Consider the following 57,341-nt stretch of genomic DNA (forward strand, 5'->3'; position numbering starts at 1 on the left):
GTGGCCAGGGCATGGCCATGGTGCTCGAACGGCTCAGCTGAGCCGAGCCGCCCTCAGAGCGCGCCGCGGGTCGCCGTCACCTCGGCGGCGGCCCGGGTCAGCGCCTCGGCCCCCGGGTCGGCGGCCAGCAGGTCCGCCGTGACCACCCGTAGCTGGTCGGGCAGGGCCAGGTCGTTGTCGAGCCGGGGCACGACGCGGCGCGGCTCCCCCTCGGCGTCGGCGGCCAGGTTGGCCATCTCCTGCACGAGGCGGTGCACCAGGTCGGCGCGGGACACGTTGCCGGCGGTCGCGACCGCCGCCCACCGGGGCTGCTGCCAGTGCGCGATCTGACGGACCAGCAACTGCACGGCCTTGTCCAACTCCGCTGCGCTCATCGCCGCCGAGTCTACGGCCGGCACCGACCGCGTCGGGGCGGGCCGGTCAGCGGCGCAGGTAACTGAGCAGCCGCAGCAGCTGCCAGTAGAGGAAGACCAACCCGGTGAGCAGGCCGAACGCGCTCAGCCACGCGTACCGACGGGCTCGACCGTCGCGCACCGAGCGCTCGACGAGGTCGAAGTCGAGGATGAAGCTGAACGCCCCGGCGATGATGGCCACCACCGAGAAGGCGTACGGCAGCCAGCCGACCTGCCCGCTGACGCTGTAGACGGCCAGGCCCGATCGCCCGGTGATCAGGTACGACACCAGGTTGACCACGCTGAGCACGGCGATGCCGAGCAGGGTGCCGATCACCAGGCGGGCCAGCCGGGGCGTCGCCCGGATCACCCGGGCCCGGTAGAGCGCCGCCATGCCGAGGAAGACGCCGAAGGTGCCGGCCACCGCCTGCACCACGATGCCCGGATAGACCTGCTCGAAGGTACGGCTCGCCACCCCCAGCAGCAGCCCCTGGAGAATGGCGTAGCCGACGATCGGCACCGGGTTGGTGATCGCCCGCAACGAGATGACCAGGACCAGCGCGATCGAGGCGAGTGCGCTGCCGGCCAGCGCGGCGCCCAGCCATACGGCGTCGGGAATCACCGCCCAGGACACCGCCGCGGCCACGCCGGTCACCAGCAGCAACCCGACGGTACGGACCACCACGTCGTCGACTGTCATCGGCTCGACGTCACGGGCGCCGAGCACCCGGGCCTCCACCCGGCCGGTCTCGTCCAGCCGGTTGAGCACCGGGTTGTTGCTGCGCACCGCCGCCTCCTTCGCCCGCGTACCCCTGGGGCGTGCCCTTGCAGTCACTCTGCCCCGGGCGGACCGGCGGCGGCGGGGAAACGGCGCGGACGACGACGGCGCCCGCCCCCACCGGAGTAAGGACGGGCGCCGGTCGGCAGTGCGGACGAGGTCAGTCGTCGCCCTGGAAGTAGCTCAGCAGGCGCAGGATCTCGATGTAGAGCCAGACCAGGCTGACCAGGATGCCGAACGCGGCCACCCAGGAGTAGCGCTGCGGCAGGCCCATCCGGACGCCGTCCTCGATCTCCTTGAAGCTGAGCACGAAGCTCAGCGAGGCGACCACGATGCAGACCAGGCTGAAGCCGATGGCCAGCGGGCTGCCGTCGCGCAGGCCGGTGTTGACGCCGAACAGCGCCAGCACCAGGTTGATCATCATGACCGCGAAGAGGCCGACCATCACCGCGATCATGCCCTTGACGAAGGCCGGGGTGGCCCGGATGACCTTCGCCCGGTAGAGCATCGCCATCAGGAAGAAGATGCCGAAGCTGGCCGCGGCGGCCTGGAGCACGATGCCGTCGTAGGCCGTCTCGAACGCCTTGCTGACCATGCCGACGAAGACGCCTTCGACGACCGCGTACGCGATCACGAGCGCCGGGTTGGCCATCCGCGAGAACGAAATGATCAAGCCGAGGACCAGGCCGACCACCGCCGCGCCGATCCAGGCGGTACCGACCAGAGCGTCGGGCACGAGCACCCAGGCGGCCGCGGCGGTGATGCCGAGGATGCCGAGCAGAGCGACCGTCTTGACGACCACGTCGTCGACGGTCATGGGCGCCACGGTCGGCGGCGCAGCCGGGTAACCGGCCTGGGACGGGTACTGCTGGGGAATGCCGGGCTGTCCGTACGGCCCGGCCGGGGCGTACCCGGCGGAGCGCTCCCGCTCGGCCGCTTGGCCGAGCCGGGCGAGCACCGGGTTCGAGGTCTTCACTGTCTGGCCTCCCTCAGGGGGTCGTTTGCACGTGAACGTGCCCTCCAAGAGTAAACGGCCCAGCCAAGTCCTGGAGATCACGAATGAGAATGTGTGAGTCGACCGGTGCCCGGGGCGGGGGTCGAACCCGCACGCCTTTCGGCAGCCGCTTTTAAGGCGGCCGTGTCTGCCTTTCCACCACCCGGGCGGGCGTCACCGGCGCGCCGACACGCACGGTGCAATGTCACCGTAGCCGGTCTCCGGCGACCCGGCGTACCCCGCCGGCCTGGCCACATTAGGGTCGATGCCGTGAGCAGCGCAGCCCCCACGGCCCCCGACGCCGCCCCTGAGCAGGCCTTCCGCCTCGCCGATCGGGTCAACCGCCGACCTCGGGCCGTCCGGCTGCTGGCCGCCGTCCACCGACACCGGACGGACCTGCTGGCCGCTCTGATCTTCGCGGTGCTGGCCGGCTGGCTCACCCAGGGGCTGTGGCCCGACCCGGGCGCCCGCACCCTGGCGCTCAACCCGGAGGACCAGACCCTCTACGAGTGGTTCCTGGCGGTGGACGCCCGCGCGCTTCTCGGCGACTTCGACCTGCTCACCGACCGGCTCAACGCCCCCGACGGCGTCAACCTGATGGCCAACACCACGGTGATCGCACTCGGCGTCCTCTTCGCGCCGGTCACCCTGTTGCTCGGCGCGCCGGTCACCTTCGCGCTGCTCGCTGCCGCCAACCTCGCCGGCACCGCCCTCGCCTGGTACCTGCTGTTCCACCGGACGCTGCGCGCCCGCCGGGTGGCCGCCGCGCTCGGCGGTGGGCTGTGCGGATTCGGACCAGGCATGGTCTCCCAGACCAACAGCCACCTGCACATGACCGCCCAGTGGCTGGTGCCGGTGATCGTCTGGCTGGTGATCCGGCTGCTGCGGGCGTCCGACCCGGGGCCGGGAACACCCGACGGGACCGGCCGTACCCGCACCTCCGGGCCGGATCGTCGGCGGCTGTTCACCTCCGCGGCGGGGCTGGCCGGCGCGGTCACCGCGCAGGTCTTCATCGGCGAGGAGGTGCTCTTCCTCGCCGCCATCACGCTGTTGGTGATGGCGGTCAGCTACGCCGTGTCGGACCGGGACCTGGCCCGCAGGGCGCTCCCCGGCTTCGCCGCCGGGATGGCGGTCGCCGCCGGGCTCGCCCTGCTGGTGCTCGGCTATCCGCTGTGGTTCCAGTTCGCCGGGCCGCAGGGGGTCGCCGACGGGATGTTCACCCCGGCCTACTTCTCCGCCGACCTGAGCAGTTGGTGGACGCTCTCCCCGCTGTCGGTGGCCGGCAGCGACGAGTCCGCCCGGCTGACCACCGGTCCCGCCGAGTACAACACGTTCCTCGGCTGGCCGCTGCTGCTGGTCGCCACGGTCTGCGCGATCTGGGTCGGGCGACGCCGATTGGTCTTCGCCTGCGTCGTGGCGGGTCTGGTGATGGGGGCGCTCTCGCTCGGCCCGGAGGTGGTGCTCGGCGGCACCAGGACAGCGATCCCCGGCCCGTACGCCCTGATCGGTGGACTGCCGGTGGTGGACGGGGCGTTGCCGATGCGGTTCGCGCTGGCGGTGCTGCCGATCGTCGCGACGCTGCTGGTGCTCGCGGTCGACCGGGCCCTGCGTAGCTCCGGTCGGGCCCGACGGCTGGTGCCACTGGCCGTCGGCGTGGCGCTGCTGCCGATCTTCCCGACCCCCCTGCCGACCACCGGACGGCCCGCCGTGCCGGAATTCATCACCGGCGGGCACTGGCGGCAGTGCGTACCGCCGGGCGGGGTGCTGGTCCCGGTGCCGCTGCCGACCCCGAAGGAGCCCTGGCCGATGCGCTGGGCGACCGCCGCCGACGCCGGTTTCGGGCTGCCGGAAGGCTTCTTCATCGGCCCGTACGGCAGGGGCGGCACCGCGGCGATGGGCACGTTCAAGCAGCCCACCTCCGCACTACTGGCGGATGTCGCCCGCCGGGGCGACCAACCGGCCATCGGCGACGAGCAGCGCCGCCAGGCCGCGCGCGACGCGGAGTTCTGGGGCGCCTCCTGCGTGGCGCTCACCGACGACGCCCCGCACGCGGAGAGCCTGCGCGCAACCCTGGAACAGCTCTACGGACCCGCGACCCGGATAGCCGACGCCTGGACCTGGCGGGTCTAACCCAACCCAAAACCCCGCCGATCTTGCACTTACTGCTCGGACAAGACGCACCAAAAGGCGCATCACGACGTCCGAAAGTGCAAGATCGACGGGGTTGGTGGGTCTGGGTCTGGGTTAGACGCGGGGCGCGCCGACCGGCTGGGAGGCCTCGGCGAACTCCTCGCGGGGGTCGTGCAACTGGCCCAGGGCGACCACCTCACGCTTGAGGAAGAACGCCAACGACCAGTCCACCACCACACGGACCTTGCGGTTGAACGACGGGATCCGGCTCATGTGGTACGTCCGGTGCATCACCCAGGCCGGCCAACCGGTCATCTTGATGCCGTACACCTGGGCCACGCCCTTGTGCAGGCCGAGGCTCGCGACGCTGCCGACGTGCTTGTGCTTGTAGTTCACCGGCTCGCGACCCCGGATCACGGCCGTGATGTTGTCGGCCATCCGGGCGGCCTGGCGCACCGCGTGCTGAGCGCTCGGCGAGCAGAAGTTGCCCGGCTCCTTGGTCAGGTCCGGTACGGCGGCGCAGTCGCCGGCACTCCAGGCACCCTCGACCACCCGGTCACCGTCGACCACCTGGAGCGTGGGCAGGCAGGTGATCCGCCGACGGTCGTCGCGCGGGAAGTCGGTCGCGTCCAGCATCGGCGACGGCTTCACACCGGCCGTCCAGACGATCGTGTCGGAGCGGAAGCTGTCACCGTCGGAGAGCTTGACCACCCCGTCGACGCAGGACTCGAGCCGGGTGTCCAGCCGGATGTCCATGTTTCGCTTCAGCAACTGCTGCACGGTGTAGGCGCCCATGTCCCGGTCGACCTCCGGCAGCACCCGCTGGGTGGCCTCGACCAGCACCCAGCGGACCTCGTCCTGCTTGAGCTCCGGGTAGTAGCGCAGGGCGTCGCGAGCCATGTCCTCCATCTCGGCGAGCGCCTCGATGCCGGCGTACCCACCGCCGACGAAGGTGAAGGTCAGCGCCGAACGGCGGACGTCCGGATCCGGCGTGGCAGCCGCCACGTCGAGCCGATCCAGCACGTGGTTACGCAGGTAGATCGCCTCGCCGATGGTCTTGAACCCGATGCCCTGCTCGTGCAGGCCAGGGATCGGCAGGGTGCGGGAGACCGAACCCGGTGCCACGATCACGTGGTCGTAGGTGATCTCCCGGGCCGGGCCGCTGATCGGCTGCACGGTGGCCACCTTGCGGTCGTGCTCGATCCGCGTGACCGTGCCGGCCACCATCTTGCACCGGCGCAACTCCCGCCGCAGCGGCACCACGGAGTGCCGCGGGGAGATGTTGCCCGCCGCCGCCTCGGGCAGGAACGGCTGATAGGTCATGTGGGGTTGGGGATCCACCACCATGACCTCAGCCTCACGGGAGCTGAGCTTCTTCGACAGGCGCAGCGCCGCGTACAGACCGACGTGCCCGGCACCAACCACAAGGATCCGCTTCGGATTCACGTTGTCTATCTTTCCCCGGCCGGCTCAGGTAATCCCGCTCGCGGCCCCCATCTGTGACGGAGCACAACCCATGTGACCTGCGTAACCCTCCGGTCGCAGCCGTCACCGGCGCCGCAGCAGCCAGCCCAGCAACGCGGCCGTCCCCACCGCCACCAGCAGCCCCAGCACGGTGACCCACTGGTATCCGGCTCCCCCACCCGACCCGGCCGCTTGCAACAACAGGACGCCGAGCACGGCAGCACCCAACAGCACAGCGGCCGACCGCACCAACCACCGGGTGATCAACTCGGGGTCCACCACCGCGTCGTAGGGCAGCAGCGCGGCCAGCGCGCAGAGGGTGTGACCCAGGTAGAGCAGGGCCGCGACGGCGAGCAGCCGCCAGAGGGCGACCGGACGGCCGTACCCGTCGGTGGCGAGCAGCCAACCGCCGACCGTGACCAACGCCGTGAAGGTCGCCCAGAGTCGGCGCGGCCCGCACGCGGGCAACAGCGCCGCCACCGCCAGGAAGAGGATCGGCCGGCCGGAAAGCACCTCCGCGGGGAAGGCAAGGACGAACCCGGCAAAGACGGTGACGAAGATCCCGGCCCGGACCAGCAGCGGGGCCGCACTGATGCGAACCACGGCGTACTGCGCCGCCCGAACCCGCTCCACGACGGCGTTCATGTGCGCCTGCCCTCGCTCATCGGCCACCCACCCTCGGGGCCGTCGCCAACCGGGCCACGTCCCGCAGCACCTGGTCCAGGCTGCCGGCGCCGGCCCAACGCACCACCGGCACGCCGTGCTCCCGCAGCTGCCCGATCATGATCTCCCGATCCAGACGCCACAGCCGGTACGCCACCTCGGCCCAACCCCGGTCCTTCGGCGAGGCCAGGTCGGTCGGCAACGTGTCGACCGCCACCACGAACCGCCCGCCGCGGGCCAGCCGGGCGAGCATCTGCGCCGACCGTTCGTCCAGCAGCGGGGTGAGCACCACCACCAACGCGTCCGAGGACAGCAACTGCGGCCCGAAGACCTGGTCGTACGGCTCATGCGCGGACGCGTGGACCCGGACGTCGAGCAACCACTCCAGGACGGTCAGGTACTGCCGTCGCCCGGCGGCCGGCCGGAGCCGGCGGGCTGCCGGCCCGTACTCCAGCAGCGAGACCCGGTCGCCACGGTGCAGGTAGTGCTCGGCGATCGCGGCGGTGGCCCGGACGGTGGTGTCCAGCACCGAGGCGGCGCCGTTCACCCCACCGGAGCGGCCCGCCTCGGCGAGCACGTCGAGCAGCACCACCACCTCGGCGTCCCGGTCGGAGAGGGTGGCGGCCACGTGCAACTGCCGGGCCCGCAACGAGACCCGCCAGTCGATCCGGCGCAGCCGGTCGCCGGGGGCGAAGACGCGGACGCCGGCCAACTCGCCGCCCTCCCCCGGTCGACGGGAGTGGTGCGCCCCGACCAGGCCGGCGGCGCGGGGCATCGCCTCGACCGCCTCGAACGGCTCGGTACGCGGGTACACCCGCACCCGGACCGGCTCGGTGATCACCGCCCGGGAGACCAGCAGGCCACCCGCCGTGGCGACCCGGGCACCGGCGGGGCCGATCGGGTGCCGGCCCCAGCGCAGGGCCTTGCCGGCCAATTCCAGGTCCACCGCGGCGTCGATCGGCACCGAGGTCACGAACGGCCGGTCCGCGACGGAACGGCCCCCGCCGTTGCCCGTCGCACCGGTCGCCGGGGCGCTCGGCTCCGCGCCGTCGACGGCCTCGTCGCGGGCGAAGCCGGCCCGGTCGATCCGCAGCCACGGCGACACGCGGGAACGCATCACCACCAGGTCGTAGTCGACCGTGTCCGGGTTGCCGACCGTCACCGCCGCGGTCACGTCACCGCCCTCGACCAGCGGCCCGCCGTCCCCCTGGGTGATCCACACCTGCGGCAGCGCCGTGGGCCGCCGACGTAACGCGTACGCGGTGCCCAGCGCGAACGGGGCGGCAAGCACGATCAGGTCCACCCGACCCAGCAACACGCCGGCCACCAGCAGCAGGCCGGCGAGCAGCACCGCGCGGCCGAGCGCCGGGGTGGGCGCCCAGCCAGCAGCCGGTTCCGCTTCGGTGGCCCTCGGCACGGTCGGTCCGGTCATCAGTGCCGGGGCCCGCCGGCGGCGTAGCTGGGCAACGCGCCACTGGCCGGGGCGGGAGTCGCCTCCAACACCTCGCCCACCACGAACGCCGGATCGACCCGCCGCAACCACATCTCCGGGCGCAGGGTGATCCGGTGCGCCAGGGCGGGCGCCGCCACCGACTTGACGTCCTCGGGCACCACGTAGTCCCGTCCGCCGAACACCGCGCGGACCCGGGCCAGGAGCAGCAGCGCCAGCGAACCGCGAGGTGAGGCGCCGACCAGCACCGACGGGTGCTCCCGGGTGGCCGCGGTGAGCGACACGATGTAACGGCCGATGGAGTCCTCCACCACCACGTCCTCCAGGGCGGCCTGCATGGCCCGCAGCGTCGCCGCGTCGACCACCGCCTTGATGTCCGCCTCCTCCCGGCGACGGCTCATCCGACGGCGCAGCACCTCCCACTCCTCCTCGTGCTGCGGGTAGCCGAACGAGACCCGCAGCAGGAACCGGTCCAGCTGCGCCTCGGGCAGCGGGTAGGTGCCCTCGTACTCGATGGGGTTGGCGGTGGCCAGCACGTGGAACGGCTCGTCCAGCTTGTAGGTCACGCCCTCCACCGACACCTGCTTCTCCTGCATCGCCTCCAGCAGCGCGGACTGGGTCTTCGGTGGCGTCCGGTTGATCTCGTCGGCGAGGAGCAGGTTGGTGAAGACCGGGCCGGCCCGGAAGGTGAAGTCGCCGTTGCGCTGGTCGTAGAGGAAGGAGCCGGTGACGTCGGCGGGAAGCAGGTCGGGGGTGAACTGCAACCGGCGGAAGTCCAGCCCGAGGGCCTGGGCGAACGAGCGGGCGGTGAGCGTCTTACCGAGCCCCGGCAGGTCCTCCAGAAGCACGTGCCCGCCCGCGAGGATGCCGGCGAGGACCAGCTCCAACGCGTCCCGTTTGCCGACCACGACGGTGCCGACCGCGTCCAGGACCGCCCGAGCCAGGTGCCCGACCTCGGCGGGGGCAATGCTCCGGTCCACGTCGTTCATCAGATGCTCTCCAGTTCGGCGACGATCACCGCGAGGTCGCGCGGCGACGGGGTGCGGCGAGGCGGGGTCTCCAGGAACGTCCACAGGCGATCACCCAGCAGGGCGCGAGCGCGGGCGGGATCCGACTCACGGGTGACGCCGTGTTTCAGACGCATCCGCTCGTCGGCCAGCTCACCGATCCGGGGCAGGACCGTGCCGGTGAACCGTTCGGGTCGGGTCGCGGACCAGTCCAGGGGCCATTCCCACCGGTTGATCGCGCTACGCAGCGCGTCCCGGGCACCCCAGTTGTAGCTGCCGTCCTCCTCGCCCGCGCCGACCCGACTGCCGCCGGGCGGCGGGGGCGGCGGCGCGAGCAGGGCGGTGACCCGGCGGACCGCCAACACGGCGAGCACCCCGGCGATCAGTACGGGCAGCGAGACCTGGAGGCCCACCGCGCGGAGGCCGACGAGCAGGACGGCGACCAGCGCGGCGGCCCACGCGAGCGAGCGCAGCACCGGACGCCACCGGGAGTCGCGCGGCCCCGGACCGACCGGCGCCGCCTCCTCCTCGAACGCAAGCAGGTCGTCGATGCTGGTACTACTCATGAGGTCACCGCCGCGGTGAGTTCTCCGCGCAGCCGGCCGAGCGCGGCGCGGGCCTGGTCCCGGGTGCGTTCGTCGACCGGGTGGGTGGCGTACCGGGCCTCCCGGTAGACGTGCGCGAACTCCGCCAGCACGTCGGTGCTGGCGATCGCCGGCACGCCCGCCGCCGGGTCACCCTGCAACAACCGGCTGACCAGGTCGGTGGGGGTGTCCCCGGCGAGCCTCGGCACACCGGCCGCTGCGGCGGTCTCCTCCAGGCGCACCCAACAGGCGATGACCGCCACCCGCGGGTCGGTGTCCCGGTCGTCGAGTTCCACCAGGCCGGCGTCGAGGGCGGCGACCACCTCGCGGGCGGTGCCCTCGGCGGTACGACGGGCCCGCTGCGCCGGTAGTGCCCGGGTGGTGCGGCGCAGCGCGCCCCGGATCAGGACCCAACAGAGGTAGCCGAGCGCGGCGAGGATGGCCAGCCCGAGCAGGACCACCGCCACCGTGCCGACCCACTGCGGGATGTGCGCCTGGGTGGCCTCGCCGGCATCGCGTGGCTCGATCGGGATGGACGGTGACGGCTCGACGGTCGGGTACTCGGGGACCCACGGAACGTTGTCCGCCGCCGGCGGGATCCGACTGGCCCCGATCGACGAGTGGGCGGACGCCAGGGCGGCACCGGCGAGCAGGGCGGCTGTCGCGCCGACCGGCCACCACCGGCGGAGCAGGCCGAGTACCGGGGGCAGCACACCCGGCTCGGCGGACGGCGTGGGCGGGCGTGTTCCGTCTGTCATCGCCACCACCCCACGCGTCGTCTCAGTCCACTCCGGCCAGCTGTTTAGCCTGGCCGAAGACGTCGTCCAACATCCCTGGTGTCAACCGCCCGGTGAAGGTGTTCTGCTGACTGACGTGGTAGCAGCCCAGCAAGTCCGGAGCGTTCGTGCCGGACCAGTGTGCCCCATGACCGAACGCCGGTCGCGGGCTGGGCGGGCGCTGCCCGTACACCGCACGGAGCACCGGCCACCACGCGGCCCAGGCGAACGCGCCCAGCGCTACCACGACCCTCAGCGTGGGCCGGATCAGCGCGACCTCGCGGTGCAGCCAGGGCGCGCAGGTGTCCCGTTCCGCCGGGGTCGGTTTGTTGTCCGGAGGCGCGCACCGGACGGCCGAGAAGACCCGCAGGTCCCGCAGGGTGAGCCCGTCGTCGGCGGCGACGCTGGTCGGCTGGTTGGCCAGCCCGGCCCGGTGCAGCGCGGCGAACAGCACGTCACCCGACCGGTCACCGGTGAAGATCCGGCCGGTGCGGTTGCCACCGTGCGCGGCGGGTGCCAACCCGAGGATGGCGATCCGCGCGTCACCGGTGCCGAGGCCCGGCACCGGCCGACCCCAATACTCCTGGTCGCGGAAGGCGGCCCGGCGGGTGCGGGCCACCTCCTCCCGCCATTGGACCAGCCGTGGGCAGGCGAAACAGTCGCTCACCGCCGCGTCGAGGTCGGCCAGGTCGGTCGCCCGCGCTGCGCGGGCGACCACCTGTTCGGGGGTACGGGTCTCAGCCAAGCTTGGCCCGGAAGAGTTCCAGGGTGCGGGCCCACGCGCTGGCGGCGGCGCGCTGGTCGAACGCCTCCGGCCGGTCGTCGTTGAAGAAGGCGTGCGAGGTGCCCGGGTAGTCGTAGAGGTGGCAGTCGCCGCCGGCCTCCTCGATGGCTCGACGAGCGGTCTGTACGCCCTCGGCGGTGGAGGTGCCGTCCTCTTCGGAGCAGTGGATGACCGCTGCCTTGCCGGCATAGTCGGCCCAGTCGGGGCGCATCGACTCCCACGGCAGCACGGGATAGAAACCGGCGGTGGCGACGATCCGCTCGGAGATGGTGGCCGACCAGAGGGCCAGGCTGCCACCGGCGCAGAAGCCCACGGCACCGACCTTACCGGTGACCTCGGGCCGCCCGGCGAGATAGTCGGCCGCCCCGGCGATGTCCTTCGCCGCCTCGTCCATCCGCATCGCCAGCAGGAGCCGCTGCGCCTCGTCCGGCTCGCTGGTCGTCTCACCGTGGTAGAAGTCCGGGGCGAGGGCCACGAAACCGGCCTCGGCGAACCGGTCCGCCACCGACCGGATGTGCGGGACCAGGCCCCACCATTCCTGGATGACGATGACGGCGGGGCTGGCCGTGCCGCTGGCGGGTATCGCGAGATACCCCTCGCTCGTTCCCCCGTTGCTGCGGTAGCTCACCATTTCGCCCATGGGCCGTCCTCCTAGCGGTCAGTCATCGTTGGCTGGTCGCCCAGTGGTCCTACGTGCCGGTAGCCTGCCACGCCACGGGGCCGTCGGGAAGACGCCGGAACAGTGGCATTCACCTCCTGTTCGCCGCCCGGTGACTGCGGGTACGCCGACGGCGGCGGGGTCTGCTCCCGCCGCCGTCGACACCGATCTACCGCTGTGGTCAAACCTTCTTGGTCAGGCAGAGCACGTAGCCCGTCTTGCCCGGCTCGATGCTGGAGAAGATGTACCCCTCCTCGCCCTCCTTGAAGTACTGCGTGCAGGTGGTGTCGGCCTTGGCCTGAGCCTCGCTCTGGCCGTTCACCCGACCGACCACGTTGTACACCGCGTCGGTGGAGGTGCACTCGACGACCTTGGCGCCGTCGACCTCCTCCTGCTCGGTGCCGGTGACCTCGGGCAGTTCGGCGATGCAGTCGCCGGTCTTGGCGTCCGCGGTCTCATCCTTGTTCAGGTAGTTGCCGATCGCCGAGGCGACGCCGAACTTCAGGCCGGCGATGACGACGACGGCGAGGATCGCACCGACGATGCCGAGGGCCTTCTTCGCACCGGACTTCTCCGCCTTCGGCTCGGCGGCCGGCGGCGTCTCGGCGGCCGGCTGCGGCTCGGCCGCCGGCTGCGGCTCGGCCGACTGCTGCTGAGCGGCAGGCTGCGGCTGAGCGGCAGGCTGCGGCGCGGCCGCTTGCGGCGTCTCGACGGCCGGCTCAGGGGTTGCGGCGTCGGACGCGGGGGGCGGTGCGACCTGCTCTGACACGGGGGTTCCTTCCGAGGGGTTGATGAGCAGACGACACCGTAACGATCATTGATTTCCGGTGCCGTCCCGCTCGCCTCGTCCGTTCAGCTATTTCCCAGCTTCACCTGCATGATCCAGTTCACACCTGGCTCAGCGGGTCGGGGTGGGAGTTGGTGTGTCGCTCGGCGGCAGGCCGGTGGCCGTACCGGTCGGCAGCGGCGTCCCGGTCGGCCCGGGTGTGCCGCTCGGGTCCGGCGTGCTGGTCGGGTCCGGTGTGCTGGTCGGATCCGACGTGCTGGTCGGTGACCCGGGTGGGAGGGGCGCGCCCGGTGCGCGGGGCACGAAGGGCGCCTGGTCCGGGCAGTACGGGTACGCCCGCAGCGCCTGGTTCACATAGGCGCCTTCCAAGCAGTCCGGGTAGCCGAGCCGGATCGGATTGCCGTTCTGGTCGAAGAGCCGGGCGTTCTCCACCAGGCGGCCCTCGCTGTCGTAGACGAAGACGTCCCGGACCCGGTCGTACTGGCTGTCGACCGAGGTCTGGTCGTAGCCGTAGTCGCCGTAACGCATCCGGTCCTCGGCCTGCATCAACGCGGCGAACGCGAAGACCACAAGCACCACGCTGCCGACCTGCACCGCCGAGCGCGGCCAACGGGTCAACCGCCCGGAGCGGCGGCCGATCCAGATGGAGGCGAGCACGAAGCCGACCAACATGATCATGCCGGCGAGCAACTCACCACCGAACCTCGGCAGCAACCCGAAGCTGCCACCGGTGCTGATCACCGTGACCAGCATCGCTGCCAGGTAGCCCCGGAGCACCCACCAGCCGGGGCGCAACAACTGGAGGAAGTCGCTGGCCGTCGCGTACCCCAGGGGTGGGCCGAGACGGGTGTCCATGGCGCGCAGCCGGCCGCGGACCCGGGCCATCGCGCTCGCCACCCGCTGGTCGAGGTTGCGCCCGCTGCCCGGCGCGGCCCCGGCAGCGGCGCGCAGTTCGGCGGCGTACGTCTCGGGCTCACCCAACCGCTCGACCAGGGTGCCCTCGGACTCGGCGGCGACCTCGGTGAGGTGGTCGGCCAGATCCTCGGTCAGCTCGTCGCGTTGCCCCGGCGGCAGATCGGCCAGAGCGGCCCGGACCCGCGCCACATAGTCGGTGATCTCCTGCTCCGCGACGGTCATGCCGCCACCCCCCGATCGTCGAGCAGACTGTCCATTGTGGTGGCGAACGAGCGCCAGAGCTTGCCGGAGCGGGTCAACTGGTCGCGCCCCGCGGCGTTGAGTGAGTAGTACTTGCGGTGCGGCCCGGATTCGCTCGGCACGACGTAGGTGGTGAGCAGGCCGGCGGCGAAGAGGCGGCGCAGCGTCCCGTAGACCGAGGCGTCACCGACCTCCTCCAGACCGGCCTCGCGAAGCCGGCGCAGGATGTCGTAACCGTAGCCGTCCTCCTCTCGGAGCACGGCCAGGACGGCCAGATCGAGCACGCCCTTCAGCAACTGTGTGGTGTCCACGCATTGCACACTAGTGCGTAATGCGAAGTAGCGTCAACGAATCGGCCCCGACACGCCGAAGCGCCGAGCGCCGAGCGCCAAGCGCCAAGCGCCAAGCGCCAAGCGCCAAGCGCCAAGCGCCACCTGATCGTGCTCGATCCAGGATGTAGTGGCCTCGGCGTTGGAGGATGCCACTGTTTCCGTGATCTAGCACGATCTTGGCGCGCGGCGAGATGAACGAGGAAGATCGGCGCCAAGTTCGGGAAGTTGCTGCCTCCTGCGCGCCGCAGGGCGCAATACCCGGGAAGTTGCTGCCTCCCGCGCGCCGCAGGCCGCAACATCCGGGAAGTTGCTCGGATCTTGATACGGGACGCGGGCGCGCTGAACGTCGATCGACTCGGTTTGCAGGAAGTCGGGGTGTCCTGGTGGCGCGGACACCCCGACTTCAAGGAAGACGAGTTGACCACTCGTCCCGCGAGGGCCCTTCCAGGCGTCCCGAGTTGATCAAGCTGGCTAGCGCGTGGCTGGCTGGAGGCTCCAGGCGATGCCGTCGAGGATGTCGTGCTCCGAGGCGACCACCGACGGCATCCCGGCCCGTTCCATGATCACGCGAAGCACCAGCGCGCCCGCGCCGATCACGTCGGCCCGGCCCGGGTGCATCACCGGGTTCGCCAACCGCTGTGCACGGGTCTGACCCAGCAGCTCAGCGGTCACCCGGGCGACCTCCTCGTACGACACCCGGGCGTGGTGGATGCGCTCCGGGTCGTACTCCCGCAGGCCCTGAGCGAGAGCGACCACGGTGGTGACCGACCCGGCGAGGCCGACCAGGGTGGCCGCCTCGCGACCGGGCACCGCGGCGAGCGCCCGGTCCACCACCGTCGCAATGTCGGCCTGCGCCGCAGCGACCTGCTCGGGCGTCGGCGGGTCGCCGGGCAGGTGTCGCTCGGTCATCCGGACGCAGCCGATGTCCACCGAGATCGCCGAGCGCACCCCGGCGGCCCGGTCACCGACCACGAACTCGGTGGAACCACCACCGATGTCGACGACCAGGAACGGCTCCTTCGCGTCGGCGGGCAGCCCGCGCACCGCGCCGGTGAACGACAGCCGGGCCTCCTCGTCGCCGCTGACCACCTCGGGCGCGACACCGAGGGTGGCCTGCACCATTTCGGTGAAGTCGGCGGCGTTGGCGGCGTCGCGGGAGGCCGACGTGGCGCACATCCGCACCCGCTGGGCACCCAGCTTCTCGATGTCGGCGGCGTACGACGCCAACGCCACCCGGGTCCGCTCGATCGCCTCCGGCGCCAGTCGGCCGGTGCGGTCCACGCCCTGCCCCAGCCGGACGATCTCCATCCGCCGGGTCAGGTCGACCAGCGGCGCCTGCGGCCCGGCCGAGGCGTCGGGCAGGTCGGCGACCAGCAGTCGGATCGAGTTGGTCCCGCAGTCGATGGCCGCCACACGCGTCGTCACGGCAGCAACCTTACGGCAGCCCGCCCTGCCAACTCCGAGTCACAGGCGCAGCAGCATCCGGGTGTTGCCAAGCGTGTTCGGCTTCACCCGCTCCAGGTCCAGGAACTGGGCGACACCCTCGTCGTACGAGCGCAGCAGCTGCTCGTAGACCGGCTGCGGCACCGGAGCGCCGTCGATCTCCCGGAAGCCGAACGAGCCGAAGAACCGGGTCTCGAAGGTGAGCGCGAAGATCCGCGCCACGCCCAACTCCCGGGCCGCGTCGATCAGCTCACCGACCAGCCGGTGACCGATGCGCCGGCCCCGGCAGGACGGGTCCACCGCCACCGTGCGGATCTCGGCCAGGTCTTCCCACATGACGTGCAGTGCTCCGCAGCCCACCACCATGTCGTCCTCGGCCCGGACCGCGACCCGGAACTCCTGCACGTCCTCGAACAGGGTGACGGTGGCCTTGTTGAGCAGCCGGCGGTCGTCGGTGTAGGTGTCGACGAGTCGCCGGATGCCCCGCACATCCCCGGTGCGGGCCCGCCGGACGAGGATCTGACTCTCGGGTGCCTCGGACCCGGCCTGCCTGCTCATTCGCCCGCCGGCACGTCCACGCACGGCCCCGCCGACCACCAGGGCTCAACCAGTTCCAACGTCTCATCGCCGAACGGGTTCACCCCGGGGCCCGCGCCCAGCGCGTGGCCCAGGTGCACGTGCAGGCACTTCACCCGGCCCGGCATTCCGCCGGCCGAGATGCCGGCGATCTCCGGCACCTCGCCGATCGCCTCCCGGCGGGTGAGGTAGTCCTCGTGCGCCGCACGGTAGTGGGCGGCCAACTCCGGGTCCGTCGTCAGCCGGTCCGCCATCTCCTTCATCAGCCCCGCCGACTCCAGTCGGCTGCACGCCGCGGTGGCCCGGGGGCAGGTCAGGTAGTAGAGCGTCGGGAACGGGGTGCCGTCGGCGAGGCGGGGGGTCGTCTCCACCACGTCCGGGAGGCCGCACGGGCAACGGTGGGCGACCGCCCGGGTGCCCCGGGGCGTGCGGCCGAGCTGCGCGGCCACCGCGGCCAGGTCGGCCTCGGTGGCCGGCTCGCGCTGCGGCAGGGGTACGGAATCCGCCGCCGGCTCCGACGGTGGTACGACAGTCACGGTCTCTCCTGGTGCGCTGATCGGTGGGTCACTTGCCCGGCTGCTGGCTGTCCGCCGCCCGCACGCTCGACCAGAGCGTGTCGTACCAGGTCGATGGCCCCGCCGGGGCGGCCGTACCGGCCGACTTCCCGGCGTCCCGGGCGGCGCCCTCCGGGTCGTGCAGCACCACCATCATCTTCTCGCCCGGCCGGCCCATGAAGAACCGTTCCCGGGCCTTGGTCTCGATGAACGCCTTGTCCTGCCACTTCGCGGCCTCGGCGGCGAGCTTCGCGATCTCCTGCTCCTGCACCGCCTGCGCGGCCTCCATCCGCTCGATGTCGGCCTGCTGGTCCAGGTAGACCCGGACCGGGTAGGTGTAGGCCAGTGCGAGCGCGATCAGGACCGCGAACAACACGGTGGCCCGACCGGTGAAGCGGCGGGGGTGGGGTGCGGCGAGCCGCTTCACGGCGCCACCGGCGGCGGTACGCCGAGCGGCGGCCGGACGACTCGCGGAGCGCACGCCTTCGGCGCCCCGGGCAGCACCCGGCGCGCGACCGGCGGCGCGCGGCTCGGCGCGTACGCCGGCCTCCCGGACCGATCCCCGCGTGGCGCGCCCACCGCCCGGCCGACCGGACTGACCCGGCCGGCGGGCGGGACGCTGACCACCCGGTGTGCGGCGCTGCTGCATCGTCACACCCCTCCCCCGAGGCTTCGTGCGTCTCAGGCCGAACGGTAGCGCGGGAACGCGCCAGCGCCGGCGTAGCGCGCCGCGTCGGCCAGCTCCTCCTCGATCCGGAGCAGCTGGTTGTACTTGGCGACGCGGTCCGAGCGGGCCGGCGCGCCGGTCTTGATCTGGCCGCAGCCGGTGGCAACCGCCAGGTCGGCGATGGTGGTGTCCTCGGTCTCGCCGGAGCGGTGGCTCATCATGCACTTGAAGCCGGCCCGGTGGGCCAGGTCCACCGCGTCCAGGGTCTCGGTCAGCGAGCCGATCTGGTTGACCTTGACGAGAACGGCGTTCGCCGCCTTCTCCGCGATGCCGCGGGCGATGCGCTGCGGGTTGGTCACGAACAGGTCGTCACCGACGATCTGCACCCGGTCGCCGATCGAGGCGGTCAGCGTCTGCCAGCCGCTCCAGTCGTCCTCCGCCAGCGGGTCCTCGATCGACACGATCGGGTACTCGTCGGCCAGCTTCGTGTAATAGGTGCTCATCTCCTCGGCGGACTTCGCGGCGCCCTCGAACGTGTAGGTGCCGTTGTCGAAGAACTCCGTGGCCGCCACGTCGAGCGCGAACACGATGTCGGTGCCGAGCCGGTAACCGGCCTTCTCGACCGCCTCGGCGATCAGGTCCAGGGCCGCCGCGTTGGTCGGCAGGTTCGGCGCGAAGCCACCCTCGTCGCCGAGCCCGGTGGAGAGGCCCTTCTTCTTCAGCACCGACTTCAGTGCGTGGTAGACCTCCGCGCCCGAGCGCAGCGCCTCACGGAAGGTGGGCGCGCCGATCGGCGCGATCATGAACTCCTGGATGTCGACGTTCGAGTCGGCGTGCGCGCCACCGTTGAGGATGTTCATCATCGGTACGGGCAGGAGGTGCGCGTTCGGGCCGCCCAGGTAGCGGAAGAGGCTCAGCTCGGCGCTGCCGGCAGCGGCCTTCGCCACCGCCAGGGAGACCCCGAGGATGGCGTTCGCGCCCAGCTCCGACTTACTGTCCGTGCCGTCGATGTCGAGCATCTTCTGGTCGATGAGCCGCTGCTCGCTGGCCTCGTACCCGATGATCTGGTCGACGATCTTGTCTTCGACGTTGGAGACCGCCTTCTCCACGCCCTTGCCCTGGTAGCGGTCGTCGTCACCGTCGCGCAGCTCGATCGCCTCGAAGGCGCCGGTGGAGGCGCCGGAAGGCACGGCGGCGCGGGCGACCGTGCCGTCGTCCAGACCGACCTCGACCTCGACCGTCGGGTTGCCCCGCGAGTCGAGAATCTCCCGGGCGACGATTCCCTCGATGGTTGCCACTAAGTCGCTCCTCGTTGTTGTGATCCGGTCCGTGGGTGGGCCGCGACGGTGCGGCTGAGGCAGGTGTTGAACGCAGCGTATCGGGCGGCGCGAACGGGCACGGCGTCGCCCGCGCACCCGGGTCGCCCCGCACTGACGGACATTCCCGGATTTCCGGGCGTCAACCGGCAACGGGTTTGCGCTGCGCGGACCAGATCCACCAGGCTGGTCGCCATGCCCGCCGCCTCGACCACCCTCCGCATGCTCGCCGTGTCGGTCATCGCGTCGCTCACGGTCACCGGCTGTCAGACATTCGAGGACGCCGGAGTCGCCATGGGCCGCTCGGAACTCGTCAACGACCTCGCCGCCCGGCTCGACCGGGCACTGGAGTTGACCTACTCGGCCGACTACCAGCTGCCCGGCGGCCAGCGCGCCGCCATCGTGCAGGCACAGGACCCGGCGCGATCCACCTACACCTACCCGGGCGGTCAACTCACCGTCACCCCGGAGGCCATCACCCGGTGCACCACGACCGGCGCCCGCCCGGAGTGCACGCTGATCGCCCCGCCCACCCCGGGCAGCAAGCCCACCGTGACGCTGTTCGGCGAGGCCAACCGGCAGGGCCTCGTCACGCCGCCGGTGGTGGTCGGGCTGCTCACCGCCGCCGCGCTCGACCCGCAGGCGGTCATCAAGCAGAGCGACACCACCGTCGCCGGGCACCACGCCGCCTGCGTCGCGGTGGAGAGCTCGTCCGGCGACTTCACCGCCTGCGTGACCACCGAGGGCGTGCTCGGCAGCTTCACCGGTCCGGTCGACGGCAAGCCGATGGAGTTGGCCCTGAGCGACTACTCCGCGACGGTCGACGAGCGTGCGTTCGACCCGCCCGCCGGCGCCGGCGTCGTCGACCGCCGCCCCGGCGGCTCGTGACCGACCCACCGCCCAAGCCCGCGTCCGTCGCGCCGCCCGGCGTTCCTCAGAGACCGAGCAGGGTACGCAGGTGGCGCGGGGGCGGGCAGTCGTGGGCGAGCATCGCGTCGTGCCAGTCGCGGACCGACACCCCGTCCGGGCGGGCGGCGGCGATCTCGGCCATCTCGCTGTACCCGACGAAGTAGGTGGAGAGCTGGGTGGAGGTGAGTTGCGCTCGCCGCCACTTGCCGGCCGCCTCGCCCTCCTCCTGGAAGCCGCGCCCGGTCATCAACGCCATCGCCTCGGCCTCGGGCAGGTCCTCGGCGTGCACCAACTGGTCGAGCAGCGCGTTGATGGTCATCCGTAGTTGCATCTTGAGCTGCTGCAACCGCACCGGCAGACCGCCGAAGCCGAGCCCCGTCATCACCTCCTCGGCGTAGACCGCCCAGCCCTCGATGAACGGGCCGGACTCGGCCAGCGCGCGGACCCGCGTGCCACCGACGTAGCGGCGGGCGTGGGCGAGCTGGAGGAAGTGCCCCGGCATCGCCTCGTGCACCGTCAGGTTGCGGATCATGTGGTCGTTGTACTCGCGGTAGAACGACTCGACCCGCTGCGCCGGCCAGTCCGACGGGGTGGGCGCGATGCAGTAGAAGGTCGGCACGACGGCGGTCTCCAGCGGGCCGGGCGCGTCGCAGTACGCCACCGCCACCCCCCGGGCGAACTCCGGCATCTCCTGGATCACGCACCGGTCGTCGACCAGGGTGACCAGGTCGTGCGCGCGGACGAAGTCGGTCGCCTCGTCCAGGGTCACCCCGGCCAGCTCGACGATCGTCGCGTCGTTCGGGTGCTCGTCGGCGAGCAGGTCCAGCGCCCGGCGTACGGACGCGTCGTCGGCCGGGCCGCCGACCAGCTCGACGGCCGCCTCGCGGATCTCCGCGGTGACCCGGTCCAGGTTGGCCCACGCGCGACGCTGGATCTCGGCGGCGCCCAGCTCGGTGTCGAGGGTGTGCCAGAGCCGGGCCTCCCAGCGGCGTCGGCCCAGTCGCGGGTCGCGGCCGGGGCCGGCATCGGCGGCCAGGCCGGTGCGCAGCCAAGCGACGAACTCCTCCAGCGCGGCGATCGCGGCGGTGGCCGCCGGCTCGACCCGGTCGAGGTGGCTCGGCGCCTGGGCGAGCAGCGCCGGCAGCTCGTCGCGGATCAGGGCGGCCGTGCCGGTGAACTGCCCGACCGCCGTCTCCGCGTGGATCCGCGGCATGTCCCGCAGCGTCGCGCGGGCGGTGGCGAGGGCGTCCGGTACGGCGGCGAGCCGGCCGGCCAGTTGGGTCAGCCGCACCTCCGCGGGGGCGTACGGGCGGGCCAGCAGTGGGTGCAGCAGCGGGCCCGGGTTGTGCCGCAGCGGATCCCACTCGTGCGAGCGGATCTCGGTCAGCTCGAACAGCTCCCGGTCCACGAATGAGGTGAGCAGCGCGTGGTCGACCTGCTCGTCGACGTCGAGCGAGTCCGGGTCCAGTTCGGACAGTGCGTTGGCCGCGTCGGAGAGCATCGCCCGATCGGCGGTCAACCCGTCGGCGGACAGATCCGGCAGTCGGTCGTCGAACCGGTGGTCCCCGGCGGCGGTGGCAACCCCCGGCCGCGACTCCAGTAAAGCCTCGACAACCCGCTCAGCCAGCACCCCAAACGCTTCCACCCGCCCACCCTACCGACCGCCGCGCGCCCCGCCGCCGGTTCCGCCCCACCCGTCGATCATGAAGTTGTTGCCATCCACGTCGGCGTGTCGGGGCAACAACTTCATGATCACCGCAGGCTGGCGGGTGGGGGCGGGGGGTTGGGTTCGGCTTGGCGGATGGCTTCGGCGTAGGCCAGGGTGGCACGGCGGAGGGCTGCCTCCGGGTCGATGCCCGCCTCGCGGGCCGCGGCGACCGTTGCCAGCAGGCTGGCGCCCAGCCGCGCTTCGGCGTCCACCTGGGTGTCCGCCAACGGGGGCGGAACCTCGATGCCCCTGCGGGCGGCGCGGCCGAGGATCTGCGCGGCCAGGGCCAGCGCAGGCTGGCTCAGGGCCACGCCGTCCAGCACCGAGTGCCGCGCCTTCTCCACGCGCTTGATCCGCTCCCAGTTCTCGGTGATCTCCTCCAGGGTGCCCGCCTCGGCACCGGCGAAGACGTGCGGATTGCGCCGGATCATCTTGTCGACCAGGCCACCGGCCACGTCGTCGATGGTCCACCGCTCGTCCTCGGGCAACTCCTCGGCAAGTCGCGCGTGCAGCACCACCTGCAACAACACGTCGCCCAACTCCTCGCGCAGCGCGTCGGTGTCGTCGGCGCTGATCGCGTCGTACGCCTCGTAGCTCTCCTCCAGCAGGTAACCGGCGAGGCTGCGGTGCGTCTGCGCCCGCTTCCACGGGTCGCCGCCCGGAGAGGCCAGTCGATCCAACACGGCCACCGCGTCGAGCAGCCGGGCACCCGGCGGGTCCCACGAGCCGTACATCAACTCCATCTCGGCCAACCCCGGCTGTCGGGCCAGCCGCAGACCCAACTCCCGGGCCAGCGCATCGTCACCCGCCGGGCCGGCCAGCCACACCACCGTGCCGTGCGTCGCCACCGCGTCCAGCAACGGCTGCGTCGCCGGGCCGTCGACCACAGTGACCTCGGCGCCCGCCTGGCGCACGGCCGTGACCAACTCGCTGTCCGCGCCGGTCAGCACCGGGTGCTGGCGTACGACGTCCCAGGCCGCGGAGGTCAACAGGCCGGCGGGCAACCGGGGTGAGGTGACCAGGAGGACGATCCGTGCGGTCATGCTCAGCTGGCCGTGCCCTCGGCCTCCGTCGTCGCGGTCGGCCCCTCCGGGGTGGAGATGTCGGTGACCGCGTCGGAGGCCGGCTCACCCAACGGCACGCTCACCGCGGGGGCGTCGTCGGCGAAGCTGAGCAGCGGGAACTCAAGCGGGCGGTACCGCGGGCTGACGGTGACGTCGTAACGACCGACCGCCTCGGCCAGGATCCGCTTGGTCGCCAGCGCGCCACGCAGCTGCTCGCCGTCGAGCTGCTGGGCGGCGGCCTCATCGGTCACCTCGGCCGGGATCTTGCCGGCCGCACGCCCGGCGGCGATCACGTCGGCGATCTCCTCCTTGGACGGCTCAACCGGCTCGGCCGGCAACCCGGACAGGCAGGTGAAGAGCTTCGCCACCTCCCGCACGTGCTCGGTCTCGGGGTCGAGGCCGAGCTGCTGGGCGGCCTGGTCGACCGCCACCTGGCCGCGCGACTGGTAGTTCTTCTCGGCGGAGAGCTTCTCGCACACCCTGGTCAGCACCATCGCCCGGACCACGTCCGCCACCTCGGGCAGGGTCGGTTGCGGCGCCGCGGGCTGCCCGCTGGCGGAGGTTTCCGGGGCCGGGTTCTTGGTCCGCAGATCCTTCATCGCGGCGCTGACCTGAAGGTCGGTGATGCGCTGGTCACCGATGTAAGCGGCGATACCAGGCTCAGCACGGCAACCGGAGAGGGCGACGAGGCCGAGCGCCACAGTGGCGACGGCGGCAAGACGGCGAGCACGCATAGCCGTCACTCTCTCACGCCGTCACCCGAGGTTGTGACGCCCCCCACCTTCGCCCCTCCCCCGACCAGGGACGGCGTAGACGCGCGACCGTCCCTGGTCGAGAGCAGACCGCCGGCTCAGGCGCTCGCGGCGACGGCGAGTGGGGCGGGGGCACCGAGCACATCGGAGAGCAGTTGCGCGCACCACTGGAGCAGTGCCTGGTCACGCAGCGGCTCGCCACCGATCCGACGGGTGGTCGGTCGGGGCACGCTGACCTGGTCGGTGGCCTGCTTGTAGACGGCATCCGGGTGGTAGCGCTTGAGCCGCATCTGCTTCGAGTCCGGTAGGGGCAGCGGACCGAACCGTACGTGCTTGCCCTGCATGGTCACGTCGGTGAGGCCGTAGCGGCGGGCCAGCAGGCGGAACCGGGCCACCTCCACCAGGTTCTGCACCGGGGCCGGCGGCTCGCCGTACCGGTCGGTCATCTCGGCGATCACCTCGCCCAACCGCTCCTCGTCACGCGCCTCGGCGAGCTTGCGGTACATCTCCAGGCGCAGCCGCTCCACGCTCACGTAGTCGTGTGGCAGGTGCGCGTCGACCGGCAGGTCGATCTTGACGTCGGTCTCCTCCTCCGGCCGCTCACCCTTGAACGCGGAGACCGCCTCGCCGACCATCCGCACGTACAGGTCGAAGCCGACGCCCTCGATGTGCCCGGACTGCTCGCCACCGAGCAGGTTGCCGGCGCCCCGGATCTCCAGGTCCTTCATCGCCACGTACATGCCGGCGCCCAACTCGGTGTGCTGGGCGATGGTCGCCAACCGCTCGTGGGCGTGCTCGGTGAGCGGCTTCTCCGGCGGGTAGAGGAAGTAGGCGTACGCCCGCTCCCGACCCCGGCCGACCCGGCCCCGGATCTGGTGCAGCTGGGCCAGGCCGAGCAGGTCGGCCCGCTCCACGATCAACGTGTTGGCATTCGGGATGTCGATGCCCGACTCGACGATCGTGGTGCAGACCAGGACGTCGAACTCCTTCTCCCAGAAGCCGACCATGACCTTCTCCAGGGCGTCCTCGCCCATCTGGCCGTGCGCCACCGCGACCCGCGCCTCGGGCACCAGCTCCCGCAGCCGGCGCGCTGCCCGGTCGATCGACTCCACCCGGTTGTGCAGGTAGAAGACCTGCCCGTCACGGAGCAGCTCACGGTGGATGGACGCGGCCACCTGCCGGTCGTCCTGCGCGCCGACGAAGGTGAGCACCGGGTGCCGCTCCTCCGGCGGGGTGGCGATGGTGGACATCTCCCGGATGCCGGTGATCGCCATCTCCAGGGTGCGCGGGATCGGGGTGGCCGACATGCTGAGCACGTCGACCGACGCGCGCAGCGTCTTCAGGTGTTCCTTGTGCTCGACACCGAAGCGCTGCTCCTCGTCGACGATCACCAGCCCCAGCTGCTTGAACCGGGTCGCCGTCTGCAACAGCCGGTGCGTACCGATGACGATGTCGACGGTGCCGTCGGCGACCATCTCCAGCGTCCGCTCGGTCTCCTTCGGCGTCTGGAACCGGGACAGCTGCCGGATCTGCACCGGGAACTGGCTCATCCGCTCCGCGAACGTGTTGTAGTGCTGCTGCACCAGCAGGGTCGTCGGCACCAGCACCGCCACCTGCTTACCGTCCTGCACGGCCTTGAACGCCGCCCGGACCGCGATCTCGGTCTTGCCGTAGCCGACGTCACCACAGATCAGCCGGTCCATTGGGACGGTCTGCTCCATGTCCCGCTTGACCTCGTCGATCGCGGCGAGCTGGTCCGGTGTCTCCTGCCAGGGGAAGGCGTCCTCCAGCTCGCGCTGCCACGGGGTGTCCGGGCCGAACGAGTGCCCCTTGGACGCCTTGCGGGCGGCGTAGAGCTGGATGAGCTGCGCGGCGATCTCCCGGACCGCCTTGCGGGCCCGGGCCTTGGACTTCTGCCAGTCCGAGCCGCCCATCTTGTGCAGGGTCGGCTGCTCGCCTCCCACGTAGCGGGAGAGCTGGTCGAGCTGGTCGGTCGGGACGAACAACCGGTCGCCGGGCTGGCCCCGCTTGCTGGCCGCGTACTCGATGACGAGGTATTCCCGGCTGGCGCCGTTGACGGTGCGCTGCACCAGCTCGACGTAGCGGCCGATGCCGTGCTGCTCGTGCACCACATGGTCGCCGGCCTTCAACTCCAGCGGGTCGATGGTGTTGCGCCGCCGGCTCGGCATCTTGCGCATGTCCCGTGTCGAGGTGCCCCGACCACCTGTCACGTCGTTGCCGGTGAGCAGCACGAAGCGGGACGCCTCGTCGACGAAGCCGCTGCTCAGCGCGCCACAGGTGACCAACAGCTCGCCGGGGACGGGCGCGGTCGGCACCTCCTCGGTCAACCGGGCCCCCAGGCCGGCGTCGCGCAGCACCTCCACCGCCCGCTGGGCGGGGCCGTGCCCCTCGAAGACCAGCGCGATCGACCAACCCTCGCCGGCCCAGCGCTTGAGGTCCTCGACGACCCGCGAGGTCTCGCCGTGATAGAGCGGCGCCGGCTGGGCGGACAGGGTCACCGCGATGGCGTCGTCCGGCGTGACGGCGGCCTGCTCGGGCGCGTCCTCCCAGGGCTGCCGCGTCTCGGCGGTCTCCCCCTCGACCAGACCGAACGGGGACAGCGTCCACCACGGCTGGCCGAGCTGGCCGGCGGTGGCGCGTACCTCGCCGAGGGTCCGGAAGGCGGCGGCGCCGACGTCCACCGGGGCCTGGCCGCCGACCGCGGCGGCGGCCCAGCTGGCCTGCAAGAACTCCTCCGAGGTACGCACCAGGTCGTGCGCCCGCGTGCGGATCCGTTCCGGGTCGCAGAGCAGCACGTGGGTGCCGGCCGGCATGGCGTCCAGCAGCAACTCCAGCGAGTCGGGGCCGACCAGCACCGGGGCCAGCGACTCCATCCCCTCCACCGGGATGCCCTCGGCCAGCTTGTCGAGGATCTCGGCCAGCTCGGGGTGCTGCTCGGCGAGCGCGGCGGCCCGGTCGCGGACCGCCGGGGTGAGCAGCAGCTCCCGACAGGGCGGTGCCCAGAGCAGCGGAACCTGCTCGATGGTCCGCTGGTCGGCGACGGCGAAGGTGCGGATCTCCTCCACCTCGTCGCCCCAGAACTCGACCCGGGACGGGTGCTCGTCGGTGGGCGGGAAGACGTCCAGGATGCCGCCGCGCACCGCGAACTCGCCGCGCTTGGTGACGAGGTCGACCCGGGCGTACGCCATGTCGATCAGCCGGCGGGCGACCTCCTCCAGGTCCGCCTCCTCGCCGGCGGCGAGCTGCACCGGCTCCAGATCACCGAGGCCCTTGAGCTGCGGCTGGAGCAGCGAACGGACCGGGGCCACGACCACTCGCAGTGGCCCGGTGCCGCCGTGCGCGTCGGTCGCCTCCGGGTGCGCCAGCCGGCGCAGCACGGCCAGCCGGCGGCCGACCGTGTCGGAGCGTGGGGACAGCCGCTCGTGCGGCAGCGTCTCCCACGAGGGGAAGACCACGACCTGCTCGGCCGGCAGCAACCCACTCAGCGCGGCGGCCAGGTCATCGGCCTCCCGGGTGGTGGCGGTCACCGCCAGCACGGGTCGCCCGGCCCCGTCGTTGTCCGCGGCGACCGCCGCGACGGCGAACGGGCGCAGCGCCGCTGGGGCGGTGATGTCAAGGCCGTCGACCTGGGCGGCACCGGAGCGCGCCAGGTCACGCGCCCGGGCCAGCCCGGGGTCGGCCAGTGCGGCGGTGAACAGACCGGTGAGCAAGGGAAACCTTTCGGGGAAGTCGACGCACACGACGGCGGCCCCTCGTCCAGTCGGACGGGGGGTGCACGACCACAAGCCTAGCCCCGTCGACCGACAGCCACCCCCTTCCGCCCAGGTCCGCGCCGCCCCGGCGCGTCACCCCGCGCCGCGCCGACGGGCACCCCACGGCAAGATCGCGCTCGATCCGGGATGTAGTGGTCTCATCGGCGCACCGATGCCGCTACTTCCTGGATGTTGCGCGATCTTGGGAGCGAACCCAGCCGGCCCCGCAGGGGATCTTGACCGCCGCCGGCGGACATGGTCGGGTTTTCGGTATGGGTGAGCAGTGGCGGGCACAGTTCGACGCGGAGGTGAGCTTCGCCAACGGCGGCGGGCTGCGTACCGAGGGTTTCCGGCTGGACATTCCGGGTCGGGAGATCACCGACGGCGACCTGGCGGCGTTGTTCGTCCGCCACCTCGGGCTGCTGATGGTCGCCGACGTGCAAATCAGCGCCAAGACGATCATCCAGGAGCCGCACAAGGGTGGCCGGGGTGTCGCGGTCGACGGCTCCGGCGCCGATCGTCGGCTGGTCGAGCTGAGCCACGTGATCAGCGACGGGATGACCACCCTGCCGGGTTGGCCGGGGCCCCGGATCACCGACTGGCTGACCTTCGCGGCGTCCCGCGAGCGGTACGCCCCGGGCACCGAGTTCCACGTGGCCCGAATCGACCTGATCGCCAACACCGGTACGTACCTGGACACGCCCGCCCACCGCTGGGCCGGCCGGGACGACCTGACCGGGGTGTCGCTGGACCGTCTCGCCGACCTACCGGGGGTGGTGGTCCGGGTGCCGGCCGGCACCCGCGCGGTGGACCGGCTGATGCTGGCCGCGTACGAGGTCGCCGGCCGAGCGGTGTTGCTGCACACCGGGTGGGACGCGCACTTCGGCACCGAGCGGTACGGCGCGCCGGAGGCGCCCTACCTGACCGGGGACGCCGCCCAGGCGCTTGCCGACGCGGGGGCGGCCCTGGTCGGCATCGACTCGATCAACATCGACGACATGAGCCCGGCGGCCGCCGGCGTACGCCCCGCGCACAGCACGTTGCTCGCCGCCGGGATCCCGATCGTGGAGCACCTGACCGGTCTGGACGCGTTGCCGCCGACCGGGTTCCGGTTCACCGCGGCCCCGCCGATGGTCGCCGGCATGGGCACCTTCCCGGTTCGCGCCTTCGCAGTCGTCAACCCCTGACGCCACCCGCGACTGCTGCGACACGCGTCGGCCGCCCGGCCACCTCGTTCCGCCCTTCGGTCCACAAAGCGGACCATAGGCTACGAACGTGGACGAAGAATCGCACGGCAGAGCCCGCGACTGGGCGCCGCGCAGCATCGGACTGCTTCTCGGCACCTTCGTGCTGGCCACGGCGTTCATCGCGGCCTACGTCGGCGCGTTGCACCAGCCCACACCCCGCGACCTGCCGATCGGCGTCGTCTCGGGCGACCAACGCGCCCGGGCGACGCTCGACGCCGTGCGCGCCCAGACCACCATCCTCAAAACCATCCGGTACGACGACCCGGGCGCCGCCGAGCACGGACTGCTCAGCCGCGCGGTGTACGCCGTGCTCAGCACCGGACCGGACAACGGCCTGCTCCTCACCGTGGCGAGCGCTTCCGGCCCCTCCGCCACCAGCGCGATCAAGGAGGTCCTCGGCACCGCCACCGGCCGCACCGGCACCCCGCTGCGGATCGTCGACAGGGTGCCGGTCACCTCGGCCGACCCGCGCGGGGTGGTGCCCTTCTACCTGAACGTCGGGTACGTGCTCGGCGGCTACCTCGCCTCGACCGTGCTCGGGATATCGGCCGGCACCACCCCCCGTACGGCGCGCCGGGCCGGACTGCGCATCGCCGCCCTGGCGGTCTACAGCGTGCTGCTCGGCATCGCCGGCGCGGTGGTGGTCGGACCGGTCCTGGACATCTGGCACCACGACGTACCGAGGATCGCCGCCATCGGCGCGCTTGCCGTCTTCGCCGCCGCGATGTTCGCCAGCGCCATCCAGGGCTGGCTCGGCGTCGCGGGCACCGCGCTGGTCATCCTGCTGCTGGTGGTGCTCGGCAACCCGGGTTCCGGCGGCATCTACGCGCCCGAGTTCCTGCCCGGGGTGCTGCGCGGCATGCACCGCTGGAACATTCCCGGGCTCGCCAACGACCTGACCAAGGCGGCCGTGTACTTCGACTGGCGATCGGCCGGCTGGCCCGCTGCCGCCCTCGGGATCTGGGCGGGGCTCGGAGGGCTCGGGTTGGTCAGCGCGAGCCTGGTCCGCGGTCGCCGGGCCGCCACCTCCGGCCCCGGGACGACCCGCTCCGACCCCGCGCCGGACCGCGACGGTGGTTGAGATCACCCCGGAAAACACCCTCCCGGAGGCAGTGGATCACCAGGGGGCCCTCCAGACATCCCCGGCGCGCGGATACCATCCAGTAAGTCGGACAGCGCTGTCCTTCGTACCCACGTAAGGGAGCGCATCGTGACCGACCAGCACGACCACGACGGCCCGGACGCCGCACTGCGCGCCGACATTCGCCGACTCGGCACCCTGCTCGGCCAGACCCTGGCCCGCCAGGAGGGCCGCCCGCTGCTCGACCTCGTCGAGGAGATCCGCGCCCAGGTCCGCTCCGACGCCCCGGCGGCCGCCCAGCGGCTCGGCGGGCTCGACGTGACCACCGGCACCAAGCTGGCCCGCGCCTTCTCCACCTACTTCCACCTGGCCAACATCACCGAGCAGGTGCACCGGGCGCGGGATCTGCGTCGCCGCCGCGCGGTGCAGGGCGGCTGGCTGGACCAGGCCGCCAAGATGATCGCCGAACGCGGGGTCCCGGCCGAGGAGATCGCCAACGCGGCTCGCCGGCTGGCGGTACGACCGGTCTTCACCGCGCACCCGACCGAGGCGGCCCGTCGCTCGATCCTGTCCAAGCTGCGGGCGATCGCCGACGAGTTGGACACCGAGACCGCCAACGCGATCCTCTACGGCGCGAGCGACGAGGGCCCGGCCAACCGCCGGCTGGCCGAGTTGCTGGACCTGATGTGGCAGACCGACGAGCTGCGGCTGGACCGGCCGGACCCGACCGACGAGGCCCGCAACGCGATCTACTACCTGCGCGACCTGTACGCCGAGGCCGCCCCGCAGGTGCTCGACGACCTGGCCGACACGTTGCGCACGCTCGGCGTGGAGACCTCACCGACGGCCCGGCCGTTGAGCTTCGGCACCTGGATCGGCGGCGACCGCGACGGCAACCCGTTCGTCACCCCGGCGGTCACCCGCGAGGTGCTGACCATCCAGCACGAGCACGGCATCGCGGCCACCGAGAAGGCGATGGACCACCTGATCAACGAGGTGTCGGTGTCCCGCCGACTGCGCGGGGTGTCCCTGGACCTCTCCGCCAGCCTCGCCGCCGACCTGGACGCGCTGCCCGAGGTGGCGCAGCGCTTCCGCCGGGTCAACGCGGAGGAGCCGTACCGGCTCAAGGCGCGCTGCGTGAAGGCGAAGCTCGCCAACACCCGGCTGAGGTTGCGCCAGGGCACCGCGCACGTGCCCGGCCGGGACTACCGGGGCTCCGCCGAGCTGATCGCCGACCTGGACCTGCTGCGCGCCTCGCTGGCCCGCAACTCCGGGCAGCTCACCGCGGTCGGCCGGTTGGCCTCCACCATCCGTACGGTCTCCGCGTTCGGCCTGCACCTGGCCACCATGGACGTCCGGGAGCACGCCGAGGCGCACCACGCGGTGCTCGCGCAGCTCTACGAGGCGGTCGGCGAGGTCTCCGACTACCCGGCGTTGACCCGGCTGGAACGCACCAAGCTGCTCGCCGACGAGCTGACCGGCCGACGCCCCCTGTCGACCCTGGACACGTCGCTCTCCGAGCCGGCCCGCAAGACGTTCGACGTGTTCAGCACCATCCGGGAGGCACAGGACCGGTTCGGCGCCGAGGTGATCGAGTCCTACATCATCTCGATGACCCTGGGTGTCGACGACGTGCTGGCCGCCGTGGTGCTGGCCCGCGAGGCCGGCCTGGTGGACGTGCACAGCGGGCGGGCCCGGGTCGGGTTCGTGCCGCTGCTGGAGACCCCGGCCGAGCTGAACGCCGGCGGCGAACTCCTCGACGAGCTGCTGTCGCTGCCCGCGTACCGGGCGCTGGTGACGGCCCGGGGCGACGTGCAGGAGGTCATGCTCGGCTACTCCGACTCGAACAAGGAGGCCGGGATCACCACCAGCCAGTGGTCGATCCACCGGGCGCAACGCGCGCTGCGGGACGTGGCCGCCCGGCACGGCGTACACCTGCGGTTGTTCCACGGCCGGGGCGGCACTGTCGGGCGCGGCGGCGGGCCGACGCACGAGGCGATCCTGGCCCAGCCGTACGGCACGATGGACGGCGCGATCAAGGTGACCGAGCAGGGTGAGGTGATCTCCGACAAGTACACCCTGCCGTCGCTGGCCCGGGAGAACCTCGAGCTCACCCTCGCCGCGGTGCTCCAGGCGACCCTGCTGCACACCGCACCCCGGCAGCCGGCCGAGATGTTGGAGCGCTGGGACGCGACGATGGACGTGGTCTCCGAGTCGGCGTTCCGGTCCTACCGGTCCCTCGTCGAGGACCCGGACCTGCCGGCGTACTTCTGGGCGTCCACCCCCACCGAGCTGCTCGGCGCGCTGAACATCGGCTCCCGGCCGGCGAAGCGCCCGAACACCGGCGCCGGGTTGTCCGGGCTGCGGGCCATTCCGTGGGTGTTCGGCTGGACGCAGACCCGGCAGATCGTGCCGGGTTGGTTCGGCGTCGGCTCCGGGTTGGCCGCCGCCCGCGAGGCCGGGCTGGCGGACGTGCTGGCCGAGATGCACCGCAACTGGCACTTCTTCCGCACGTTCCTGTCCAACGTCGAGATGATGCTGACCAAGACCGACCTGAGCATCGCCCGCCGGTACGTCGAGACGCTGGTGCCGAAGAAGCTGCACCCGATCTTCGAGCAGATCGAGCAGGAGTACGAGCTGACCAAGCGGGAGGTGTTGGCGGTCACCGCCTCACCGGCGCTGCTGGAGAACTCGCCGGTGCTCCAGCGCACCCTGGCCGTCCGCGACACCTACCTGGAGCCGCTGCACCACCTCCAGGTGGCGCTGCTGCGGCAGTACCGGGAGTCGGGCGCCGCCGGGCGGGCGATCGCCACCGCCCCGGGCGGCCGACGCGCACCGAGCGACGGCACCGCCCTGGAACGCGCGCTGCTCACCACGGTGAACGGCATCGCCGCCGGGATGCGCAACACCGGCTGACCAACAGGTACGACAACGGGCCCCGGTCACTGCGACCGGGGCCCGTTGTCGTAGGTCTGCGAACGACGGTCAGAAGTCGCCGCCGCCGAAATCCCCGCCCCCGAAGTCACCACCGCCGAAGCCGCCACCCCCGAAGTCGCCGCCGCCGAAGTCCCCACCGGCGTAGTCGCCGCCGCCGAAGTCCCCACCCTGGTCGCCGCCGCCGAAGTCGCCACCGTCGCCGCCTTGGTCGCCTTGGTCGCCTTGGTCGCCACCGTCGCCGCCCTGGTCGACACCGTCACCGAAGCCCTCCTGGTAGCCGGCGTCGTAGCCGTACCCAGGGTCGGCGAAGGCGGGCGAGAAGAGCGCGTCGGCGATCAGGATGCCGCCGAGCACACCGGCCCCGGCACCCAGCGCCGTCTTCCACCACGGCGTCGAATACCAGCCGGCGGGCACCGGTCGACCCTGATACCGCCCACCGGGGTAGTAGTAGGGCGTTTCCCGGCCGGGTTGCGGCCCGGCCCGGAAGGTCTGCCCCTGCACATCGACCTCGCGCTCCTTGGTGAGCTGTCCCACGCCGCGGGCGGCGGCCAGGGTCGGCACCTCGGGGCCCGGATCGATGCCCAGCGCCGTGCGCGCCGCCCGGATGTACGCCAACCCCTCCAGCGCGGTCTCCCGGGCGAGCCCGAACTGGTGCGGCGTGGACGCCTGCTCCAGCTGGGAGCCCGCCGCGTTGTACCGCTCACCGGCGTCGGCCAGCGCCTGGCGTACCGCTGGTTCGTCACCGTGCAGGTTCATCAACTGGCCGCCGAGACGCTCGTACCACCGCTGCGCCTCCGCGCGGGCGTCGCCGAGCTCGGTGCGCCGACGGGCACCGGCCTGAGCGCGGATGAGCGCCGCGGCGCCCAGCGCGCCGACCAGCACAACGGCGAGGCAGAGCACAAGTTCCATGTCATCGAACGTACCCCCGGGTCGCACGTCGTATCCGTCTGGCAAGCTCCGGTGATGGACGTCTCGACGCTGCTCCTGGTGATCGTGTGCCTCGGTGCCGGCGGGGCGGTGGGCTGGCTCGCGGCCCGGTCCCGGTCGGCGGCCGACATCGCCCGCCTGGATGCCACCCTGGCCGCCACCCGGGAGGGCGAGGGCCGGCTGGAGCAGTCCATGCGGGCTCTGAGCTACGAGGCCACCGCGCAGTCCCAGGAGGCGGTGGCCCGGGCGGTCGCGCCGCTGCACGACACCCTGCGCCGCTACGAGCAGCGGGTGGCCGAGCTGGAGCACGACCGCGTCGACGCGTACGCCGAGCTGCGTGAGCAGGTCCGCTCGATGAACGCGGTCTCCGGTGAGCTGCGCACCGAGACCAAGCAGTTGGTGGCGGCGCTGCGCGCACCGCAGGTGCGGGGCCGCTGGGGCGAGCACCAGTTGCGCCGGATCGTCGAGGCCGCCGGCATGCTGGAGCACTGCGACTTCTCCGAGCAGGTCACCGCCGCCACCGACCAGCAGGTCGTCCGGCCGGATCTGGTGGTCCGACTGCACGGCGGTCGCTCGGTGGTGGTCGACGCCAAGGCCCCGTTCGACGCGTACCTGACCGCCATGGAGGCCCGCGACGAGCGCGGGCGGGACACCCACCTCGACGCGCACGCGCGGCACCTACGGGGGCACGTCGACGCCCTGGCCGCCAAGTCGTACTGGTCGGCGTTCGACAACTCACCCGAGTTCGTGGTGCTGTTCGTTCCCGCCGACCCGTTCCTCGACGTCGCCCTCCAGCGAGACCCGACGCTGCTGGAGCACGCCTTCACCCGCAACGTGGTGCTCGCCACGCCGGCCACGCTTGTCGCCCTGCTCCGCACGGTCGCCTACTCCTGGCGGCAGGAGGCCCTGGCCCGCAATGCGCTCGCGGTGCACACCCTCGCCCGGGAGCTGTACGGCCGGCTGTCCACCCTGGGCGACCACGTCGGCAAGCTCGGGTCCTCGTTGGCCGGTGCGGTGACCGCCTACAACCGGGCGGTCGGCTCGCTGGAGGCCCGGGTGCTGGTCAGCGCCCGCAAGCTCGCCGAGTTGGGCGTCTCGGACGACGAGTTGGCCACGCCGGCCCAGGTCGAGTTGACGCCCCGGCAGCCGCAGGCACCCGAGCTGGCCGATCCGGCCGACGACGAGGTCCCGACCCGCTCGCCAATCATGTGACAGTGCGTATACCCGCATGTCACGAAGTGGTCACAAGGGACTGATCGGTAGTGACAGTGCTCGTCGATACCACGAAAGATTCTGCTCACCCGAGTGCCCTTCTCTGAGGGCCCCTGTTCTCTGGAGGAAAAGAGAACGTGAGCAGACTCCAAAACCTGAGCCGGCGCACCTCAGCCGCGCTCTTCGCGTCGGTCCTGGCGGCGAGCGCCATGACGACAATGGGTGGTGCCGCCACCGCGGCCGCCGCTCCCGCCACCACACCGGACGCTTCCCCGGCCACCGCCGCCGAGACGCTGGGCGCCCACGACGCCAAACTGCTCAGCGAAGCCCGCGCCAAGAAGGCCCCGACCGTCACCCTGATCGTCGCCACCGAGAAGGGTGAGGCGGGGGACGTCGCCGACAGCCTCACCAAGCTCGGCGGCACGGTCAGCCAGCGGCAGGACCGGGTCGGCTTCGTGCTGGCCAAGGTCCCGACCGACCGGGTGCTCAAGGCGGCGCGGCTGCCCGGCGTCTCGGCCGTCGACCTGGACGAGGTCATCCAACTGCCGGACCCGGCCCCGGAACGCACTCCCACCGGCACCGCTGGCGCGCGACAGGCCACCGTCGCGGCGCCGGGAGAGACCACCCCGGCCGACAACCCCTACATGCCGACGAACGAGACCGGCGCGGTGGCGTTCACCGCCGCCCACCCCGAGTGGGACGGCCGGGGCGTCACGATCGGCATCATGGACTCCGGTGTGGACCTGGCCCACCCGGCGTTGCAGCAGACCACCACCGGCGAGCGCAAGATCGTCGACTGGGTCACCGCGACCGACCCGCTGGAGGACGGCACGTGGCGGCGGATGCAGGCCGAGGTCGCCGGCCCGTCGTTCACCATCGCGGGCGGCACCTGGACGGCGCCGGCCGGCACGTACCGGTTCAACCTGTTCAACGAGTCGGTCACCGCCGCGAGCGACGCCCGTGGTGACGTCAACCGCGACGGCGACACGACCGACGCCTGGGGGGTGCTCTACGACCCGGCCACCAACAACATCCGGGTGGACGCCAACCAGAACCTCAACTTCACCGACGACCCGATCATGCGGCCGTACAAGGAGAAGTACGACATCGGTTACTTCGGCACCGACAACCCGGCGACGCCGGTGGCCGAGCGGCAGCCGTTCGTCGTCGAGTTCCGCAAGAACGTGGACACCACGCCGATCGGGCTGCCGGGCAGCTACGACTACGTCAACATCGGCATCGTCGAGAGCACCCACGGCACCCACGTGGCCGGCATCACCGCCGCCAACGACATGCTCGGCAACGGCGCCTTCGACGGTGCCGCGCCCGGTGCCAAGTTGGTCTCCGCCCGCGCCTGCTCCTGGGGTGGTGGCTGCACCGCGGCGGCCCTCACCACCGGCATGATCGACCTGGTGGCCAACCGTGGCGTCGACATCGTCAACATGTCGATCGGTGGCCTTCCGGGCCTGAACGACGGCAACAACGCGCGGACGAACCTCTACAACGAACTGATCGAGACGTACGGCGTGCAGTTGGTCATCTCGGCCGGCAACTCCGGCCCGGGTCTCAACACCGTCGGCGACCCGTCCGTGGCCAGCAACGTGATCAGCGTTGCCGCCAACATCAGCAAGGACACCTGGCTGTCCAACTACGGCTCGGTCGTCAAGAAGAAGAACGCCCTGTTCAACTTCTCCTCCCGTGGCCCGCGTGAGGACGGCGGCTTCAAGCCCAACATCGCCGCCCCCGGCTCGGCCATCTCCACCGCACCGACCTGGCAGCTCGGCGCCCCGGTCCCCGAGGCCGGATACGCGCTGCCCCCGGGCTACGCGATGCTGAACGGCACCTCGATGGCATCTCCGCAGACCGCCGGTGCCGGCGCGTTGCTGCTGTCGGCCGCCAAGGCCACCGACCGGGGCGTCAGCCCCGCGGCACTGCGGCGGGCGCTGTTCAGCTCGGCCAAGCCGATCGCGGACGTGCCGACGTACGCGCAGGGCTACGGCATGGTCAACGTTCCGGGCGCCTGGCAGCTGCTGCGCCAGGGCGTGGAAACCCGGTCGTACGTCTCCGACGCGCCGGTCTGCAGCCCCCTGGCGGACCAGCTGACCATCTGGAACGGCGTGAAGTTCGTGCCGAACCCGGGTCGGGGCACCGGCGTCTACAACCGCTGCACCTCGTCCGAGGGCGGCCACAAGGTCGGCCAGAGCAAGACCTACCCGGTCAAGCTGACCCGCACCAGCGGGCCGGCCGGCACCGTCAAGCACGACGTCACGCTCCAGGGCAACGACGGCACCTTCAAGGCACCGAAGACCGTCGCGTTGCCGCTCAACAAGACCGTCACCATCAGCGTCACCGCCAAGCCGGCCACCGAGGGCGCACACGGCGCGATCGTGCGGATCGATGATCCGGCGACCAACGTGGTCGACTTCGAGGTGTCCACGGTGGTGGTGGCCTCGAACGACGTGAACAAGCCCACCTTCTCGTACGCCAACGAGGGCTCGGTCGACCGGAACGGCTTCACGTCGTACTTCGTGACGGTGCCGGAGGGCGCCAAGGCGCTCCAGGTCAACCTCTCCGGGATCGCCACCGGCTCGCAGACCCGCTTCATCGCGATCAACCCGCTGGGTGTGCCGGTGGAGGCCACCACGAGCACCGTCTGCTACACCAACTTCTCCGACGTCAACGTCTGCAAGCCGCAGGAGCGTGACTACCAGAACCCGCTTCCCGGGGTCTGGGAGATCGAGGTGGAGTCGCGGCGGACGTCGCCGGCGCTGAACAACCCGTTCAAGCTCCAGGCACGGGTGCAGGGCCTGACGGTCGAGCCGGCGCTGGTCGAGCTGCCCAGTGTCAAGGCCGGCGAGCCGACCCCGGTGAGCTGGGACGTCACCAACACCTTCGGCCCGGTCTCGGTCAGCGGTCGCAGTGGCGCACTGACCGGTGTGCGGACCGAGCGTCCGACCATCACCGAGGGCGGCCCCAACCAGGAGTGGACCGTCGAGATCCCGGCGGGCACGTCGACGTTCACCGCCCGGATCGGCAACCCCGCCAACGCGGGCGCCGACCTGGACCTGTTCGTCTACCGGGGTACCACCGAGGTCGGCCGGGCCGCCGACGGCGACTCGGAGGAGGCGGTCACGCTGACCAACCCGCCCGCCGGCACCTACCGCGTCGTGGTGGAGCCGTACGGGGTCGACGGGCCGGGGACCAGCACCGCCTACGACTACTACGACGCCTTCGCGTCTGCGTCGCTGGGCACGATCACCGCTCCGGCCGTCGCGGTGCCGCTGATGCACGGCGAGTCGGCCACCATCACCGGCACGGTGACCGCGGTGGCCGTTCCGGCCGACGGGCGTCAGCTCTCCGGTGAGCTGGCGATCGTCACCACCGAGGGTGCGATCGTGGGTCGCGGCAACGTGTCCATCGGGGCTGTGAACTGATCCGCTCGTAACACCGGCGGGAGCCCGTCCCCACGTTCGGGGGCGGGCTCCCGCGTGTCAGGAGCGAGCGGTCAGGACCGGTGGGCGGCCGTCACGACGAACGGGGTGCCCTGCTGGCAGGTGGTCATCATGCCGGGCTCCACCCGACCGGTGACCTCGACCCGCGCGCCCGGCGTCAGCACGTCACGCGGGCCGCCGAGCAGCAGGTAACCGTCGAGCAGTACGCAGCCGGGCTCCACCCCACCCTGCACGGTGCCGCTGAGGGTGGTGGCCCCGACTCCCGGCGGCGTGCTCGGGCCACCCGGTTTCGGAGTCTTCACCCCGGGCGGCACGGTGGGGGTGGCGGTCCCTGGCGAAGGGGTCGGGTCGGGCGTGGGCTGGCTGGTCACCGGCTGCGCTCCCGTGGGTGTCGGGGTGGGTGTGCCGCCCCCGCCACCCTGACCGCCGCAGGCGCTCAGCGCCACGCAGACGGCCAGCGCGGGGACGGCGAGCCGAAGAGTCCTCATGCCGGATCTGACGTACGCCGACCCGAGTTCGTTCCCGTGCTCAACCGCGCGCCGCGGCGGCCTTCATGTCCCGCTTCAGCTCCTGCGGAAGCGAGAACGTGAGCCGCTCGTTGGCGGTGGTGATCTCCTCGACGTCGGCGAAGCCGCGCGCGGCGAGGTGGACCAGCACCTCCTGGACCAGGTCGTCCGGGACGCTCGCGCCCGAGGTCAGGCCGACCGTGGTGGCCCCCTCCAGCCAGGCGTCGTCGATCTCGTGCGCGAAGTCGACGAGGTGACCGGCGCGGGCACCGGCGTCCAGGGCGACCTCGACCAGGCGGACCGAGTTGGAGGAGTTCGTCGAGCCGACCACGATCACCACGTCACAGTCGGCGGCGATCTCCTTGACCACGTGCTGGCGGTTGGAGGTGGCGTAGCAGATGTCGTCACTGGGCGGGGACTGCAACAGCGGCAGCCGCTGCTTGAGCCGGGCCACCGTCTCCAGCGTCTCGTCGACCGAGAGCGTGGTCTGGGAGAGCCAGACCACCTTCTCCGGATCACGTACGGTGATCTTGTCGGCGCCGTCCGGGCCGTCCACCAGTTGGATGTGCGCGGGGGCCTCACCGGCGGTGCCGATGACCTCTTCGTGCCCCTCGTGACCGATGAGCAGGATGTCGTAGTCCTCGGCCGCGAAACGCCGCGCCTCGTGGTGCACCTTGGTGACCAGCGGACAGGTCGCGTCGATCGCCTTCAGCGAACGCGCCTTGGCCTGCTCGTAGACCTCCGGCGCCACGCCGTGCGCGGAGAAGATGACGGTGGCGCCCTCCGGCACCTCCTCGTTCTCCTCCACGAAGATCGCGCCCTGGGCCTCGAGGGTCTGCACCACGTGCTTGTTGTGCACGATCTGCTTGCGCACGTAGATCGGGGCGCCGTAGAGCTTCAGCGCCTCCTCCACGGTCTGCACCGCGCGGTCGACACCCGCGCAGTAGCCGCGGGGCTTGGCCAGGAGCACGCGCTTGCCGGTCCGGTGAGTCGCCTGAGCCTCAGTCACCACCCCATCGTACGTGCCACCCCACCGCCCGCCACCGGGCCGCGACCCCCACCCCGAGGACCCCGGTGATCAAGAGGTTTGCGTCAGAAACGCGCCCAGCGCTGACGCAAACCTCTTGATCACCGGGAGGGTCCGTAGGGTGGGCCGGGTGAGCGAGGGTGGGCGGGTGACCGGGGGCGGGGCGCGGGTGGGCGGCGGCGGAGCCAGCGGGGGCGGCGGCGGGGCCAGCGGCGGGGCTAGCAGCGCTGAGGAGCCCTGGCCGGTACGGGTGGTCAGCCAGAAGGTGGGGGCCTGGATCGCCAAGCTGGGCTGGGTGTGGGTGGACGGGCAGGTGGCCCAGATCAGCCGCCGTCCCGGGGCCAGCACGGTCTTCCTCACCCTGCGTGACCCGTCGGCCGACCTGAGCCTGACCGTCACCACCAACCGGGACGTCCTGGACGCCGGCGCGCCGGAGCTGCGCGAGGGCGCCCGCGTTGTGCTGCACGCCAAGCCGGAGTTCTACGCCGCCCGGGGCACGCTGAGCCTGCGGGCCGACGAGATTCGCCAGGTGGGGCTCGGGGAGCTGCTGGCCCGACTGGAGAAGCTCAAGAAGCTGCTCGCCGCCGAAGGGCTCTTCGACCGCGCCCGCAAGCGTCGACTGCCGTTCCTGCCCGGCCGGATCGGGCTCATCACCGGCCGCGCGTCGGCCGCCGAGCGGGACGTGCTGACCAATGCCCGACGGCGCTGGCCGGCGGTGGAGTTCCGGACGGTCAACGTGGCCGTGCAGGGCCCGTCCGCGGTGCCGCAGATCGTCGACGCGCTCAAGGTGCTGGACGCCGACCCGAGCATCGACGTGATCATCATCGCCCGGGGTGGCGGCGGCATCGAGGACCTGCTGCCCTTCTCCGACGAGGCACTCTGCCGCGCGGTGTTCGGCTGTCGTACGCCGGTGGTCAGCGCGATCGGCCACGAGACGGACGCGCCACTGATCGACTACGTGGCCGACGTCCGCGCCTCCACTCCGACCGACGCGGCCAAACGGGTCGTCCCCGACCTCACCGAGGAGGTACGCCTCATCGGTCAGGCGCGACACCGCCTCGAACGGGCGGTGCGCAACCTCGTCGACCGGGAATCGCACCGGCTCGACGGGCTGCGTTCCCGGCCGGTGCTGGCCCGGCCCCAGGTGATGGTGGAGCACCGGGCGACCGAGCTGACCGCGTTGCGTCAGCGGGCCGGCCGCTGCCTGGAGCATCGGCTCGCCGCCGCCGAGGATGACCTGCGGCACACGCTCGCGCGGCTGCGCGCCCTCTCCCCCGCCGCCACCCTCGACCGGGGGTACGCGATCGTGCAGCGCGCGGACGGCCAGGTGGTCCGCGCGGCGGCGCAGGTTGGCAAGGGCGACCCGCTGCGGGTACGACTGGCCGACGGCGAGCTGGCCGCCACGGTCGATGGCTGAGTGGCGACGCGGCGCGGCGGGGAGCGGTGTGCTGAGATGAACGCGATGACTGACGACACGAAGGCCGGGCCGGACGAGCGGCTCAGTTACGAGCAGGCCCGCGCCGAGCTGGCCTCGGTGGTGGAGCGGCTGGAGGCCGGCGGCACGTCCCTGGAGGAGTCGCTGGCCCTCTGGGAGCGCGGCGAGGCGCTGGCGGTGATCTGTCAACGCTGGCTGGATGGTGCGCGGGCGCGGATCGACGCCGCCCGGCAGGAGCCGGCTTCCTGACCGCAGCCGCGGCGACTCGAACCGTAGCCGCGGCGACTCGAACCGTAGCCGCGGCGACTGGAACCGTAGCCGCGGCGACTGGAACCGCCGGGTGGGGCGGCCGGAGCCGCCCCACCCGGGTACGTCAGTTGAACAGGCTGTACAGCTCGGCCGGCGCCTCGACGACCTGGGCCGCCGGCGGCTTCTGCGCGGCGGTGGCGGCACCGTAGTCGGAGTACGTCATCTTGATCTCCTGGGCGGCGGTCTGCCCGGCGGCCGGCAACTGCAGCACCAGCTCGCTGAGCCGGCCCTGCGGGTCCACCTTCGCGGTGAACGGGACGGTCTTCGCCTGGGTGCCCAGCGCGGCGATCGTGGCGGCGTTCAACGAGCCCGCCTCGGCGGCCTTGGTGACGTCGATGGTGCCGGCGTACGCGCCGGTGCCGGTGCTGCGGACCTCGGTGATGCCCTGGGTGAGCACCGCGCTGCCGGCCGGGTCGACCTTCTCGAAGTCGAAGCCGAGGTTGCGGTTGCCCTTGATCCGGTTCTGGTCCAGGTGCTGGTACTTGCCGAGGTTGAGCTGCTTGATGGCGGGCAGGCTGTCGGCGGTGGGGCCGGACAGCTCCAGCTTGACCCAGCTGTCCGGCTTGAAGTGGATCACGTCGAGCTTCATCGCCAGGTCGGCCGAGGGGCCACCGATCGAGATCTTCATCGCCGCGCTCTGGCTCGGCTGGTGCACCAGCCCCTCTGCCGTCGAGCCGGCGCCGGCCAGGGTGAACCGGAAGTTCCCGTTGCTGATCTCCTTGGTGGAGTCGAGCAGGGCCTGCTTGGCGTCACCCGCCACCGGGGCACCGGACGGGCTCGCCGTGCCGGACGCACTCACCGTCGGGGACGGCGTCGATCCGGCGGTGCCGGTTCCGCTGGCGCAGGCGGCCAGTGCGGGCGTGATCAGAGCGGCGGCTACCAGGCCGGCGCCGAGTCGTCGAACAGTCATACGTGTCTCCCAAGGGGGTCACCCGACGACCTGGGCGGCGCCGGAAACCGGGCGACGCAGCAGCACCGTCGGCTGCGTCGCGCGATCCGGGCCGAGCAGCGCGCCCGGATCACTCCCTCCTTGTTCCCTGTCGACCCGTCGGACAATCACCCTTCGGCCTGGTTGCCCAGATTTGGTGCCGGCGGGACACCGACCACCGGGTCTGGTCAGCGCAGCGAGCCGGCCAGTTCGCGCAGTTCGTTGTCCCGGGCGTCGCCGACGACGATCACCGTGCGGGTCGGCTCCAGCAGGACCAGCGCCTGCTGGTTTCCCCGGGCCGTGTAGAGCTGCCAGGTGCGCCCGGCCAGCTCGGTGGGGCCCTGCGGCTGGCCCTGACTGGTCAGCTCGGCGGGGAGCAGACGGTCCGCCGGGACGTTGCTCTGCAGCAGTTGGACGCCCCGCCCCTCCGGCGTGAGGTAGCCGAGTCGCAGGTTCGCACCGCCCTCGACGGTCTGGTAGCGGGCGCTGACCGCCTTCCAGTCGCCGCTGAGCCCTTGCGGCTGGCTCACCGGGAAGACGTTCGCCGAACGGGCCTGCTCGATGGCGGGCGCCGGATCGACGGTGGTGGCCTGGTCGCCACCGAGGAATCCCCGGTAGAACGCCAGCAGCAGCGCGATCGGGACGAGCAGCACCAGCAGCGAGATCGCCATGTCCTTCGGCGACCGCTCGGACTTGCCGGACACCGAAGGCGGCGGTGGGGTCGGATCGGTCGCGGCGGGCTCACCGCCGCGACCGGCGGGGACGTCGGCCGGCGGCTGGCCGTCGGGCGGCGTGCGGTCGGCGGGTACGCGGTCGGCTGGCTGTGCGGGTTCCACCCCGTTATCTTCGCAGCCGCCCGACCGGCGGTATCCGGGCCATCACCGCCCCGCGCCGACGCCCGGTCGGCCATCGTGTGAGGATCAGCGACAAAGCCGGCAGTGGGGGCCTCTCCGCCGCCGGTCGTCCCCGCACCGTCGCGAGGAGGAGTAGCCGTCATGACGAACACCAGGACGCGGATCCCACAGGATCTCGACCGAAACCTTGCCCTCGACCTGGTCCGGGTCACCGAGGCCGCGGCGATGGCCGCCGGCCGGTGGGTCGGTCGGGGCGACAAGGAGGGCGGCGACGGGGCCGCGGTCGACGCGATGCGCAAGCTGATCAACTCGATCCAGATGCGCGGTGTGGTGGTGATCGGCGAGGGCGAGAAGGACAACGCCCCGATGCTCTTCAACGGCGAACACGTCGGTGACGGCACCGGCCCGGAGGTGGACGTCGCCGTCGACCCGGTGGACGGCACCACCCTGATGAGCAAGGGCATGCCGAACGCCGTGGCGGTGCTCGCCGTCTCCGAGCGGGGTGCGATGTTCGACCCCAGCGCCGTGTTCTACATGGAGAAGCTCGCCGTCGGGCCGGCGTACGCCGACGTGATCGACATCAACGCCGGTGTGGCGGAGAACCTGCGCCGGATCGCCAAGGTCAAGGGCACCGACGTGTCCGAGGTGACCGTCTGCGTGCTGGACCGGAGCCGCCACGACGACCTGGTCACGCAGATCCGCCGGACCGGGGCGGGTATCCGGTTCATCTCCGACGGCGACATCGCGGGCTCCATCGCGGCGGCCCGGGGCGAGTCGGACGTCGACGTGCTGATGGGCATCGGCGGCACCCCGGAGGGCATCATCTCCGCGTGCGCGCTGAAGTGCATGGGTGGTGCGATGCAGGCCAAGCTCTGGCCGCGCGACGAGCAGGAGCGGGAGAAGGCCATCGCCGCCGGGCACGACCTGGACCGGGTGCTGGGCACCGATGATCTCGTCACCGGTGACAACTGCTTCTTCGTGGCGACCGGGGTCACCTCCGGTGACCTGCTGCGCGGGGTGCGCTACCGGGCGGGCGGCGCGTACACCCAGTCCATCGTGATGCGCTCGAAGAGCGGCACCATCCGGGTGATCGACTCGTACCACCGGCTGGAGAAGCTGGCGCTCTACTCCGCGGTCGACTTCGATGGTCGTCCGCTGGCCGAGCAGGAGTGACAACCGCCGACACGGCGACCCCGCAGACCCTGTCTGCCGCCCGCCGGATCACCGGTGTCGCGCTGGCGTCGGTCTCCGGGGTCGCGGTGGCGGTGCAGTCGCGCATCAACGGCGAGCTGGGGGTACGCCTCGACGACGGCTTCGCCGCCGCGGTGGTCTCGTTCGGCGTCGGCTTGCTCGTGCTGGTGGTGCTGGTGCCCGCGACCCCCGGTGGTCGACGGGGGCTGGCCGCGACGCGGAGAGCCCTGCGCACCGGCACGCTGCGGCCGTGGCAGTGCCTCGGCGGCATGTGCGGGGCGTTCCTGGTGGCCACCCAGGGGCTCACCATCGGCACGTTGGGCGTGGCGGTCTTCACCGTGGCGGTGGTCGCCGGCCAGACCGGCAGCAGCCTCGCCGTGGACCGGGCCGGGATCGGGCCGACCGGCCGGCAGCCGGTCACCCGGCAGCGGCTGGCCGGCGCGGTGCTCACCGTGCTGGCGGTCGGCCTGGCGGTCGGCGACCGACTGGGCGACCTGGGCGCGCTGGCGCTGGCCCTGCTGCCGCTTCTCGCCGGGGTGGGCATCGCCTGGCAGCAGGCCGTCAACGGCCGGGTCCGGGCGGCGGCCGACAGCGCGTTGACCGCCACGTTGGTCAACTTCGCCGTCGGCACGGTCACCCTGCTCGTCGCGTTCGCGATCGACATCGCCGTACGCGGCTGGCCCGGCGGCCACCTGCCGACCGAGCCGTGGCTCTACCTGGGCGGCCCGATCGGCATCGTGTTCATCGCGATCGCCGCCGCGATCGTGCGCTTCACCGGCGTGCTGCTTCTCGGCCTGGCCACCATCGCCGGGCAGATCGTGGGCGCCGTCCTGCTGGACCTGATCCTCCCCACGGCGGCCTCGCACCCCGGGGTGAACACCCTGCTCGGGGCGGCGCTGACCATGGTGGCGGTGCTGATCGCCGCGCTGGCGCCACCTGCCGGCCGCTGACCGGTCGACCCGTCTCGATCCGGACTCGGGTCGGTCGGGGTCCGATACCGACGGTCAGCCGGCGTCGGAGGAGTGCCCGGGGAAGAGGTGTGCGCTCGGGTCGATCGCGACGGCCGCGTTGTTGACCGCCGTCGCCGCCTCTCCGAAGCCGGTGGCGATGAGCCGGACCTTGCCCGGGTACTCGGTGATGTCGCCCGCCGCGAAGACCCTCGGCAGGTTGGTGGCCATCGCGCTGTCCACCAGGATGTGTCGGCGGTCCAGCCGTAGCCCCCACTCGGCGAGCGGGCCCAGGTCGGCGGTGAAGCCGAGGGCGGCCACCACGATGTCCACCGGCAACGTCTCGGTCGCGCCGCCGCGCACGGTCACCTCGGCGCCGGTCACCGTGGCGTCACCGAGCAGCCTGGTGACCTCGGCGTTGACCACGACCCGCACCGGCAGGGAGAGCACCCGGGCTACCGTCGAGGCGTGCGCCCGGAACTTCTCCCGTCGGTGCACGAGGGTCACCGACCGGGCCAACGGTTGCAGGGCCAGCGCCCAGTCGAAGGCGGAGTCGCCACCACCCACGATCAGCACGTCCCGGTCGGCCAACTCGGTCGGCTCGGTCACGAAGTAGACGATCCCCGAGCCGGGGGCGCCGTCGGCGCACGGCAACGGCCGTGGGCTGAAGCTGCCGAGCCCGCCGGTGACCACGACCGCTCCGCACGCGAGCTGCTCGCCACCGGCCAGCCCGAGCACCGGGCTGCCGTCGGCGTACGAGAGCTTCTCGGCCCGGGTGCCGAGCAGGTACTGCGGATTGAACGGGGCCGCCTGGGCCACCAGGTTGGCCACCAGGTCACGGCCCTTGACCGCCGGAAAACCAGCGACGTCGAGGATCAGCTTCTCCGGGTACATGGCGGTGACCTGGCCGCCCGGCTCGGGCAACGCGTCGATCACCGCCACCGACAGCCCTCGGAACCCGGCGTAGTACGCGGCGAAGAGGCCGGCCGGACCGGCCCCGATCACGGCGACATCGACCTCGCGCATGGCGTACCGTCGCTTTCCGCTCACGGATCAACGCGTGCTGATCTCGACCGTAGGCGGGCGGCGACAGTCGGGCAAGCACGTCCCGAAGGCGCGCCGGAGAATCACCTCAGGGCAGGCTGAGCGGGGAACCCGAGTAGTCCGGGCCGTCCACGGACGGTCGCCGGCGACGGAACAGGATCGCCGCCACCACCCCGCCGAGCAGGCCGAACAGGTGCCCCTGCCAGGAGATCCGCTCGTCGGTGGGGAGGATGCCGACCAGTTGCCAGCCGTAGAGCAGGCCGACCAGGAGGAAGACCGCGAAGTTCCACCAACTGCGCTCGATGATGCCCCGGGTGAGCAGGATGCCCAGGTAGCCGAAGATGACGCCGCTGGCACCGACCACCACCGAGTTGGGTGAGCCGGTGAACCACACGCCGAGCCCGCTGACCAGGATGATGACCAGGGTCGACCAGAGGAACCGGCGGGTTCCGGCGGCGAGGACGAAGGTGCCCAGCAGGATCAGCGGGATGCTGTTGCTGTAGAGGTGGTCGAAGCCGTGGTGCAGGAACGGGGAGAAGAACACCCCGTCCAACCCGTCGATGCGTTGCGGGATGATGCCGGCGGTGGCGTCCAGGCCGAACGCGAGCCCCTGGTCGACGGCCTCGATCAGAAAGAGGAACGGGACCACCGCACACATGGCGACGAAGGCCCGGCCGAGCGCGGCGTAGAACGCCTCGGTGCCGAACCGGTACGGGTCGCCGCTTGACGGGTGCAGGGTCACTCCACAACTGCTATCAGCAAAAGCGGCCGACCGCCACTCACGTCCCGACCGGGCAGACCGGCGTACGCGCGACAGCGGGGTGGGTGGTTGCCCACCCACCCCGCGTCGACAGCGTCAGTAGTGCCCGTTGTTCTGGAAGTACGACCAGGCGCCGCAGGGCGTCTTGTACCTGCCCTTGATGTAGCCCAGCCCCCACTTGATCTGCGTGGCCGGGTTGGTCCGCCAGTCGGACGCGACGGAACCCATCTTGCTGCCCGGCAGCGACTGCGGAATGCCGTAGGCACCGGACGAGGAGTTGCTGGCCTTGTGGTTCCAGCCGCTCTCCTTGGTCCAGAGCTTCTCCAGGCAGGGGAACTCGGCGATGCCGAACCCCGCGCTGATCATCAGCGCGCAGCCGGTCTTGCGGTTTCCGCTGTACTCCGCGCAGGACGCCGGGATCGGCCCGTCGTACGGCTTGGCGACCGCGTTGGCGGCGGCCTCGCGCTCCCGCTTGCGGGACGCCGCGGCGGCTTCGGCCCGGCGGGCCCGCTCGGCGGCCTCCTTGGCGGCCTGCGCCGCCCGCAGCTTGGCCTGGTACTCGGCGGCCCGCTGCTTGGAGAACTGCACCTGGTGGGCGGCCTGCCGCTCGCGCTGGTACGCGAAGTCGGCTTGGTCGACCTCGCGGCTGACCTGCTCGGTCAGGCCCTGTTGCTGGGTTTCCCGGTCTTCGCCCAGGTAGAAGCCACCGGCAACGCCCACGGAGAGCAGCGCGACAGCAGCCGTACGGGCGCCCAACCGGCTCCACAGCCGACTCACGAAGTGGTCCCTTCGTCGGGAGCAAGGACGCGGCGCGGCGCAGGCCACAGGTGGGCCGTCAGCCGTGCCACGAGCGCCCCGACCGGTTGCCGGCCGCACCGACGCACCTACCGTCGCCGATGCCGTCCGTCTCGGGACGAACGATCACCGACGATTCCCGTGGTGCGTGGACGCTCGTGGGACACGATTGCGCACAGTGAGGCTGATGGGAAACCAACCAGCCCCTTTGTGATCTGTGCCACACAAAAAATGCGGACAAAAGCCCACATAAGCACCGTCAGATCGGGATGTCCTCTAGGAGGTCCGTGACCATTGCGGCGATCGGCGACCGCTCCGAACGGCTGAGGGTGACGTGCGCGAAGAGCGGATGACCCTTGAGCGCTTCGATGACTGCCGTCACCCCGTCGTGCCGGCCGACCCGCAGATTGTCCCGCTGAGCCACGTCGTGGGTGAGCACCACCCGGGAGCCCTGCCCGATCCGGGACAGCACGGTCAACAGCACCCCGCGCTCCAACGACTGGGCCTCGTCCACGATCACATAGGCGTCGTGCAGGCTGCGCCCCCGGATGTGGGTCAGCGGCAGCACCTCCAGGATGCCCCGCGAGGTGACCTCCTCCAGCACGTTCTCGTGCACCACCGCGCCGAGCGTGTCGAAGACCGCCTGGGCCCACGGCGACATCTTCTCCGACTCCGAGCCCGGCAGGTAGCCCAACTCCTGGCCACCGACGGCGTACAGCGGGCGGAACACGATCACCTTCTTGTGCCGACGGCGCTCCATCACCGCCTCCAGCCCGGCGCAGAGCGCCAGCGCCGACTTTCCGGTGCCGGCCCGGCCGCCCAGCGAGACGATCCCGATCGACTCGTCCAGCAGCAGGTCGAGAGCGATCCGCTGCTCGGCGGAGCGGCCGTGCAGCCCGAACGCCTCCCGGTCGCCCCGGACCAGACGCACCGACTTGTCCGGCAACACCCGACCGAGCGCGGAGCCACGCCCCGAGTGCAGCACCAGACCGGTGTGGCAGGGCAGCCCGGCCGCCTCGTCGAGGTCGAGCGCCTCGCCCGCGTACAGCTGGCCGATCTGCTCCTCGCTCAACTCCATCTCCGACATGCCGGTCCAGGTCGGGTCGCTGGCCTGGCCGTGCCGGTACTCGTCGGCGCGCAGGCCCACGGAGGCCGCCTTGACCCGCAGCGGCATGTCCTTGCTGACCAGGGTCACCTCCCGCCCCTCGGCGGCGAGGTTGAGCGCGACGGAGAGGATCCGGGCGTCGTTGCTCTCGGTGCGGAACCCGGGCGGCAGGACGCCGTCGTCGGTGTGGTTGAGCTCCACCCGCAGGGTGCCGCCGACGTCGTTGGCGGGCACCGGGCGGTCGAGTCGGCCGTGCCGGACCCGCAGGTCGTCGAGCATCCGCAACGACTGCCGGGCGAACCAGCCCAGCTCCGGATGGTGCCGCTTGCCTTCCAGCTCGGTGATGACCACCAGAGGCAGCACCACCTCATGCTCCGCGAACCGGTGGAACGCCGCCGGATCGGAGAGCAGCACCGACGTGTCCAGGACAAAGGCCTGGCCGGCTGGTCGTGGCTCCTTGGGGTCGGCCGGCGCGGCGGCCGCCGAACGGCGGCTCCTGGTGGCGCGGCGGGTCGTGGCAGTCGCGGCCGGGGTCTGGTCGGCACCGGCGGTGGTACGGCGAGTCGTCACAGGCCTGCTCCGACGGATGGGCACCCGCCACCCGTGTTCCGCCTCCTCCGGTGCCCGGGGACACGGGGTCGGATGCGGAACCCCATGCGCGAGGTCGCAGATCCGGGCGGACCGGCTGGCTCGGGAGAACCCCGTGCCATGCCTAGACGCTAGCCCCGCCGGACCTTCCCGGCTAGAGGCCGAACGTGGATCTCCCAAGACGCGCTCATGAACAGCGCTTCACCGACGCTCTCACCAGCCGGAGGGCTGGTGGCGAACGCGGCGGAACCGGCCGGGATGCATGCCCCCTGCGCGCATCCCGGCCGGTGGGGCCACCGTCACCGGTCTGACGTGACCCCGACGGTGCGTGTCCGCCGCGGACGACGCACCGCGTTCGTGGCGTCGGTCGGCGGGCGTTACCCCGCCGACCGACCTCAACCGGTACGTCGGACGAGCGTGCCGGTCGGGTGCCGCCCGCTGATCGGGGCGGCCGGCGCGCTGAACGACGAGCCGGTGTACGTGGTGCCGGGGCGGGGGGCGACCGCACCGGCGGAGCGGACCACCCCCGCGGGCGAGACCGACAGGGCCGAGGCGATCGCCGCCTGGGCGTCCCGACGACGCCGGTTCCAGGCGCCCCGGTCACCGTCGAAGTAGCCCTGCCGGTAACCGAAGCGGTAGCCGATGCGGTAGCTGAGCTGCCCGTGCAGCCGCCCAGCCGCGTAGCTGGTGGCACCGAGCACCAGGACGAGGAACACCGCGAGGAACGGGCTCATCGGGCAGCTCCGGCCCAGCCGGGACGCCAGGTCATCGCTCCTCCGGCTCGATCGTGGTGGGGTCGGCGACCAGCAGCCGGTCCAGGTCGTCGGTGCTGACCTCCTCGACCAGCTCGACGCTGATCCGGCAGCCGTCCAGCACGACTTCGGCCACCGAGGACCGGCGGATCTCGCCGCCGGCGTCGTAGACCCGGACGCTCAGCTCCGGGCAACCGAGATGGGTACGCCAGGCGTTCCACTCGGCCCGATCGCCGACGCTCAGCGACAGGTAGCGGCAGCCTCGGGCGAGGTAGAGGCGCCAGGGGGCGGTCAACCCCGCGGCGACCCCCTCGGCGATCAGCCCGAAGGCCTGGGCGCGGGTGGCGAGCTCGGTCACCACGACCCCCTGGCACCGGGGGCGTGACGCATGTGAGCACCAATCGTCTCATGCACGTGACACACCGTAGATTGTCCCATGGGCGTGACAGTATCAGCTTTTCGTCCGGTTACGTTTGCCACTACGTTCATCTATTCTGCCCGCGTGACACCCCTCAACAGTGGCACTGAATCGTTTACCGGAAATCCGAACCCTTTGTCACGTCCGCGTGACAGTGGCGAGCCGGGGCACGCGGCCACCGCCGGCTGGCCGTACCGTCACGGAGTGACCGAGACGGCCAATGCGCGGAAGATCGCCTTCGCCACCTTCGTCCGGCGGGCCCTGGACGAGGCACGGGCGACCCGAGCCTGGAGCGGCACCGAGGTGTCCCGGCGCACCGGAGTCTCCCGGCAGACCATCAACCGTTGGGTCCGGGGCGACTGGGCCAGTGACCCGGAGGCCGAGCGGGTGGTCGCCTTCTGCGAGGGGCTGGGGCTCAATCCGGCCGCCGCCTTCGCCGCCCTCGGCTGGGACCGCACCGCGGCCGGCCCCCGCCCCGGCCAGGCCGCCCCTCCGATGGACCCCGACGTGGAGGCCCTGCTGCGCCGCCTGGTCGATCCGCAGGTGTCGGACGCGGAGAAGTTCCACATCCGGGAAACGATCAGATACCTCGCATACCGCCCAACGTTGCCGGTCGATGTCCGAAAAAGGGGCAATCAGGCAGGCTAGTTCCTCAGATAGCGAAAGAACGCCTGGTCAGGTTCATTCGTTTGCCTCCGGGGCTGGAACGGGCACGCTAGCGTCCCTATTCGTACTGCTTGGGCTCGTCATCGGCGGGGGGACGGGACAAGGCCGAACCCAGCCCTGCGGGACAGAAGGAGGGGTCTGTCCATGACCCTGAAGTGGTTGGCAGTCGTGGTCGCAACCGTGTCGATGACACTGTGGGCGACCGGCAACACAGTGACCCTCGCGGTCGACGGCGGGCAGCTTCCGCTGCTCGTCAACCTCTTTGCGCTCATCACCGCCGGCACCGCGGTCGTCCTGGCCGTCGTCGCCGAGCTGCACGAGCGTCTGAACAACCGCATCAGCGCGCTCACCGAGTTCCTGGTGGCACGGCTCAACGAGATCGAGAACCACACCGGCGATCGCAACACCGGGTTCGTGGAGGGCTACCTGTTGAGCCACGGCCAGGAGGCGGCGGTGGTGCCGTTCGGCCGGCGCGGACGAGGAGCCGCCGAACGCTGATCGCCCACCGCTCAACGGGTCCGCTCGGCCAGGAATGAGCCTGGATCGCCGGGGTACGCTGACGCGCGTGCCGCCGTTGAATCTGGGCAATCAGCAGCCGAAAACCCCGTTGAACGCCGACCAGGCCTGGCGGATAACCGCCAGCCGGGCGGCCGGGACCGTGCTCTTCTTCGACTTCGACGGCACGCTCGCGCCCGTCGACGACGATCCGACCGCGGTACGCCCGGCTCCCAAGGCGTTGGCCGCGATCGAGGCGCTCGCCCCGATCGTGCAGCGGGTGGCGATCGTGTCCGCCCGACCCGTCGAGTTCCTTCGGGACCAACTCGGCGGGCTCGTCGGCGTGGACCTCTACGGCCTCTACGGCCTGGAGCACAGCCACTCCGGCGGGGAGACCGTCACCGAACCGGCCGCGCTGCCCTGGGTGCCGACCATGGCGGAGCTGGCCGACCTGGCCCGGGCGGAGCTGCCGCCCGGCACCCTGGTGGAGTACAAGCGGCTCTCGGTCGCGCTGCACTGGCGTACCGCCCCGCGACTCGGCCCGACCGTGCAGCAGTGGGGGCAGGCGCAGGCCGACCGTCTGGGGCTGCGTTCGCAGGCCGGGCGGATGGTGCTGGAGCTCAAGCCGCCAGTCGACCGGGACAAGGGCATGGTGATCGGCGAGGCGATCAAGGGTGCCACCGGCGCGTGGTACTTCGGCGACGATGTCTCGGACATCAAGGCCTTCGCCGCGCTGCGCGCCCGCGCCGCCACCGACCCGGACTTCCTCGGCGTCTGCGTGGCCGTGGCGAACCCGGAGACCGGACACGAGGTGGCCAACGCCGCCGACCTGACGATCGAGTCGCCGGCCGCCCTGGGCGACTTCCTCACCCGGGCGCTGACCCACCTGCCCTGAACTGACCTTGCCCAAGCAGGCCTGACCGGGCGGCGACCGAGGACGTCGCCGCCGGGTCAGGCGCCGTAACGGCGTTGTCTGGTGGCGTACGAGCGCAGGGCCCGCAGGAAGTCGATGTGCCGGAAATCCGGCCAGTTCAGCTCGCAGAAGTAGAACTCCGAGTGCGCGGACTGCCAGAGCATGAAACCGGACAGCCGCTGCTCGCCACTGGTGCGGATGACCAGGTCCGGGTCGGGTTGGCCCCGGGTGTAGAGGTGCTCGGCGATGTGCTCGACGTCCAGTACCTCGGCCAACTCCTCGATCGTGCCGCCGGTGGCGGCGTGCTCCAGCAGCAGCGAACGGACCGCGTCGGTGATCTCCCGGCGACCGCCGTAGCCCACCGCGATGTTGACCTCCGCGCCGCCGGTGCGCTCGCGGGTGCGCTCCTCGGCGCCCTTGAGCGCCGCCGCGGTCTGCGCCGGCAGCAGGTCGAGCGCCCCGACGATGCGCAGCCGCCAGGGGTTGCCCTCCTCGGCCAGCTCCACCACCAGGTCCTCAATGATCTTGAGGAGCGGGTCCAGCTCACTGGCCGGGCGTTGCAGGTTGTCGGTGGCCAGCAGGTACAGGGTCACGTGCCCGACGCCGGCCTGGTCACACCAACCGAGGACATGCTTGATCTTCGCCGCGCCGACCCGGTGACCGTCGTTCGGGTCGACGAAGCCCATCTCCCTCGCCCATCGGCGGTTGCCGTCGCACATCACCCCGACGTGCCGGGGCACCGGCTTACCCGCGAGCTTCGCCGTGAGCCGGCGCTCGTACACGGAGTAGATAAGGTCCCGCAGCGTCATCACCTAGCAGCGTAGCGACCCTTGAGCCAGTTCACTGCCTCGGAGCCCCATCCCCGCCGCCGAGACCGATGCCGATCATTGCGAGTGTACGAGCGGTGAGGCGTCCGTCACCCAGTCCCAGCTCGACCACGTCGTAGAACACACGGTCGTCCCGACGGGCGGCCCGGACCGCCGCGTCCACCACCCGGCGTCGCCGGGCCAGCCAGGCCGCGACCGAACTGTGCCGCAGGTGCGTGCCGAGGCGACGACGCAGCCCGTGGGCGTAGCGGCCGGCCGCGTCCCCGGGCGACCGGGCCGCCGCCGACCCGGCGAGCGCACCGGAGAGCAGCGCGTAGAAGATCCCCTCCCCGGTGAAGGGATTGATCAGTGACAGCGCATCCCCGGCCAGCAGCGTGCGTCCCCGCCCCGGCGTCGGCCGGTGGGTGGAGAGCGGCAGGTGATGGGCGCGCAACGCGGTCACCGTCGCCAGGTCGGTGCCGGGCAGCAGCGCGGCCAGCCGGTCCAGCAGGTACGCGCGGCTCAACGGCTCACCGCGCAGGACCTCCCCGTACCCGACGTTCGCCCGTCCGTCGCCGATCGGGAACGACCAGGCGTACGCCGGCCAGCGCGCCTTCGAGGTGACGATGAGCTGCTCGGACGGGCCGGGCAGAGCCGGGGCGTACCCCCGGATGGCCAGCGCGAGGTGCCGGTCGGGGTTCTGCGGGTGGCCGAGCGCCCGACGCACCACCGAGCCCGCGCCGTCCGCGCCGATCACCACCCCGCCGGACACCTGCCCGTCGAGCACCACCCGGTCGGCGCGCGGCTCGACCTGGCGCACGGTGTGCCGGCGCAGCTGCGCGCCGGCGGCCACGGCGGCCGCCACCAGCCGCGCGTCGAAGACCTCCCGGGGCACGGTGTACGCGGGTCGGGGCAGCGCCCGAGCCACCGCGCCGCCGCCCGGCGAGATCATGCGTAACGCCGGCAGCGGCGCGTAGCCCGCCACCGCCTCGGTCACCCCCAACTCGGCGAGCACGTCCACCGAGTGCGCGGCGATCCCGTCACCACACGCCTTGTCCCGGGGAAAGTCGGCCCGGTCCAGCAGCAGCACGCTGGCACCCGCCCGGCGCGCCGTCAGCGCGGCAGCCGCACCGGCCGGACCCGCCCCCACCACCACCACGTCGAACTCGTCGTCGCCCACCGCGCGCCTCCCTCCGGCCGGCGCGACCGCTCCCGCACCGCCTCGACGATCCACCTGCGCCGCCCGCGCCGACCGTGGTGACCGACGCCACCCGCCATCCTGCCCCCTGCCCGCCCGCGCAGACCGCACCGCGCAGCGCGCCGGTCGGCCCCACCCCGTCGATCATGGAGTCGTGGTGGGTCACAGAAGCGGCAAACCAGAGTGCACCCGGCACCACAACTCCATGATCGACGCGGCTGGGGGTCAGGCAGGAACGACGTCGGGGGCGCGGGCGGCACGGCGTAGGCCGTAGAGGGTCAGCGCTGCGGCGGCTAGTAGCGGGGCGCCGTCGCGGACCAGGCCGTCCACGCCCAGCAACCACCAGCACAGCGGCAGGTCCACGGCGAGTACGGCAACCGTGACGACGACCAGCAGGCCCCGCGCCCAGTCCTTGCCCCGCATCAGGAACGCGGTGCAGAACAGCACCGCGTAGCTGGCCGTGATGCCCGCGCCGAACCAGAACAGCACGGCCGGTACCGCGGTCAGGCGACCATCCAGGATGGAACCTCCGGCCACCAGGGCCGGCACCAGCATCAGCGGGCTGTAGGTGAAGGCCGCCACCCGGCTGGTCAACAACCAGGCGCTGGCCTGCGGTCGGCGTGGAGGAGTTTCGCGCCAGGAGATGCCGTCCCGGTCGATGACGAGGCGCGGACGGTGCCGGACCAGGTGCCCGGCCAACGCCGACGAGCGGTAGAGCAACCAGACCACCGCGACACAGAGCGCCGTGAGGATCGCGAAGCCGAGCAGGCCGGGCAGCGGTGGCACCCCCTGCCGGGGCACGATGAGCCGGCCGACCGCGAAGATCGTGGTGACCGCGAGGATCAGCCCGAACGGGCGGGCCGCCGTACGACCCCGTCGCACGTGCCCGATCAGCAGCAGGAAGCCGAACGAGCGCAGCATGGCCCAGCCGGTCCGTACGGCCAGCCCGAAACCCTGCTCCGGGGCGTACCACCAGTTGAGCAGCTCGACCACGACGGTGGCCGCCGCCGTCGTGGCCAGCAGGGTGGTGAGCACCCGGACGGCGGACGGCCGCCGGACCTGGGTCTCGGCGGCCGTCCTCATGAAATCCGATGTTGCCCGCGAAGGGTCTCGTTCACACCTACCGCTGCGGTTGTGCGGCGTCGAGGCGCGCGCGCAGCGCGTCCAACTCGGCCCAGAGCACGCCGGGCAGCTTGTCACCGAACTTCTCGAACCACTCGGTGATCATCGGCAGCTCGTTGCGCCACTCGTCCGGGTCGACCTTCAGGGCGATCCGGACGTCCTCCGGGGTCATGTCCAGGCCCTCGACGTCCAGGGCGTCCGGCGCGGGGACCATGCCGACCGGCGTCTCGACCGCTCCGGCCGTGCCCTCGATCCGCTCGACGACCCACTTGAGCACCCGCGAGTTCTCCCCGAAGCCCGGCCAGAGGAACGAGCCGTCCGGGTCCTTGCGGAACCAGTTGACGTAGTAGATCTTCGGCAGCTTCGCCTCGTCGCCGTCGGCGCCCTTGCCCATCTCGATCCAGTGCCGGAAGTAGTCCCCGGCGTGGTAGCCGATGAACGGCAGCATCGCCATCGGGTCCCGCCGGACCACGCCCACGGCGCCGGACGCGGCGGCGGTGGTCTCCGAGGAGAGGGTTGCGCCCATGTAGACGCCGTGCACCCAGTCGCGGGCCTCGGTCACCAGCGGGACGGTGTCCTTGCGGCGTCCGCCGAAGAGGATCGCGTCGATCGGCACGCCGTTCGGGTCGAAGTACTCGTCGGCGAGGATCGGGCACTGGGTGATCGGGGTGCAGAACCGGCTGTTCGCGTGGGAGGACAGGCTGTCGCTCTCCGGCGTCCAGTCGTTGCCCTTCCAGTCGATCAGGTGTGCCGGTGGCTCACCCATGCCCTCCCACCAGACGTCGCCGTCGTCGGTGAGCCCGACGTTGGTGAAGATGGAGTTGCCCCGGTCCAGGGTGCGCATGGCGTTGGCGTTGGTCTTCCAGTCGGTGCCGGGCGCGACGCCGAACAGGCCGTACTCGGGGTTGACCGCGTAGAGACGGCCGTCCGGACCGAACCGCATCCAGGCGATGTCGTCGCCGATGGTCTCGACCTTCCAGCCGGGAATCGTCGGCTCCACCATGGCGAGGTTGGTCTTGCCGCAGGCAGACGGGAACGCGCCGGCGATGTGGTAGACCCGACCCTCCGGCGAGGTGATCTTGAGGATCAGCATGTGCTCGGCGAGCCAGCCCTCGTCCCGGCCCATCACGCTGGCGATCCGCAGCGAGTAGCACTTCTTGCCCAGCAGCGAGTTGCCGCCGTAACCCGAGCCGTACGACCAGATCTCGCGGCTCTCCGGGAAGTGCGAGATGTACTTGGTGTCGTTGCACGGCCAGGCGACGTCCTGCTGGCCGGGGGCGAGCGGGGCGCCGATCGAGTGCAGCGCGTGCACGAAGTCCGCGTCCTCGCCCATGGCCTCGAGGACCCGGGTGCCCATCCGCGTCATGATGCGCATCGAGGCGACCACGTACGGGCTGTCGGTGATCTCGACGCCGAACATCGGGGACTCGGCCTCGACCGGGCCCATGACGAACGGGATGACGTACATGGTGCGACCGCGCATGGAGCCCCGGTACAGATCCGTCATCGTCCGCTTCATCTCGGCCGGCGCCATCCAGTTGTTGGTGGGGCCGGCGTCCGCCTCGTCGACGGAACAGATGTAGGTGCGCTCCTCGACCCGGGCGACGTCCGTCGGGTCGGTGCGCGCGTAGAACGAGTTGGGCTTCTTCTCCGGGTTGAGCCGGATCAGGGTGCCGGCCTCGACCAGCTCATCGGTGAGGCGGCGCCACTCCTCGTCGGACCCGTCCACCCAGACGACACGGTCGGGGGTGGTCAGTTCCGCGACCTCACGGACCCAGGCGAGCAGTTTCGGATGGGACGTCGGGGCCTGATCAATACCCCGCACAACAGCCGGAGCAACCATGACACATCTCCTTGTGGTCGACGCTGACCGATCTATGGGATGCACGAGACTCGGCGGCGCGATGCGT

The 57,341-nt window shown here is 71.7% G+C and carries 53 protein-coding genes and 1 tRNA gene (1 of these 54 running past the window's edge); 15 read left to right on the plus strand and 39 right to left on the minus strand.

The features are described from left to right. On the plus strand, positions 1-41 hold the final stretch of the coding sequence (locus tag ACIBD9_RS09505; protein WP_396716079.1) for an acetyl-CoA C-acetyltransferase. It extends 1,222 nt beyond the left edge of the window; only the last 41 of its 1,263 coding nucleotides appear in the window; its start codon lies beyond the left edge, outside the window; its stop codon occupies positions 39-41. A gap of 12 nt (positions 42-53) precedes the next feature. Here the strand turns inward: ACIBD9_RS09505 and ACIBD9_RS09510 are convergent, their stop codons facing one another. From ACIBD9_RS09510 to ACIBD9_RS09525, 4 genes are all read right to left on the minus strand, one after another. Beyond that, positions 54-374 (minus strand): hypothetical protein, encoded by a 321-nt coding sequence (locus tag ACIBD9_RS09510; RefSeq protein WP_396716081.1) that lies wholly within the window; start codon positions 372-374, stop codon positions 54-56. 46 nt (positions 375-420) lie between these two features. After that, entirely contained in the window at positions 421-1,179 is a 759-nt protein-coding gene (locus ACIBD9_RS09515) for a Bax inhibitor-1/YccA family protein (RefSeq protein ID WP_387166992.1), read from the minus strand. Between the two features lie 151 nt (positions 1,180-1,330). Continuing rightward, the gene (locus ACIBD9_RS09520) at positions 1,331-2,146 is read right to left on the minus strand and encodes a Bax inhibitor-1/YccA family protein (protein ID WP_357763033.1); all 816 of its coding nucleotides are present in this window, start codon (positions 2,144-2,146) and stop codon (positions 1,331-1,333) included. A 106-nt stretch (positions 2,147-2,252) separates the two neighbouring features. Beyond that, positions 2,253-2,333: transfer RNA gene (locus tag ACIBD9_RS09525), tRNA-Leu, on the minus strand. A 101-nt stretch (positions 2,334-2,434) separates the two neighbouring features. On the opposite strand from ACIBD9_RS09525, the gene ACIBD9_RS09530 reads away from it, so the two are divergent. Beyond that, the gene (locus ACIBD9_RS09530) at positions 2,435-4,294 is read left to right on the plus strand and encodes a hypothetical protein (protein WP_396716083.1); all 1,860 of its coding nucleotides are present in this window, start codon (positions 2,435-2,437) and stop codon (positions 4,292-4,294) included. A gap of 114 nt (positions 4,295-4,408) precedes the next feature. Here ACIBD9_RS09530 and ACIBD9_RS09535 read toward each other — a convergent pair whose 3' ends face one another. From ACIBD9_RS09535 to eno, 16 genes are all read right to left on the minus strand, one after another. Further along, complete coding sequence (locus tag ACIBD9_RS09535; RefSeq protein WP_396716085.1) at positions 4,409-5,740, minus strand: NAD(P)/FAD-dependent oxidoreductase; 1,332 nt, start codon at positions 5,738-5,740, stop codon at positions 4,409-4,411. 102 nt (positions 5,741-5,842) lie between these two features. After that, on the minus strand, positions 5,843-6,403 hold the full coding sequence (locus ACIBD9_RS09540) for a hypothetical protein (RefSeq protein ID WP_396716087.1): 561 nt from the start codon (positions 6,401-6,403) through the stop codon (positions 5,843-5,845). A gap of 16 nt (positions 6,404-6,419) precedes the next feature. Further along, positions 6,420-7,853 (minus strand): DUF58 domain-containing protein, encoded by a 1,434-nt coding sequence (locus ACIBD9_RS09545; protein ID WP_396716089.1) that lies wholly within the window; start codon positions 7,851-7,853, stop codon positions 6,420-6,422. Then, a complete protein-coding gene (locus tag ACIBD9_RS09550; protein WP_091394243.1) occupies positions 7,853-8,860 on the minus strand; it encodes a MoxR family ATPase in 1,008 nt (335 codons plus the stop codon). Before ACIBD9_RS09550 ends, ACIBD9_RS09545 begins: the two co-directional genes overlap by 1 nt. Beyond that, positions 8,860-9,444, minus strand: coding sequence for a hypothetical protein (locus tag ACIBD9_RS09555; protein ID WP_396716091.1), 585 nt, complete (start codon positions 9,442-9,444; stop codon positions 8,860-8,862). Before ACIBD9_RS09555 ends, ACIBD9_RS09550 begins: the two co-directional genes overlap by 1 nt. Further along, entirely contained in the window at positions 9,441-10,220 is a 780-nt protein-coding gene (locus tag ACIBD9_RS09560; RefSeq protein WP_396716093.1) for a DUF4129 domain-containing protein, read from the minus strand. Before ACIBD9_RS09560 ends, ACIBD9_RS09555 begins: the two co-directional genes overlap by 4 nt. Before the next feature lie 22 nt (positions 10,221-10,242). Then, positions 10,243-10,956 (minus strand): uracil-DNA glycosylase, encoded by a 714-nt coding sequence (locus ACIBD9_RS09565; RefSeq protein WP_396716199.1) that lies wholly within the window; start codon positions 10,954-10,956, stop codon positions 10,243-10,245. Between the two features lie 19 nt (positions 10,957-10,975). Then, positions 10,976-11,662, minus strand: a complete 687-nt coding sequence (locus tag ACIBD9_RS09570; protein ID WP_030328776.1) for a dienelactone hydrolase family protein — start codon at positions 11,660-11,662, stop codon at positions 10,976-10,978. Between the two features lie 199 nt (positions 11,663-11,861). After that, positions 11,862-12,449, minus strand: coding sequence for a hypothetical protein (locus ACIBD9_RS09575; RefSeq protein WP_396716095.1), 588 nt, complete (start codon positions 12,447-12,449; stop codon positions 11,862-11,864). Between the two features lie 129 nt (positions 12,450-12,578). Next, a complete protein-coding gene (locus ACIBD9_RS09580; RefSeq protein WP_396716097.1) occupies positions 12,579-13,604 on the minus strand; it encodes an HAAS signaling domain-containing protein in 1,026 nt (341 codons plus the stop codon). After that, positions 13,601-13,933 carry a PadR family transcriptional regulator gene (locus ACIBD9_RS09585; RefSeq protein WP_238660956.1) on the minus strand — a complete coding sequence of 111 codons (333 nt, stop codon included), beginning with the start codon at positions 13,931-13,933 and terminating at the stop codon, positions 13,601-13,603. Before ACIBD9_RS09585 ends, ACIBD9_RS09580 begins: the two co-directional genes overlap by 4 nt. 492 nt (positions 13,934-14,425) lie before the next feature. After that, positions 14,426-15,367, minus strand: coding sequence for an exopolyphosphatase (locus ACIBD9_RS09590; RefSeq protein ID WP_396716201.1), 942 nt, complete (start codon positions 15,365-15,367; stop codon positions 14,426-14,428). 51 nt (positions 15,368-15,418) lie between these two features. Continuing rightward, complete coding sequence (locus tag ACIBD9_RS09595; protein ID WP_354969250.1) at positions 15,419-15,955, minus strand: amino-acid N-acetyltransferase; 537 nt, start codon at positions 15,953-15,955, stop codon at positions 15,419-15,421. Continuing rightward, positions 15,952-16,509: a DUF501 domain-containing protein gene (locus ACIBD9_RS09600; protein WP_238660960.1), complete on the minus strand. Its 558-nt coding sequence runs from the start codon at positions 16,507-16,509 to the stop codon at positions 15,952-15,954. Before ACIBD9_RS09600 ends, ACIBD9_RS09595 begins: the two co-directional genes overlap by 4 nt. Positions 16,510-16,537: 28 nt before the next feature. Then, positions 16,538-17,176, minus strand: coding sequence for a septum formation initiator family protein (locus ACIBD9_RS09605; protein ID WP_396716099.1), 639 nt, complete (start codon positions 17,174-17,176; stop codon positions 16,538-16,540). Positions 17,177-17,208: 32 nt separating this feature from the next. Beyond that, positions 17,209-18,492, minus strand: coding sequence for a phosphopyruvate hydratase (gene eno / locus ACIBD9_RS09610; RefSeq protein ID WP_387166960.1), 1,284 nt, complete (start codon positions 18,490-18,492; stop codon positions 17,209-17,211). A 213-nt stretch (positions 18,493-18,705) separates the two neighbouring features. Between eno and ACIBD9_RS09615 the strand changes: the two genes are divergently transcribed. Continuing rightward, the gene (locus tag ACIBD9_RS09615) at positions 18,706-19,398 is read left to right on the plus strand and encodes a hypothetical protein (protein ID WP_387166958.1); all 693 of its coding nucleotides are present in this window, start codon (positions 18,706-18,708) and stop codon (positions 19,396-19,398) included. A 46-nt stretch (positions 19,399-19,444) separates the two neighbouring features. Here the strand turns inward: ACIBD9_RS09615 and ACIBD9_RS09620 are convergent, their stop codons facing one another. The 4 genes from ACIBD9_RS09620 to mfd all read right to left on the minus strand — a co-directional run bounded on the left by ACIBD9_RS09620 (position 19,445) and on the right by mfd (position 26,674). Next, positions 19,445-21,064, minus strand: a complete 1,620-nt coding sequence (locus ACIBD9_RS09620; protein ID WP_387166955.1) for a DUF885 domain-containing protein — start codon at positions 21,062-21,064, stop codon at positions 19,445-19,447. Between the two features lie 107 nt (positions 21,065-21,171). Continuing rightward, complete coding sequence (locus ACIBD9_RS09625; protein WP_396716102.1) at positions 21,172-22,170, minus strand: nucleoside triphosphate pyrophosphohydrolase; 999 nt, start codon at positions 22,168-22,170, stop codon at positions 21,172-21,174. A 2-nt stretch (positions 22,171-22,172) separates the two neighbouring features. Continuing rightward, positions 22,173-22,925, minus strand: a complete 753-nt coding sequence (locus tag ACIBD9_RS09630) for a hypothetical protein (protein WP_396716104.1) — start codon at positions 22,923-22,925, stop codon at positions 22,173-22,175. Between the two features lie 116 nt (positions 22,926-23,041). Then, entirely contained in the window at positions 23,042-26,674 is a 3,633-nt protein-coding gene (gene mfd, locus ACIBD9_RS09635) for a transcription-repair coupling factor (RefSeq protein ID WP_396716106.1), read from the minus strand. 314 nt (positions 26,675-26,988) lie between these two features. On the opposite strand from mfd, the gene ACIBD9_RS09640 reads away from it, so the two are divergent. The 3 genes from ACIBD9_RS09640 to ppc all read left to right on the plus strand — a co-directional run bounded on the left by ACIBD9_RS09640 (position 26,989) and on the right by ppc (position 31,960). Next, on the plus strand, positions 26,989-27,903 hold the full coding sequence (locus ACIBD9_RS09640; protein ID WP_396716108.1) for a cyclase family protein: 915 nt from the start codon (positions 26,989-26,991) through the stop codon (positions 27,901-27,903). An 88-nt stretch (positions 27,904-27,991) separates the two neighbouring features. Further along, entirely contained in the window at positions 27,992-29,044 is a 1,053-nt protein-coding gene (locus tag ACIBD9_RS09645; protein WP_396716110.1) for a hypothetical protein, read from the plus strand. A 129-nt stretch (positions 29,045-29,173) separates the two neighbouring features. Beyond that, positions 29,174-31,960: a phosphoenolpyruvate carboxylase gene (gene ppc / locus ACIBD9_RS09650; protein WP_396716112.1), complete on the plus strand. Its 2,787-nt coding sequence runs from the start codon at positions 29,174-29,176 to the stop codon at positions 31,958-31,960. Positions 31,961-32,029: 69 nt separating this feature from the next. On the opposite strand, the gene ACIBD9_RS09655 is transcribed toward ppc, so the two are convergent. Continuing rightward, positions 32,030-32,890, minus strand: coding sequence for a hypothetical protein (locus ACIBD9_RS09655; RefSeq protein WP_396716114.1), 861 nt, complete (start codon positions 32,888-32,890; stop codon positions 32,030-32,032). A 54-nt stretch (positions 32,891-32,944) separates the two neighbouring features. On the opposite strand from ACIBD9_RS09655, the gene ACIBD9_RS09660 reads away from it, so the two are divergent. Beyond that, complete coding sequence (locus ACIBD9_RS09660) at positions 32,945-34,120, plus strand: DNA recombination protein RmuC (protein ID WP_396716116.1); 1,176 nt, start codon at positions 32,945-32,947, stop codon at positions 34,118-34,120. A 137-nt stretch (positions 34,121-34,257) separates the two neighbouring features. After that, positions 34,258-37,554: a S8 family serine peptidase gene (locus tag ACIBD9_RS09665; protein ID WP_396716118.1), complete on the plus strand. Its 3,297-nt coding sequence runs from the start codon at positions 34,258-34,260 to the stop codon at positions 37,552-37,554. 71 nt (positions 37,555-37,625) lie between these two features. Here the strand turns inward: ACIBD9_RS09665 and ACIBD9_RS09670 are convergent, their stop codons facing one another. Next, the gene (locus ACIBD9_RS09670; RefSeq protein WP_396716120.1) at positions 37,626-38,060 is read right to left on the minus strand and encodes a hypothetical protein; all 435 of its coding nucleotides are present in this window, start codon (positions 38,058-38,060) and stop codon (positions 37,626-37,628) included. A gap of 40 nt (positions 38,061-38,100) precedes the next feature. Then, on the minus strand, positions 38,101-39,087 hold the full coding sequence (locus ACIBD9_RS09675) for a 4-hydroxy-3-methylbut-2-enyl diphosphate reductase (protein WP_238661615.1): 987 nt from the start codon (positions 39,085-39,087) through the stop codon (positions 38,101-38,103). A 187-nt stretch (positions 39,088-39,274) separates the two neighbouring features. Between ACIBD9_RS09675 and xseA the strand changes: the two genes are divergently transcribed. Together xseA and ACIBD9_RS09685 are read left to right on the plus strand one after the other, a co-directional pair. After that, positions 39,275-40,522 carry an exodeoxyribonuclease VII large subunit gene (gene xseA / locus ACIBD9_RS09680; RefSeq protein WP_396716203.1) on the plus strand — a complete coding sequence of 416 codons (1,248 nt, stop codon included), beginning with the start codon at positions 39,275-39,277 and terminating at the stop codon, positions 40,520-40,522. Positions 40,523-40,567: 45 nt separating this feature from the next. Further along, on the plus strand, positions 40,568-40,789 hold the full coding sequence (locus ACIBD9_RS09685) for an exodeoxyribonuclease VII small subunit (RefSeq protein ID WP_030328827.1): 222 nt from the start codon (positions 40,568-40,570) through the stop codon (positions 40,787-40,789). 124 nt (positions 40,790-40,913) lie between these two features. Here ACIBD9_RS09685 and ACIBD9_RS09690 read toward each other — a convergent pair whose 3' ends face one another. Together ACIBD9_RS09690 and ACIBD9_RS09695 are read right to left on the minus strand one after the other, a co-directional pair. Further along, positions 40,914-41,759 (minus strand): hypothetical protein, encoded by an 846-nt coding sequence (locus ACIBD9_RS09690; RefSeq protein WP_396716123.1) that lies wholly within the window; start codon positions 41,757-41,759, stop codon positions 40,914-40,916. 206 nt (positions 41,760-41,965) lie between these two features. Continuing rightward, a complete protein-coding gene (locus ACIBD9_RS09695; RefSeq protein WP_396716125.1) occupies positions 41,966-42,613 on the minus strand; it encodes a DUF4245 domain-containing protein in 648 nt (215 codons plus the stop codon). Positions 42,614-42,772: 159 nt separating this feature from the next. Between ACIBD9_RS09695 and glpX the strand changes: the two genes are divergently transcribed. Beyond that, positions 42,773-43,804, plus strand: a complete 1,032-nt coding sequence (glpX, locus tag ACIBD9_RS09700; RefSeq protein WP_238661612.1) for a class II fructose-bisphosphatase — start codon at positions 42,773-42,775, stop codon at positions 43,802-43,804. Beyond that, positions 43,801-44,772, plus strand: a complete 972-nt coding sequence (locus ACIBD9_RS09705; RefSeq protein WP_396716127.1) for a DMT family transporter — start codon at positions 43,801-43,803, stop codon at positions 44,770-44,772. Before glpX ends, ACIBD9_RS09705 begins: the two co-directional genes overlap by 4 nt. 54 nt (positions 44,773-44,826) lie before the next feature. On the opposite strand, the gene ACIBD9_RS09710 is transcribed toward ACIBD9_RS09705, so the two are convergent. From ACIBD9_RS09710 to ACIBD9_RS09735, 6 genes are all read right to left on the minus strand, one after another. Beyond that, positions 44,827-45,795, minus strand: a complete 969-nt coding sequence (locus tag ACIBD9_RS09710; protein WP_396716205.1) for an NAD(P)/FAD-dependent oxidoreductase — start codon at positions 45,793-45,795, stop codon at positions 44,827-44,829. Between the two features lie 106 nt (positions 45,796-45,901). Then, positions 45,902-46,555, minus strand: coding sequence for a rhomboid family intramembrane serine protease (locus ACIBD9_RS09715; protein WP_387166905.1), 654 nt, complete (start codon positions 46,553-46,555; stop codon positions 45,902-45,904). Between the two features lie 114 nt (positions 46,556-46,669). Further along, positions 46,670-47,350, minus strand: coding sequence for a lytic transglycosylase domain-containing protein (locus ACIBD9_RS09720; protein WP_387166902.1), 681 nt, complete (start codon positions 47,348-47,350; stop codon positions 46,670-46,672). Positions 47,351-47,627: 277 nt separating this feature from the next. Next, positions 47,628-49,043, minus strand: a complete 1,416-nt coding sequence (locus ACIBD9_RS09725; protein ID WP_396716130.1) for a PhoH family protein — start codon at positions 49,041-49,043, stop codon at positions 47,628-47,630. 413 nt (positions 49,044-49,456) lie between these two features. Continuing rightward, positions 49,457-49,795, minus strand: a complete 339-nt coding sequence (locus ACIBD9_RS09730; RefSeq protein ID WP_238661607.1) for a hypothetical protein — start codon at positions 49,793-49,795, stop codon at positions 49,457-49,459. 31 nt (positions 49,796-49,826) lie between these two features. Further along, on the minus strand, positions 49,827-50,171 hold the full coding sequence (locus ACIBD9_RS09735; RefSeq protein WP_030328857.1) for a hypothetical protein: 345 nt from the start codon (positions 50,169-50,171) through the stop codon (positions 49,827-49,829). 264 nt (positions 50,172-50,435) lie between these two features. On the opposite strand from ACIBD9_RS09735, the gene ACIBD9_RS09740 reads away from it, so the two are divergent. The 3 genes from ACIBD9_RS09740 (at position 50,436) to otsB (ending at position 52,287) form a co-directional block, all read left to right on the plus strand. Further along, complete coding sequence (locus ACIBD9_RS09740) at positions 50,436-50,879, plus strand: XRE family transcriptional regulator (protein ID WP_387166898.1); 444 nt, start codon at positions 50,436-50,438, stop codon at positions 50,877-50,879. A gap of 162 nt (positions 50,880-51,041) precedes the next feature. Next, positions 51,042-51,395, plus strand: a complete 354-nt coding sequence (locus tag ACIBD9_RS09745) for a hypothetical protein (RefSeq protein WP_238661606.1) — start codon at positions 51,042-51,044, stop codon at positions 51,393-51,395. A gap of 67 nt (positions 51,396-51,462) precedes the next feature. Then, on the plus strand, positions 51,463-52,287 hold the full coding sequence (otsB, locus tag ACIBD9_RS09750) for a trehalose-phosphatase (RefSeq protein WP_396716133.1): 825 nt from the start codon (positions 51,463-51,465) through the stop codon (positions 52,285-52,287). 56 nt (positions 52,288-52,343) lie between these two features. On the opposite strand, the gene ACIBD9_RS09755 is transcribed toward otsB, so the two are convergent. From ACIBD9_RS09755 to ACIBD9_RS09770, 4 genes are all read right to left on the minus strand, one after another. Then, entirely contained in the window at positions 52,344-53,114 is a 771-nt protein-coding gene (locus ACIBD9_RS09755) for an isoprenyl transferase (RefSeq protein ID WP_387166892.1), read from the minus strand. A 31-nt stretch (positions 53,115-53,145) separates the two neighbouring features. Beyond that, complete coding sequence (locus ACIBD9_RS09760) at positions 53,146-54,345, minus strand: geranylgeranyl reductase family protein (protein WP_396716135.1); 1,200 nt, start codon at positions 54,343-54,345, stop codon at positions 53,146-53,148. 189 nt (positions 54,346-54,534) lie between these two features. Beyond that, positions 54,535-55,392, minus strand: a complete 858-nt coding sequence (locus ACIBD9_RS09765) for a hypothetical protein (protein WP_396716137.1) — start codon at positions 55,390-55,392, stop codon at positions 54,535-54,537. A gap of 37 nt (positions 55,393-55,429) precedes the next feature. Then, a complete protein-coding gene (locus tag ACIBD9_RS09770) occupies positions 55,430-57,274 on the minus strand; it encodes a phosphoenolpyruvate carboxykinase (GTP) (RefSeq protein ID WP_387166884.1) in 1,845 nt (614 codons plus the stop codon). Between the last annotated feature and the right edge of the window lie 67 nt (positions 57,275-57,341).

Origin of the sequence: Micromonospora sp. NPDC050784 (assembly GCF_044456765.1) — a bacterium.
Lineage (GTDB): Bacteria > Actinomycetota > Actinomycetes > Mycobacteriales > Micromonosporaceae > Micromonospora > Micromonospora foliorum.

What these genes read in the sequence shown, in the direction of transcription:
- glpX (WP_238661612.1), top strand. Translation starts at nt 42,773, where the DNA reads ATGACGAACACCAGGACGCGGATCCCACAGGATCTCGACCGAAACCTT.
- ACIBD9_RS09710 (WP_396716205.1), bottom strand. Translation starts at nt 45,795, where the DNA reads ATGCGCGAGGTCGATGTCGCCGTGATCGGGGCCGGTCCGGCCGGCCTC.
- ACIBD9_RS09605 (WP_396716099.1), bottom strand. Translation starts at nt 17,176, where the DNA reads ATGCAGCAGCGCCGCACACCGGGTGGTCAGCGTCCCGCCCGCCGGCCG.
- ACIBD9_RS09765 (WP_396716137.1), bottom strand. Translation starts at nt 55,392, where the DNA reads ATGAGGACGGCCGCCGAGACCCAGGTCCGGCGGCCGTCCGCCGTCCGG.
- ACIBD9_RS09570 (WP_030328776.1), bottom strand. Translation starts at nt 11,662, where the DNA reads ATGGGCGAAATGGTGAGCTACCGCAGCAACGGGGGAACGAGCGAGGGG.
- ACIBD9_RS09615 (WP_387166958.1), top strand. Translation starts at nt 18,706, where the DNA reads ATGCCCGCCGCCTCGACCACCCTCCGCATGCTCGCCGTGTCGGTCATC.
- ACIBD9_RS09655 (WP_396716114.1), bottom strand. Translation starts at nt 32,890, where the DNA reads ATGGAACTTGTGCTCTGCCTCGCCGTTGTGCTGGTCGGCGCGCTGGGC.
- ACIBD9_RS09580 (WP_396716097.1), bottom strand. Translation starts at nt 13,604, where the DNA reads ATGACCGTCGCGGAGCAGGAGATCACCGACTATGTGGCGCGGGTCCGG.
- ACIBD9_RS09550 (WP_091394243.1), bottom strand. Translation starts at nt 8,860, where the DNA reads ATGAACGACGTGGACCGGAGCATTGCCCCCGCCGAGGTCGGGCACCTG.
- ACIBD9_RS09745 (WP_238661606.1), top strand. Translation starts at nt 51,042, where the DNA reads ATGACCCTGAAGTGGTTGGCAGTCGTGGTCGCAACCGTGTCGATGACA.
- ACIBD9_RS09630 (WP_396716104.1), bottom strand. Translation starts at nt 22,925, where the DNA reads ATGCGTGCTCGCCGTCTTGCCGCCGTCGCCACTGTGGCGCTCGGCCTC.
- ACIBD9_RS09660 (WP_396716116.1), top strand. Translation starts at nt 32,945, where the DNA reads ATGGACGTCTCGACGCTGCTCCTGGTGATCGTGTGCCTCGGTGCCGGC.
- ACIBD9_RS09730 (WP_238661607.1), bottom strand. Translation starts at nt 49,795, where the DNA reads ATGAGCCCGTTCCTCGCGGTGTTCCTCGTCCTGGTGCTCGGTGCCACC.
- ACIBD9_RS09545 (WP_396716089.1), bottom strand. Translation starts at nt 7,853, where the DNA reads ATGACCGGACCGACCGTGCCGAGGGCCACCGAAGCGGAACCGGCTGCT.
- ACIBD9_RS09595 (WP_354969250.1), bottom strand. Translation starts at nt 15,955, where the DNA reads ATGAGCAGGCAGGCCGGGTCCGAGGCACCCGAGAGTCAGATCCTCGTC.
- ACIBD9_RS09690 (WP_396716123.1), bottom strand. Translation starts at nt 41,759, where the DNA reads ATGACTGTTCGACGACTCGGCGCCGGCCTGGTAGCCGCCGCTCTGATC.
- ACIBD9_RS09625 (WP_396716102.1), bottom strand. Translation starts at nt 22,170, where the DNA reads ATGACCGCACGGATCGTCCTCCTGGTCACCTCACCCCGGTTGCCCGCC.
- ACIBD9_RS09755 (WP_387166892.1), bottom strand. Translation starts at nt 53,114, where the DNA reads ATGACGCTGCGGGACCTTATCTACTCCGTGTACGAGCGCCGGCTCACG.
- ACIBD9_RS09510 (WP_396716081.1), bottom strand. Translation starts at nt 374, where the DNA reads ATGAGCGCAGCGGAGTTGGACAAGGCCGTGCAGTTGCTGGTCCGTCAG.
- ACIBD9_RS09560 (WP_396716093.1), bottom strand. Translation starts at nt 10,220, where the DNA reads ATGACAGACGGAACACGCCCGCCCACGCCGTCCGCCGAGCCGGGTGTG.
- ACIBD9_RS09555 (WP_396716091.1), bottom strand. Translation starts at nt 9,444, where the DNA reads ATGAGTAGTACCAGCATCGACGACCTGCTTGCGTTCGAGGAGGAGGCG.
- ACIBD9_RS09640 (WP_396716108.1), top strand. Translation starts at nt 26,989, where the DNA reads ATGGGTGAGCAGTGGCGGGCACAGTTCGACGCGGAGGTGAGCTTCGCC.
- ACIBD9_RS09770 (WP_387166884.1), bottom strand. Translation starts at nt 57,274, where the DNA reads ATGGTTGCTCCGGCTGTTGTGCGGGGTATTGATCAGGCCCCGACGTCC.
- ACIBD9_RS09685 (WP_030328827.1), top strand. Translation starts at nt 40,568, where the DNA reads ATGACTGACGACACGAAGGCCGGGCCGGACGAGCGGCTCAGTTACGAG.
- ACIBD9_RS09670 (WP_396716120.1), bottom strand. Translation starts at nt 38,060, where the DNA reads ATGAGGACTCTTCGGCTCGCCGTCCCCGCGCTGGCCGTCTGCGTGGCG.
- ACIBD9_RS09540 (WP_396716087.1), bottom strand. Translation starts at nt 6,403, where the DNA reads ATGAACGCCGTCGTGGAGCGGGTTCGGGCGGCGCAGTACGCCGTGGTT.